At 60.6% G+C, this 57671-nt stretch carries 48 protein-coding genes (1 of these 48 running past the window's edge); 26 read left to right on the top strand and 22 right to left on the bottom strand.

The genetic code is table 11. The features are described from left to right. The 4 genes in view from SCM96_14715 to SCM96_14700 are tightly spaced (at most 37 nt apart) and all read left to right on the top strand, a layout consistent with a single transcriptional unit that may run on beyond the window. Positions 1-1411 carry the 3' portion of an ABC transporter substrate-binding protein gene (locus SCM96_14715; GenBank protein ID MDW7761876.1) on the top strand. It extends 179 nt beyond the left edge of the window, so only the last 1411 of its 1590 coding nucleotides appear in the window; its start codon lies beyond the left edge, outside the window; the stop codon is at positions 1409-1411. A gap of 10 nt (positions 1412-1421) precedes the next feature. Further along, positions 1422-2879, top strand: a complete 1458-nt coding sequence (locus tag SCM96_14710; GenBank protein MDW7761875.1) for an ATP-binding protein — start codon at positions 1422-1424, stop codon at positions 2877-2879. Next, complete coding sequence (locus SCM96_14705) at positions 2876-4228, top strand: sigma-54 dependent transcriptional regulator (protein ID MDW7761874.1); 1353 nt, start codon at positions 2876-2878, stop codon at positions 4226-4228. The genes SCM96_14710 and SCM96_14705 overlap by 4 nt, the downstream gene beginning before the upstream one ends. A gap of 37 nt (positions 4229-4265) precedes the next feature. Further along, a complete protein-coding gene (locus SCM96_14700) occupies positions 4266-5597 on the top strand; it encodes an aminotransferase class V-fold PLP-dependent enzyme (protein MDW7761873.1) in 1332 nt (443 codons plus the stop codon). A 261-nt stretch (positions 5598-5858) separates the two neighbouring features. Here the strand turns inward: SCM96_14700 and SCM96_14695 are convergent, their stop codons facing one another. Continuing rightward, positions 5859-6497 carry a class I SAM-dependent methyltransferase gene (locus SCM96_14695; protein ID MDW7761872.1) on the bottom strand — a complete coding sequence of 213 codons (639 nt, stop codon included), beginning with the start codon at positions 6495-6497 and terminating at the stop codon, positions 5859-5861. An 80-nt stretch (positions 6498-6577) separates the two neighbouring features. Next, a complete protein-coding gene (locus SCM96_14690; GenBank protein MDW7761871.1) occupies positions 6578-8836 on the bottom strand; it encodes a hypothetical protein in 2259 nt (752 codons plus the stop codon). Between the two features lie 192 nt (positions 8837-9028). Between SCM96_14690 and pgsB the strand changes: the two genes are divergently transcribed. The 3 genes from pgsB to pgsW are packed head-to-tail and all read left to right on the top strand — an operon-like array spanning position 9029 to position 11738. Beyond that, a complete protein-coding gene (gene pgsB / locus SCM96_14685; GenBank protein ID MDW7761870.1) occupies positions 9029-10228 on the top strand; it encodes a poly-gamma-glutamate synthase PgsB in 1200 nt (399 codons plus the stop codon). Then, positions 10225-10671, top strand: coding sequence for a poly-gamma-glutamate biosynthesis protein PgsC (gene pgsC / locus SCM96_14680; GenBank protein MDW7761869.1), 447 nt, complete (start codon positions 10225-10227; stop codon positions 10669-10671). The genes pgsB and pgsC overlap by 4 nt, the downstream gene beginning before the upstream one ends. Beyond that, complete coding sequence (gene pgsW, locus SCM96_14675) at positions 10668-11738, top strand: poly-gamma-glutamate system protein (protein MDW7761868.1); 1071 nt, start codon at positions 10668-10670, stop codon at positions 11736-11738. Before pgsC ends, pgsW begins: the two co-directional genes overlap by 4 nt. On the opposite strand, the gene SCM96_14670 is transcribed toward pgsW, so the two are convergent. Genes SCM96_14670 through SCM96_14650 form a run of 5 tightly spaced genes read right to left on the bottom strand, consistent with a single transcriptional unit; the run spans position 11729 to position 15563 of the window. Further along, positions 11729-12892, bottom strand: coding sequence for a succinylglutamate desuccinylase (locus SCM96_14670; protein ID MDW7761867.1), 1164 nt, complete (start codon positions 12890-12892; stop codon positions 11729-11731). The two genes, pgsW and SCM96_14670, sit on opposite strands and share 10 nt — an antisense overlap. Before the next feature lie 10 nt (positions 12893-12902). Further along, the gene (locus tag SCM96_14665; protein MDW7761866.1) at positions 12903-13052 is read right to left on the bottom strand and encodes a hypothetical protein; all 150 of its coding nucleotides are present in this window, start codon (positions 13050-13052) and stop codon (positions 12903-12905) included. 12 nt (positions 13053-13064) lie between these two features. After that, positions 13065-14357, bottom strand: a complete 1293-nt coding sequence (locus SCM96_14660; protein MDW7761865.1) for a C4-dicarboxylate ABC transporter — start codon at positions 14355-14357, stop codon at positions 13065-13067. 14 nt (positions 14358-14371) lie between these two features. Next, a complete protein-coding gene (locus SCM96_14655) occupies positions 14372-14950 on the bottom strand; it encodes a hypothetical protein (protein ID MDW7761864.1) in 579 nt (192 codons plus the stop codon). 1 nt (position 14951) lies between these two features. Next, positions 14952-15563, bottom strand: coding sequence for a DUF6305 family protein (locus SCM96_14650; protein ID MDW7761863.1), 612 nt, complete (start codon positions 15561-15563; stop codon positions 14952-14954). A 220-nt stretch (positions 15564-15783) separates the two neighbouring features. Between SCM96_14650 and SCM96_14645 the strand changes: the two genes are divergently transcribed. The 4 genes from SCM96_14645 (at position 15784) to SCM96_14630 (ending at position 21045) form a co-directional block, all read left to right on the top strand. After that, entirely contained in the window at positions 15784-17970 is a 2187-nt protein-coding gene (locus SCM96_14645) for a sodium-translocating pyrophosphatase (protein ID MDW7761862.1), read from the top strand. Positions 17971-18020: 50 nt separating this feature from the next. Continuing rightward, positions 18021-19646: a M28 family peptidase gene (locus SCM96_14640; protein MDW7761861.1), complete on the top strand. Its 1626-nt coding sequence runs from the start codon at positions 18021-18023 to the stop codon at positions 19644-19646. Positions 19647-19798: 152 nt separating this feature from the next. After that, positions 19799-20617: a PTS sugar transporter subunit IIA gene (locus SCM96_14635; protein MDW7761860.1), complete on the top strand. Its 819-nt coding sequence runs from the start codon at positions 19799-19801 to the stop codon at positions 20615-20617. An 11-nt stretch (positions 20618-20628) separates the two neighbouring features. Further along, positions 20629-21045 (top strand): peptide chain release factor-like protein, encoded by a 417-nt coding sequence (locus SCM96_14630; GenBank protein ID MDW7761859.1) that lies wholly within the window; start codon positions 20629-20631, stop codon positions 21043-21045. A gap of 33 nt (positions 21046-21078) precedes the next feature. Here the strand turns inward: SCM96_14630 and SCM96_14625 are convergent, their stop codons facing one another. Genes SCM96_14625 through ftsH form a run of 6 tightly spaced genes read right to left on the bottom strand, consistent with a single transcriptional unit; the run spans position 21079 to position 27274 of the window. Next, a complete protein-coding gene (locus SCM96_14625; GenBank protein ID MDW7761858.1) occupies positions 21079-22311 on the bottom strand; it encodes a Zn-dependent hydrolase in 1233 nt (410 codons plus the stop codon). Between the two features lie 19 nt (positions 22312-22330). Continuing rightward, positions 22331-23047 carry a pyridoxine 5'-phosphate synthase gene (locus SCM96_14620; protein ID MDW7761857.1) on the bottom strand — a complete coding sequence of 239 codons (717 nt, stop codon included), beginning with the start codon at positions 23045-23047 and terminating at the stop codon, positions 22331-22333. Positions 23048-23061: 14 nt separating this feature from the next. After that, on the bottom strand, positions 23062-23757 hold the full coding sequence (locus SCM96_14615; GenBank protein ID MDW7761856.1) for a CdaR family protein: 696 nt from the start codon (positions 23755-23757) through the stop codon (positions 23062-23064). Next, positions 23754-24530, bottom strand: coding sequence for a diadenylate cyclase CdaA (gene cdaA / locus SCM96_14610; GenBank protein ID MDW7761855.1), 777 nt, complete (start codon positions 24528-24530; stop codon positions 23754-23756). The genes SCM96_14615 and cdaA overlap by 4 nt, the downstream gene beginning before the upstream one ends. Next, positions 24520-25383, bottom strand: a complete 864-nt coding sequence (folP, locus tag SCM96_14605) for a dihydropteroate synthase (protein ID MDW7761854.1) — start codon at positions 25381-25383, stop codon at positions 24520-24522. Before folP ends, cdaA begins: the two co-directional genes overlap by 11 nt. A gap of 4 nt (positions 25384-25387) precedes the next feature. Then, entirely contained in the window at positions 25388-27274 is a 1887-nt protein-coding gene (gene ftsH / locus SCM96_14600; GenBank protein ID MDW7761853.1) for an ATP-dependent zinc metalloprotease FtsH, read from the bottom strand. A 146-nt stretch (positions 27275-27420) separates the two neighbouring features. Between ftsH and SCM96_14595 the strand changes: the two genes are divergently transcribed. The 11 genes from SCM96_14595 (at position 27421) to SCM96_14545 (ending at position 43833) form a co-directional block, all read left to right on the top strand. After that, the gene (locus SCM96_14595) at positions 27421-29199 is read left to right on the top strand and encodes a hypothetical protein (protein MDW7761852.1); all 1779 of its coding nucleotides are present in this window, start codon (positions 27421-27423) and stop codon (positions 29197-29199) included. 70 nt (positions 29200-29269) lie between these two features. Then, on the top strand, positions 29270-31732 hold the full coding sequence (locus SCM96_14590; GenBank protein ID MDW7761851.1) for a hypothetical protein: 2463 nt from the start codon (positions 29270-29272) through the stop codon (positions 31730-31732). A 192-nt stretch (positions 31733-31924) separates the two neighbouring features. Beyond that, the gene (locus tag SCM96_14585; GenBank protein MDW7761850.1) at positions 31925-32416 is read left to right on the top strand and encodes a prepilin-type N-terminal cleavage/methylation domain-containing protein; all 492 of its coding nucleotides are present in this window, start codon (positions 31925-31927) and stop codon (positions 32414-32416) included. Between the two features lie 2 nt (positions 32417-32418). Beyond that, positions 32419-32898, top strand: a complete 480-nt coding sequence (locus SCM96_14580) for a prepilin-type N-terminal cleavage/methylation domain-containing protein (protein MDW7761849.1) — start codon at positions 32419-32421, stop codon at positions 32896-32898. Position 32899: 1 nt separating this feature from the next. Continuing rightward, positions 32900-33988: a prepilin-type N-terminal cleavage/methylation domain-containing protein gene (locus SCM96_14575; protein MDW7761848.1), complete on the top strand. Its 1089-nt coding sequence runs from the start codon at positions 32900-32902 to the stop codon at positions 33986-33988. After that, the gene (locus SCM96_14570; GenBank protein MDW7761847.1) at positions 33985-34527 is read left to right on the top strand and encodes a hypothetical protein; all 543 of its coding nucleotides are present in this window, start codon (positions 33985-33987) and stop codon (positions 34525-34527) included. Before SCM96_14575 ends, SCM96_14570 begins: the two co-directional genes overlap by 4 nt. A gap of 86 nt (positions 34528-34613) precedes the next feature. Continuing rightward, positions 34614-38339 (top strand): PilC/PilY family type IV pilus protein, encoded by a 3726-nt coding sequence (locus SCM96_14565; GenBank protein ID MDW7761846.1) that lies wholly within the window; start codon positions 34614-34616, stop codon positions 38337-38339. Between the two features lie 10 nt (positions 38340-38349). Continuing rightward, on the top strand, positions 38350-38913 hold the full coding sequence (locus SCM96_14560) for a hypothetical protein (protein ID MDW7761845.1): 564 nt from the start codon (positions 38350-38352) through the stop codon (positions 38911-38913). Positions 38914-39033: 120 nt separating this feature from the next. Continuing rightward, the gene (gene rlmD / locus SCM96_14555; GenBank protein MDW7761844.1) at positions 39034-40956 is read left to right on the top strand and encodes a 23S rRNA (uracil(1939)-C(5))-methyltransferase RlmD; all 1923 of its coding nucleotides are present in this window, start codon (positions 39034-39036) and stop codon (positions 40954-40956) included. A 32-nt stretch (positions 40957-40988) separates the two neighbouring features. Then, positions 40989-42005, top strand: coding sequence for a uroporphyrinogen decarboxylase family protein (locus SCM96_14550; protein ID MDW7761843.1), 1017 nt, complete (start codon positions 40989-40991; stop codon positions 42003-42005). 244 nt (positions 42006-42249) lie between these two features. Then, a complete protein-coding gene (locus SCM96_14545) occupies positions 42250-43833 on the top strand; it encodes an L-serine ammonia-lyase, iron-sulfur-dependent, subunit alpha (protein MDW7761842.1) in 1584 nt (527 codons plus the stop codon). A gap of 218 nt (positions 43834-44051) precedes the next feature. Here the strand turns inward: SCM96_14545 and SCM96_14540 are convergent, their stop codons facing one another. From SCM96_14540 to SCM96_14530, 3 genes are read right to left on the bottom strand one after another with little or no spacing between them, the layout of a single operon-like run. Next, the gene (locus tag SCM96_14540) at positions 44052-45518 is read right to left on the bottom strand and encodes a sodium-dependent transporter (GenBank protein ID MDW7761841.1); all 1467 of its coding nucleotides are present in this window, start codon (positions 45516-45518) and stop codon (positions 44052-44054) included. Positions 45519-45562: 44 nt separating this feature from the next. Further along, a complete protein-coding gene (locus tag SCM96_14535) occupies positions 45563-46105 on the bottom strand; it encodes a D-lyxose/D-mannose family sugar isomerase (GenBank protein MDW7761840.1) in 543 nt (180 codons plus the stop codon). A 50-nt stretch (positions 46106-46155) separates the two neighbouring features. After that, entirely contained in the window at positions 46156-48747 is a 2592-nt protein-coding gene (locus tag SCM96_14530; protein ID MDW7761839.1) for a family 78 glycoside hydrolase catalytic domain, read from the bottom strand. Between the two features lie 103 nt (positions 48748-48850). Between SCM96_14530 and SCM96_14525 the strand changes: the two genes are divergently transcribed. Both SCM96_14525 and SCM96_14520 read left to right on the top strand, forming a co-directional pair. Further along, a complete protein-coding gene (locus tag SCM96_14525; protein MDW7761838.1) occupies positions 48851-49825 on the top strand; it encodes an ornithine cyclodeaminase family protein in 975 nt (324 codons plus the stop codon). A 6-nt stretch (positions 49826-49831) separates the two neighbouring features. Next, positions 49832-51001, top strand: a complete 1170-nt coding sequence (locus SCM96_14520; protein MDW7761837.1) for an FAD-binding oxidoreductase — start codon at positions 49832-49834, stop codon at positions 50999-51001. Positions 51002-51014: 13 nt separating this feature from the next. Here the strand turns inward: SCM96_14520 and SCM96_14515 are convergent, their stop codons facing one another. From SCM96_14515 to SCM96_14490, 6 genes are read right to left on the bottom strand one after another with little or no spacing between them, the layout of a single operon-like run. Beyond that, positions 51015-51272, bottom strand: a complete 258-nt coding sequence (locus SCM96_14515) for a type II toxin-antitoxin system RelE/ParE family toxin (GenBank protein ID MDW7761836.1) — start codon at positions 51270-51272, stop codon at positions 51015-51017. Continuing rightward, entirely contained in the window at positions 51265-51498 is a 234-nt protein-coding gene (locus SCM96_14510) for a hypothetical protein (GenBank protein MDW7761835.1), read from the bottom strand. Before SCM96_14510 ends, SCM96_14515 begins: the two co-directional genes overlap by 8 nt. 55 nt (positions 51499-51553) lie before the next feature. Continuing rightward, a complete protein-coding gene (locus SCM96_14505) occupies positions 51554-52921 on the bottom strand; it encodes an aspartate kinase (GenBank protein ID MDW7761834.1) in 1368 nt (455 codons plus the stop codon). Continuing rightward, positions 52918-53988: an aspartate-semialdehyde dehydrogenase gene (gene asd, locus SCM96_14500; protein MDW7761833.1), complete on the bottom strand. Its 1071-nt coding sequence runs from the start codon at positions 53986-53988 to the stop codon at positions 52918-52920. Before asd ends, SCM96_14505 begins: the two co-directional genes overlap by 4 nt. After that, positions 53985-54824 carry a UPF0280 family protein gene (locus SCM96_14495; GenBank protein ID MDW7761832.1) on the bottom strand — a complete coding sequence of 280 codons (840 nt, stop codon included), beginning with the start codon at positions 54822-54824 and terminating at the stop codon, positions 53985-53987. Before SCM96_14495 ends, asd begins: the two co-directional genes overlap by 4 nt. Then, positions 54821-56290 (bottom strand): homocysteine biosynthesis protein, encoded by a 1470-nt coding sequence (locus tag SCM96_14490; GenBank protein ID MDW7761831.1) that lies wholly within the window; start codon positions 56288-56290, stop codon positions 54821-54823. Before SCM96_14490 ends, SCM96_14495 begins: the two co-directional genes overlap by 4 nt. A 329-nt stretch (positions 56291-56619) precedes the next feature. Here SCM96_14490 and SCM96_14485 point away from each other — a divergent pair, with 329 nt between their 5' ends. Together SCM96_14485 and SCM96_14480 are read left to right on the top strand one after the other, a co-directional pair. Then, positions 56620-57159, top strand: a complete 540-nt coding sequence (locus SCM96_14485) for a type II toxin-antitoxin system prevent-host-death family antitoxin (protein MDW7761830.1) — start codon at positions 56620-56622, stop codon at positions 57157-57159. After that, the coding region (locus SCM96_14480) for a nucleotidyl transferase AbiEii/AbiGii toxin family protein (protein MDW7761829.1) at positions 57146-57671 on the top strand (526 nt) is incomplete at its 3' end. The genes SCM96_14485 and SCM96_14480, both read left to right, overlap by 14 nt.

Genomic DNA, 57671 nt, shown 5'->3' with positions numbered 1-57671 from the left:
TCTGGAACAGATTTACGAGGGGTTGGTCCGGTTCGATCATGAGATGAACGTCATTCCCGCCCTCGCCGAATACTGGATTGTCTCCGACGGCGGGACAAAGATCACGTTTTACCTGCGCCGGGACGTCCGCTTCCATCACGGCGCCGAATTCACCTCGGAGGATGTCCGTTTTTCACTGGAAAGACTCATTCGCCGAGCCTCGTCCGACAGGACGCACGCATATTTCCTGGACAAGGTCGAGGGCGCCGCGGAATATTATGAAGGGCGCGCCGGACGGGTGACCGGATTTTTGACACCGGACCGCCACACCTTCGAAATCATCTGGAAGCGGCCGTATGTTTCGGGGCTTTATCTTTTGGCCATGTACACCTGCAAGATTCTGCCCCGCGATCTTGTCCTGGAGCAGGGCCGGTCTTTTTTTCAGAAACCGTCCGGGACCGGCGCGTTTCGCTTCTCGCACTGGATGAGAAGTCCCCGGCTGGATATCGTGGGTGTCTGTCTGGAAAGAAATCCCGATTACCACGGAAAAACCCCCTATCTCAACGAGCTCGAATACAGCCCCCATTTCACCCTGGACCAATTCGAGAGCGGAGACGTCCATCTGACGCCGCTCATTCATGAAAGGCTGCTTCGGGACCGCTATGCCGTTCTGGAAAATGTTTCCGTCCGTTCGGCCTTTCTTGGGATCAGCGGAGATATCCCTCCGATGGACGATCCCCGGGTCAGACAGGCCCTGGCCGTCGGCCTCGACAAAGGCGGAATCGCCCAGGCGGCTTATGACACGGCGAATGTTCCCCAGGTCGCGCAAGGCTTTCTTCCCCCGGGACTGCCCGGATTTTTCCCTTTGGGGGATGATCCGCCGCCTGATCTTTACAAGGCCAGGGCGCTTCTGCGCCAGGCCGGGATTCCATCCGGTCCGAATCCTTTCAAAATGGCTTATGGGGTCGTGATGCCCGTCACCGATTTCCAAATCAGAATCCATAGGGAATTGAGGAGACAGTTGGCGGAACTCGGCATCGATCTGGAGATGGTTTCCCTAAAAACCGCGGAGGACTTCCGGACATTGCCGGTTCCTTTTTTGAGCCTTGTCCAGTGGCAGATGGACATTCCCGATCCCGAAGATCTGATTGCGCCGCTATTTCAATCGCGATCGGAAATGAACGCCCGGCATTTCCGCTACGCCAACCCCCGTCTGGACAGGCTCCTGGAATTGTCGGAGGGCGAGACAAGCTGGCGGCAAAGGACCCGGATCTTCCGGGAGATGGAGTTGCTTCTCCTCGAGGAGATGCCGGCCGTTCCCCTATATACCATGAAGCTGCGCGTGGCCCTCCAGCCCTTTGTCCGCGGGGTGCGGGCTCCGGCCCTGGGGTTTTATTTCATGGATCTGAAAAATGTCTGGCTGGACAGATGACGGGGGGGGCATGAGAGCCACACTGTCTCTGCGCGCGAGATACACGATCTGGATCGTTCTGATCCTGACCGGCCTCGTCACCAGCATCCTGTTTGTCGTCCAGAGGCGGGAAGTGCGGATGATCACCGAGGAGACGAAAAACCGGGGGGTTCTGACCGCCCGGTTCATCGCCAATCTCAATCTCCGGGCGATGCTTCTGTGGGACATCGAAACCCTTCAGAGCAATGTCGAGGAACGGATCGACGATAATCTGGTCTATATCGTTTTCTACGACCGCTTCGGACGTCCCCTGGCGGGAAGCCGCGACATCCAAGGAGACCGCGACATCTTTGAAAACAGCCGGTTGAGTCCGGATGCCGGTCCGGACGCCATGCATGTCGAAGGCGGCTGGTTTCATGTCCCGGACCGATCTTTGCGCGTCCTTGAGATCGAGATTCCGATCTTCGCCCCGGAGTCCGCGACGCGCTGGGGCTCCGTTAAAACCGGCCATCTGCTCGAAGACATGCACCGCGAAGTGCGCAGCGTGAGCCGGATCCTTGTCGGGCTCGGCCTGGCCGGCCTGGCCGTGGGGCTTTTGGCCTCCTTTCTCCTGGGACGCCGCATCACCCGGCCGATCCGGAACCTTGTGGATGGAACACAGAAGATCGCCCGGGGGGATTTTTCCACCACCATCGAATCGGACTCGCGGGACGAGATCGGTGAACTGGCCCGGAGCTTCAATGACATGACCCGGGATCTTGTGGATATGCGCGAACGGATGGCCGAGGCCAACCGGAAGCTCGTCCAGGCCGAAAAACTGGCCTCCATCGGACGTTTGGCGGCCACGATCGCCCACGAGATCCGGAATCCGCTGACGTCGGTCAATCTCAACATTCAGAAAGTGAGCGGGAGCGAGAACCTCGACGAGGTCGAAAAAGAGCATATCGCCCTGTGTCGAGACGGCATCGACCAGATCGAAAAGTTCATCCGCGAAATGCTCGACTTCACCCGATCCGCCGACTTGAATTGCGATCAGTTCGCCGTGCCCCAGATCCTGGAATCCTCCCGGAAGATTCTGGAGGGGGTTTTTCAAAAGAAAAAAGTCCGTCTGGACGTCAAGGCGGCTTCGGATCTGCCTCCCGTCTTTGTGGATGCCGACAAGATCCGCCAAGTCCTGCTCAACGTCCTCAGAAACGCCTGCGAGGCCGTTGAGCCGGGAGGGAAGGTCGCCGTGGCCATGGACACCGCCGCCTCGTCCGGCCGTCCGATGGTCCGCATCCGCATATCGGACAACGGGAGCGGCATTCCCGAGAAAGACTGGGAGAACATCTTTGAGCCGTTCTTCACGACCAAAGCCTCGGGCGTCGGGCTCGGCCTGGCCCATGCGCGGAAGATTGTTGCCCAGCACGGCGGCACGATCCGGGTTCTGAAGAAACAGGGGAAAGGCAGCCTGTTTGAAATCCGCCTGCCCTGTGAGGAGGGGAGATGAAGTCCATTTTGATCATCGAGGACGATGTTCTCGTCCGCAAGACGCTGGTCGCCCATCTGGCCCGGGGGGGCTACGAGGTGCGCCCGGCCGAGGACGGCCGGGAGGGAACGGCCGCCTTTGACCGCGACGCGCCCGACCTCGTCCTTCTTGACGTGAGGCTTCCGGATATGAACGGCCTGGAAGTTTTAAAGAACCTCCGGTCTCGCAATGACAAGATTCCCGTCATCGTCATGACCGCCTTCGACGACATGAAAACCACGGTCGAGGCCGTCAAGGCCGGAGCTTTCGAATACCTGGTGAAACCCCTGGATATCGTCGAACTCGACCTGGCCGTTGCCAAAGCCTTTCAGGTTCGGGCGCTGGAAGACAAGGTCGCGTATCTGGTCGAGGAACGGCAGAGAGAGTACGCCATCGACAATATCATCGGTCGTTCGCCCCGGATGCGCGATGTCTTCAAGCTCATCGGGTCCGTGGCGGATACGCGCACGAACATTCTCATCCAGGGGGATAGCGGCACGGGCAAGGAGCTTGTGGCCAAGGCCATCCACTACAACAGCCCCTGGAAGGACGAGCCGTTCATCGTCATCAACTGCTCGGCCATCACCGACACTCTCCTCGAAAGCGAGTTGTTCGGACACGTCAAGGGCGCCTTCACGGACGCTTTTTGCGAAACCCGCGGCAAATTCGAAATCGCCGGCCGGGGGACGCTGTTTCTGGATGAAGTCGGGGACGTCTCGCCCGGCCTCCAATCCAAACTCCTTCGCGTCATCGAAACACGGGATTTCATGAAGGTCGGCGGGGAAAAGGTGCTCAAGACCGAAGCCCGCATCATCGCCGCGACCAACCAGGACCTGACCGACCTCATCGCGCGGGGGCGATTCCGGGAGGATCTCTATTACCGGCTCAAGGTCGTCGAAATCAACCTGCCTTCGCTCCGCGATCGCCGCGAAGACATCCCCGACCTTGTGGCCTACCTCCTGATCAAGATCAACAGGGAACTCAAAAAGAACGTGCGGAAGGTCCCGCCCGAAGTCATGAAACGACTCGAGGCGCTGCCCTGGAAGGGGAATGTCCGCGAACTCGAAAATGCCCTGACACGGGCCGTGATTCTGGCCAAGGGCGATGTCATCCTCAAGGAAAACCTTCCTCTGACTCCGCCGGCCGAAACCGCCCCGCCCGAAGGGCTGGAGCCGTTGAAGGATGTCGAAAAAGAACATATCCGGCGGGTGCTTCAGGAAACGCGGGGCAACAAGATGCGGGCCAGCCGGATTCTTCGGATCAGCCGGCCGACCCTGGACAAAAAAATCCGGGAATACGGGCTTGAAGATAAAGGGGTTTTGGAATTATGATCGGAACGAAGTCCTGAAATCAAGGAAGGAGCGCAACATGGCGACATCATCCCGTTTCGGCGCTGAAGACCTGAGTTTTTCATCCGGCCTCGGGCGAAGGGGATTTATGAAAACCGTGCTGACCGGAACGGCCGTTTCCGCGGCCGCCCTGAGCCGTTTGAATGCCTCGATCTATGAAAGCCTGGGGGTTCTCAACGAGCGGCATCTCGGAGAGCCGGCTCCCGACGGCGCCTATTGGGAGGCTCTGAAACGGCATTTCATGTTCCAGGACGATCTGATCATGATGAACAACGGGACCGTCGGCCCCATGCCGCGGCCGGTCTTCAATACCTTGATGAAATATTTCCGCATGCAGGTCGCCAATCCGTACGATGTTTACAATTATCTGCCGACTTTGAAGGAGGCCGTGAGGGTGAAGCTGGCCGCTTTCATCGGAGCGTCCCCGGACGAAACCGTTCTGACGAGCAACACGACGGAAGGCATCAACCTGGTGGCCCAGGGGCTCGATCTGGCCGAAGGCGATGAAGTTCTGATGACCAACCTCGAGCATCCGGGCGGCATCAACCCCTGGAAAATCCGCGAAAAACGGCACGGCATCGTGGTCCGGGAGATTCCCGTCGGCGTGCCTCCGAAAAGCGTCGGGGAGTTTGTGGAGGCCTTTGCCCGGGCCCTGACCCCCAAAACCCGGGTTATTTTCCTCAGCCACACCGTCTATATGACGGGATTGATCGCGCCTCTCAAGGAAATCAGCCGGATGGCGCACGAGAAGGGGATCCTTGTCGCCGCCGACAGCGCTCACGGCCTGGGCATGCTCGATCTCAACATGAAGGACCTGGGTGTCGACTTTTTCGCCTCCAGCCCCTACAAGTGGATGGGAGCGCCGACGGGAATCGGTCTTCTCTATATCCGCAAGGAGGTCCAGGACCGCCTCTGGCCGACGATTGTCTCTTCGGGATGGGATGCCGTTCAAACCGGCGCCCGCCGGTTCGATCCCCAGGGGCAGCGGGCCGATGCCATGGTCATGGCCCTCGGAGAAGCCCTGGAATTTCAAAACGTGATCGGCAAAGCCCGCATCGCCCGCCGCATTCGAGGTTTGGCCGCCCACCTCAAGTCCGGGTTGAAGACAATTCCCGGCGTGACGCTCCACACTCCCGAAGATCCCTATTTGAGCGCGGGACTGACGGTTTTCTCCCTGAAAGGCGTGAACAGTCAGGCGATCGTCGATTATGTCCGGGAGAAACACAACCTGGTCATCCGCACCGTGGGCATCAGCGCCGAGGACATCACGGCCGTTCGCGTTTCCACCCCCATCTATATTTCCACGAAAGAGGTGGACATGGTTTTGGCCGGCGTCCGGCATTTTTCGTAAACTCTTTTTACAGAATGAAAAGAAAATTACAACAGGAATATCAGATTTCAGGCATCACATCAGGGGAACAAAACAATTTTTAGTTTGGCACGAAACATGCATTAAAGAAGGACAAAGGAGTTCGTGGAAGACAAACCACGATACCCCGAATCTCAAACCCTCCTTCTTTTTTCCTGGAGGGGCGCTGCAGGCGGCGCCCCTCCTTTTTTTGTGAGTCCAAGCGCTGAGATGGCGGATCGTGTTGTGAATGGTCCCGAAGGTTCAGGCGTTGTGGGCGGTAGGCTTGAAGGCGCGGAATATGCCGAAGATGGATTCATGGAGAACATATCGGCATTTCTCGAAACCGATCTTTTCCAGCCAGAGAATCCAGAATTCGGGAGGGACGGCGTACGGGACGTGCCAAGCGTCCCGCAGTCCGGAAATCCACCGTTGCGAATTGGGTTGGACGACGGAAAAGGCAAAAAGCCCGCCCGGTTTCAAGGCGTCAAAAACATTCCGGCATACGGCGATTTTGTCTTCGTTGCTCATTTCATGAAGGAACAGGTGGGAAAGAACGGCGTGAAAGTGTTCGGGCTGGATGTATTTTTCGGGCCGGCCGTACGATGCCTTGAACCGAACTCCGAATTGCTTCATGCCGGCTCCGAGAAGCCGAAGGGCGTCCGCGGAATCATCCATGACGGTCAAGCGGGACAACACGCGGTCTTCAAGAATGCGGACAGCCAGGTCTCCGGAGTCGATGCCGATTTGAAGAAGATGGGTTTCCGCCCGTTCTTCGAGAGGCAGACAGGACAGAAGACGATCAAGGAGATCCATGAAGCGGGGAGCGACAAGCGGGGGAACCGGCACATGCGGCGATCCGTTCCTCAGATCGCCTCGTTTCCCATTGTTTTCCGTTATCATGATCGTTTCTCTCCGCCGACGACTTGTCTTTGGGGCATAGATTAAGTCGATGGGAAGTCTTGAAAGTGGAAAAAAAGAGCTTAGTTCTGGTTTAACGTGAGCTCGATCGCGGCCGGGTAGGATATCTGAGGATCGAGGGTTTCCCTGGCCGAGGACATCAGGAAGGCGACGGAAGGCTGGAAACTCCCGTTGAACATCGGGCGTCCGTTGACTCGAACATCGACATCCCGGTTGATATCGATCAAATCCTCTTCCAGGAAGACCGTGAGACCCAGAACGTTTTGAGTCCGGATTTCGATGGTGTTGGTTCCCGGTAGAATCTCCGCGGTCACCCGGGCCGGCCATTTCGAGACATCGTTGACGCGTATCCAGAAGCTTTGGCTGTATTCCCGTTCGTTGACGACGAGTTCGATCCGTGAAGGAGACGGCAATCTCCGGCTGTTCTTGAAAAGATCGACGATGCGGCTGCGGATCTCATCCAGTCCGATATCATGATCCCTCCCCGCCCATTCGTCATAGGCGACGGCATAATTGAATCGCTTCAGTGTGCTGAAGGCCCGCCGTTGCCCTTCCGGGAAAATCATGGTGTCGTCGTCGCCGTGAGCCATGTAGACGGGCGTATGGAGGAGATTCCGAAGAACATCGCGGTCCTGGTTGGTTTCCGGAGGGGTCTGCTTGACGACGGGATACCCCATATTGGAGGCGATGGCGGCGAACCGGTCGGCGTAATGGGTTCCGTAGAAGAACGTGGCCATGCCGCCGTTGGATGTTCCCGAGGCATATAGCCGGTTGGTGTCGATGCTGTATTGTTTCAAGAGATAAAGAAACATGGCCCTCAAGCCCTCTTCCGAGGACGGCTCCCACCACATGCCTTCGGCTTGAGGCACGAACAAAATATGTCCGGCCAGCTCGCTGTTTTTCATGAGATTCTGGTAAGCGACGGACAGAGCCTGATCGCCCTTCCCGTCCCCGCCGCCGAAGTAGACGACCATCGGATGGATTTCCATGGGATCATAGTCCGAAGGCAGATGAAGATAGAACGGCTGGAGACGTCCCGTCAAAGGGTTGATGACCGCTTGTTTATAGAAGCCTCCCGTCCAGATGTTGAACGGCTTCATCATGTTCAGGACCTGTTTGACGGAGTCCAGATCGTTCGTGATGGAGGCCGGATCGCCCTTGTCGAGGTAGATGTAATCTTCCAGGGCTTTGTAAAGACCCAGAAGCTCGCGGGGCACCACGTAGGAACTCCGCGTGAGGAAAGATTCCGCTCTGTCCCGAACAGATCCCGGGGGGCCCTCGGCGAGTTGTTTCATGGCCTCGGGGGATTTCCGGTACAGGAACAGGGCTTTGGCGGCATTGTATTTGATGACGGGATTGGGGGAATCGAGATAAATTTTCGGGTTCAATCCGGCCGGAATTCCCCTCAAGCCGAGATAGGCGGCGGCCAGATTCTGGTTTTCGGGAAACGGAGACGCGAGAAAGTCCTCGACGATCTTCCGTCCCAGAAAAGGCCGGTTTCGGCGGAGCGAACTGAGAAGAACCGTCTTACTCAGCCCTTCATCCGTCTGCATCTCCGCCCAGGTCATTTTTTTCTTTTCGACAAAAAGAAACTGAAAATGCTCCTTGACGATGCAGTCATCCACAACATAAGCACCCTGGAAAATCAACCGGTCGGGAATTCCCGCGCTCCCGTTATGTGCGATCTGGGCTTCTCCGCCGGGAACCCGGCTTGTGAACACGAATGTCTCGCCCGTCCAGGTCTTCTGCACGCCTTCGAAAACAACCGTGAGCGGTTCTTCGGCCTCAATCAGATAAGAATCGCCCGGGGCGACGGGATCTTCCGGAAGCTGAAAAACGCGGCTCAGAAGGGGATGGAGGCTGGAGGCCATTTCATTGTAATAAAAATTTCCATTGATGTTTTTTCCGCTGTCCGTCACAAGGAGATATCGAACGGCTTGAGGATCGTAATCGGAAAGCCTTCGGAAGAGATCGAAGTATTCTTCAGCACCGAGGCGGTCCCTCAACTCGGCCCTGTTCACGACTTCAAATTTCTCCCTGTTGTATTGAAAGGCGAGCTGGTAGACGTTGTTATGAACACCCACGACGGCCATTTTGACCGTCCACTGGATGTTGAGGATATAGGTTTCCGGTCGTCCGGCCCGGATCTGGCGTTCGACGTCGAAGATCTGACGGAAGGTTAGCACATCGCCCGGTTTATATTGATACCGAATGAGATATCGGCCTTGATGATCCGCGCCGGTCCGCCCCCGTTTCCAAAAACCGGCCAGGGGGTCGGCGCCGATTACCAGAATGATAATAAGAATCCAAGCCTTACGCATCAGTTACTCCTAATATATTATACACTACATATCCATATGTTAGATTCATTTCCGGCGAGTTTCTTCCATTCCGGGTCCGGGCCTCCTTGCGCTCCGCTGAAACCGGTTTGCGGGAGACATGAAGAAGCGACGACATAGACGCTGCGTCGGTTTCCGTTGTAAGATGAGGCGGATTGACGGGAGATCAGTTTGATGGAATGGATCTTTGCCGCGACGGGACTGGCCGTTCTTCTGGCCTATTGGACCGTCGAGCGGGTTTTATTGAAGCGAAACCGGGATCAAATCCCCGTCCGCATCGCCGTGACCGGCACCCGGGGAAAATCGAGCGTGACCCGGCTGATCGCGGCCGCTCTCGCATCTTCCGGTTATCGTGTCCTGGCCAAAACCACGGGATCAAAGGCGGCCCTCATTTTTCCCGGCGGTCTGGAAAAGGACATCCCCCGCCGCGGTCTTCCCTCCATCCTTGAATTGCGGGACATTCTCCGCACGGCCGCCCATTTGAAGGTCGATGCTTTTGTCGTCGAGATGATGAGTATTCGGGAAGAGTGCCTCCGTGTCGAATCCGGCCGGATTCTTCGTCCCCAAATCCTCGTTCTGACCAATGTCCGGCCCGACCATCTCGAAGCCGTGGGACGGTCCCGCCCGGATGCGGCCCGGGTTCCGGCCGCGGCCTTTCTCCGGGGCGGCACGGTCATCCTTCCCGCCGAAGAGGTCTGCCCGATATTCGAAGAAACCGCCCGCAAACGGGGTGCGGACCTGGTACGGGCGGAGCCCCTGTCTCCGATTGAGCTGTCCGCCGTGCCGCATCTTCCCTATGAGGAATTTGAGGTCAATTTGCGTCTTGCGGTTGCCGCCGCCGGCCGACTTGGGGTGAGTGTCCCCGATGCCTTGAAGGGACTGGCCGGAGTCATTCCCGATCCCGGAAGTCTCAGGATTTGGGACCTGCCCTTCGGCCCATCGGGAGAACGCATCCCCTGTGTCAGCGCTTTCGCCGCCAACGAGCCCGAATCGACGGCCCGCATCCTGGATAAACTCGACAAAAAAGACGGGTGGTCCGGCCGTCCGAAAATCGGGCTTCTCAACCTCCGGTCCGACCGTCCCGAAAGATCCCTTCAATGGGCGGAAGCCCTGGACGGCGGTCCTTTCAACGGTTTCCGCCGCCTTTTCCTGTGCGGAGAGCCGGCCCGGGCCATGCTGAGAATTCTGAAGAGAAAGAGCCGCCGTCCGGGTCCACAGATCTTTCGCGTCCGGAGCGGCCATCCCGCCGCCATCACCGGAGAGCTTCTGGCGACCGCTTCGGCCGAGAAGGGGATTGTTGTCGGCATGGGAAATATGGCCGGCCTGGGCCGGGACATCGCCGCTTTCTGGGAAACCGAAGGGAGCCGTCCATGACTCTGGAGACTTTCCTGGCCGGGGTATTGCTGGCGCTGCTTTTCACCGAATGGACCGGCCTTTCGCCCGGCGGAATCGTCGTTCCCGGCTATATCGCCCTTCATCTGAATCAGCCCGGCCGTATTCTGGCCACCCTGGCCGTTGCGCTCGTCTGTCTCGGGCTCTACCGGCTGGCCGCCGGATTCTTCATTCTTTTCGGCCGCCGCCGGTTCGTTTTTTTTCTTCTGGCCGGCATGGTTCTTGCTCAGGTCTGGTCTCTTGTCGCCCCGGGCGGTTTTCCCGGTCAGGGCGCCGAACTTCGGGTCATCGGCTGGGTCGTCCCGGGACTTCTGGCCAACAGCCTGGAAAGGCAAAAGATCGCCCCGACCCTGTCCGGGCTCGCGGTCGTGGCCGTCATGGCCCATCTTCTGATCAAGGTTGTGGAAATCCTGGCGGGGCGATGAAGCTCATCGGGATTCATGGACTTGCCGCGGCCGGGCTCGCCGTTCTTCTGCTGTCCGGACTTCTTCTCGGACCGGAAACCGTTCTCCATCGGCAGGCCGAAGATGCGGCCTCCCGTATGGCCCGCGGGTTGGCCGCAATCCGGGCCTGCGCCGCCGCCGCCGGACACGCCGCCGACCCCGCCGACGATCCCAACGGCACGGGCCTCATCGGGCTCGAATATTCCGAATTGACAACGACCAAGGGCGATCCCGCGGCCAAGCGGACGTCCGCCGTTCCGGACTTCGCCGCTCTTTTTGTTCATCTCTACAGTCAGGCCGGCGCCCGGCCCGGAGAGGCCGTGGCCGTCGGCGCCTCAAGCTCGTTTCCGGCCTTCATCCTGGCCGCCCTGTCCGCCGCCGAAACTCTGGAACTCCGGCCCCTTCTCATCGTCTCTCTGGCCGCCTCGCAGTGGGGCGCAAACAATCCCCGTTTCACGTGGCTAGACATGCAGGATTGTCTGAACCGGGCTGGTGTTTTAACCATCCGCCCCCTGGCGGTTTCGCTCGGCGGGGAGGATGACGCCGGGAGAGGGCTGTCTGAAAGCATGAGAACCTTTTTGGCCTCGGAAGCCGGAAAACGCGGCTTTCCGCTTATCGAAGAAACGGATCTCGAGCGCAACGTCTCCCGGAGAATGGATCTTTTCCGGACTTCGGCCGGCGATACGCGCATCGCCGCTTTTGTCAATATCGGCGGCGGGGCGGCCAATATGGGCGCGGATGCGGGCATCCTGTCGCTTCGTCCCGGCCTGACTTCCCCTCCGCCGCCTGCGGAGGCGGCATCCCGCGGCGCCGTCCATGCCATGGCCGATGCGGGCGTTCCCATCATTCATATTCTGAATATCCGGGGGCTGGCCGAGCGCTACGGGTTTCCCTGGGATCCGGTCCCGCTTCCCGATCCCGGAACCGTGACCATCCGCGGCATTCCGGTCCGGTCGCCGTTTGCTTTTCTGGTCCTGGCCGCAGCGTACTTCATCCTCGCCGGGGTGATTCTTTTCCGGATGAGGAGAAAAATCGAAGTTCACTCGTAGACGATGCGGTCGGCCGGCGCCGTGTCCGGATCCCGCAGGAATGCGCCGGTTCCCTTCTCGATGACTTCGGCGTAACGCGGCACCCCGCTCAACACCACGGCCCGTTCGGGCTCGTCCTCGGACCAGATTTCCAGAAGGCTGAGAATGGTCGAACAATGGCGGCCGACCCGGATGTCGATCGGCCAGCCGCTCTCGTCGATTTTTTCGAAGAGAAGTCCGCGCTGCCCGGCCCGAACGACGAATTCGTCCCGTCCGGTCAAAAGAAGGTCGCGCGTCGTCCGGCCCCGTGTCGCGTCGAGGAAGGGCTGGGGGGCCTCGAGAAGAAGCGAAATCGCGTCGCTGTTGTCTCCGATTTCCCGGTGGGAAAGGCCGCGAAGCGCCTCCGGCGAGTATTCGACGCCGATCGAAAACCCTTCGGTTCCGCTGATGATCATCGCGGCCAGGGCGGCCAGATCCTGGCCTTTCGGATGGGTGACGATGGCGCTGATCACGGGATACTGGAGCTCGGCCTCATGGAGATCGATGACGATGTCGATGTTTTCCCGGCGGATGAGTTCCATGATGGCGAAGGACGTTTTTTCGGTCAGGGTCCCGTCGGGACGTCCGGGGAAGGTCCGGTTGAGATTGCGGATGTCGACATAGGCCAGTTGCTGGCGCGTCGGATAATGGCTGTAGACCTCGGGGTCCGGCCATTGGTCGAGAGGGTTGGACCAGCGGTCGCCCATGCGGAAGGTCTTTTCACCCCAGGGCGTCGCGATTGTGTAATCCGGAGGATAGGCGCCGCCCAGCCGCGTGACGGTGGACGCGCTGCGATTGGCCGTGATGACGATGAACAGCCGCCCTTTTTCGACGAGGCCGTTTTCCGCCAGGATCCATCCGGCCAGCCGTCCGGCCGGCTCCTCGGGATGTGTTCCGCCGAGCACGAGAACGGCTCCGCCGGGCTCCCGTCCCTCGAGAACATAGACATGGGCGTCGTTGGTGCCGCCGCGCAGGCCGGGCAAATAGTCTCCGAGTGACCCGATCCGGGTGACGCCCGGCCCGGCAACGACGGCCTCGCGGAGATTCCGGCTCCGGTGAAAATCGGCCCCGGCCAGAATGCAGAGAATGCCGCCGAGTCCGGCCGCGGCCGCCTTGCGGAAAACAGTCGGATTCACGATTGCCCTCTCATTTCAACCGTAGAAGCCTGAGAAGAAAAGGAACGAGGACGATGACATAGAGGATTTCATCCTCGAGTTTCCGGCTTTTCAGAAAATTCCAGATAAGGAGGACGGCGATGAAGGCGGCCATCACGTAATACAGAATCGTCACAATCATGGAATTTCTCCTTTAAAAAACCGTGAGGAAGCCCAGCTTTTTGCTGTATACAACCATGAGTGTTCCGGCGAGGATGATAAGGATTGCGGGGATCAGGCAGGCCTTGAGGAATCGTCCGTAGGGCTCGGTCATCTCCGTCGTCGAAACCGTCAGCCGGCCGATGATCGCCGTCGGCGGCAGGGCGTCTCCAAGAGGCCAGATCATGCTCATTCCGGCCAGGGCCACCACGGGATTGAGGCCGATGGTGTTGAAAAGCAGGGCCAGGGGCACGCCGAGGACGGGCGCAGCGCCCCACATCAGCACGGCCTCCGAGACGGGAAGCGTCACGAAAAGAGTCAAAATGACGATGGTCACCGGAAGAGTGACGACTGTGATGGCGATAAGGCCGCGGACTCCGGTCAGGGTCATGATCTGGACGAGGATGCCGACGCAGGTCAGCGTTCCGATGAGCGGCAGGAGCTGGGCGACGGTGTCCCGGCAGATCCGGAAAACGGGAAGGCGGATCGGGGAGAGGACCACGGCCGTTCCGGCCGCGGCGGCGAATATCAGCGGCAGCCCGAGGATGGGAAAGGAGAAGGGAAAGACCCGCCCGGCCGCGACAAGAAGAAAAAATAGAAAAAACGGCATAAAGACGCGGATGCCGTTCATTCCGGCGGGACAGTCCGGAAGAGCGGACAGGGTTTTTTCGAGATCGATGGGTTTGGCCCCCGCTCCCAGGATGAAGATCGTCAACAGGGACAAAACGACACAGGGAATAAGCAGGGGCAGAAAGAACCCCACATAGGGCATATTGACTCCGGCCGCCGTCAGCATGGCCCACAGACTGACGGGCGGCGCGGCCGCGCTCAATCCGGCAATCAGAAAGATGGCGGCGGCGACGCGAGGACGGGCGAGCCCCATGGCGCTGAGGACCGTGGCGGCCATACCGCCGGCGATGAGAACGGTCACGCTGCCCGCGCCGGTCAGGGCGCCCGGAACGAGAAGCACCAGGACAAGAAGCGAAAACAGCACGGTTTTCCGCCGGTGGAACTTCCGCAGGATGCCGCGGACAAGAAAAGCCACACCTCCCGATTCCTTGAGAAGATTCATGAAGATCGTGGCCGTGACGAAAATGAGAATGATATCGAAATACGTGAAGGCCCCTTCGGCGATATGGCGGACCGGCAGTCCTTCGCCCCCGGCCAGGGCGCCGGCCAGGGCGGCGGAAAACATGGAGAGTTCCGTGGACAGTTTCAGGATTTTGGCCAGAATGTAGACGCCGGCCATGACGGCCAGGATCAGGGCGGCCGATTCGGTTGCGGTCATGAGCGGATCCCCCGTCAGTGCCTTTGCTGATGCACGGTGATCGCTTGGATGCAGTGAAACGTGTCGGCGGAGTCGCGGTTGCGGCAGAGGCCGCGCTCGACGATCAGAACCCCGAGCGCATAGTCGTCCCAGCGGTAAATGCCGTTGTCCGTGTTCCGGCCGGTCAGGGAAGACAGTTCCTCGATGCCCGCGCTGACGGGGGGAAGATCCAGATAGGCCAGGATGCGGTTCAATGGCCGGACGTCATGAATATGGAAAAATTTCCGTGTGTCGTCGATCCGGATTTTAAGCCGCGGTCCCGGTTCGGGAAAGGAGTATTTTGTGACGGGAACCCGGCCCGAGGTGCCCTTGCTGACGGTGAAGGGGTAATCGGGAGCCTTGGGGGGGAAGAGGCTTTCCTTGATGTCCTCGAAAACAATCGTGTCGTCCGGAATTGTCTGAACGAAGAAAAATGCTATGCCCAGGACCACGGCGATGATCAGGGGACGTCCGATGTGTTCGATCCGCCGCGTGAAGAGAAGCTGGAAGATCCAGAGAAGAACGATGACGAAAAGTACGGCGAGAATGGTCTCGAGCGTGGCCGTCCGGATCATGTCATTTTCCGAAGAGGGTCTTCAACTCCGTCATGAGATCCATGTTTTTTTCGACTTCGATCATCGGAATGTTTCCGGCCGCGGCGATCGAAGAAAAGCGTCCGTCGGCATTCCCCTCCACGTTGATGAGAAGGATGTCCGAGTTCGGGGCCACGGCGTCGATGCTCTGTTCGTCGGTGGTGTCGCCGGCGGCGGCGCCCTGGGAGCGCCGTTTCATGCCCTCAATATGGGCGCCGATGACCCGGATGCCCCGGCTCCGCGCTTCGGCGATCAGCGCCGCCGTGCGTTTGAGCTCGTCATCCATGGATATCCCGGCCGCCCCCATGCCTTTCAGGCTGGCCCCCATGACGATGATGAGCGTCTTGTAAGACGTCTGCCCCTGATGTCCGGCCGCAAGTTCGGCCGTGGAGGCCGTGATCTCCATTTCGAAATCCACGCCGATTCTCTGCAGCACGACCTTGAGCATGACGGGTCCGGGGCTCTGCCCGCACGAAGTGAGAAGAACGGGCTCTTCGGCCCGAAGAGTCTCGGCTCCAGCGGCCGGGAGGAGGCCGCTCATGGCCCACAGAATGAGAACGATTCCGACGGGGATTTTAAGCCATAAATGTGTCATGCTCGACTCCTTCGGCTATTGGACTGTCTGTCTCCATATGATAGGCAAAACCCCCGCCGAAATCAATCACAACTCGCGAATTGATCCGGTCCCCCTGATCGTTTCACGAGTCGAGGCGGCTGCAGATTCAAGGCGCGGAAAAGTTTTGACCGGTGTTGCGGCCTGTGATATAGTAACCGGCCTCATAGGGAATAAAACCCAAATTTCAGGAGTTGAGACAATGACAACCGCGCTCTTCTGGCTGGCCCCCATCGGATCCGCTGCGGCACTTTTTTTCGCCTGGTATTTCTTCAAGGATATGAAGAGGCAAAGCGAAGGCACCGAGAGGATGGCGGAAATCGCCTCCTACGTCCGAACGGGCGCCATGGCCTATCTCCGGCAGCAATACAAAGTCGTGATCGCCGTCTTCGCCGTTCTGGCCGTTCTGCTGGCCTTTATGGCCTTCGTCCTCAAGGTCCAGAACCCCTGGGTTCCCGCGGCCTTCCTGACCGGCGGCTTTTTCTCGGGTCTGGCCGGGTTCTTCGGGATGAAGACGGCGACCTATGCCTCCTCGCGAACGGCCAACGCCGCCCGGACGTCCCTGGATGCGGGGCTTCGCGTCGCCTTCCGAAGCGGCGCGGTCATGGGTCTGGCGGTTGTCGGACTGGTTCTTCTCGATATCGCCCTCTGGTTTCTCATTCTGAAGCATTTCTATCCCGTGACCGACGACGGCCATAACCTCATCGTCATCACGACGACCATGCTGACGTTCGGCATGGGCGCTTCGACCCAGGCGCTGTTCGCCCGTGTCGGCGGCGGCATCTTCACGAAAGCGGCCGACGTCGGGGCCGACCTTGTCGGCAAGGTCGAAGCCGGCATCCCCGAGGACGACCCGCGGAACCCGGCGACCATCGCCGATAACGTCGGCGACAACGTCGGCGACGTGGCCGGCATGGGCGCGGACCTCTATGAGTCTTTCGCCGGATCCATCCTGGCCACGGCCGCCCTCGGCGCGGCCGCGTTTCTCGGTCAGGGCGAAATGCAGCTTCGGGCCGTCATCGCGCCCATGGCCATCGCCGCCGTGGGCACGCTTCTTTCCATCCTCGGCATTTATGTCGTCCGCACACGGGAAGGCGCGACCCAGAAGGAACTCCTCAATTCCCTGGGCCGGGGCATTAACTTCAGCTCCTTTTTCATTGTCATTCTGTCGTTTGTGGTTATCCGACTCCTGGAACTCCCCCTGGGGATCTGGATGTCCATTATCGTCGGTCTTAGTGCCGGGATCGTCATCGGCAAGTCGACGGAGTATTTCACCTCCCACTCTTACCGGCCGACGCGGCGCATCGCCGAAAACGCCAAGACCGGTCCGGCCACCGTTCTGATTGCCGGCCTGGGCGTGGGCATGATGTCGACCGGGGTTCCCGTGCTGGCCATCGTCCTGGGGACGATTTTCGCCTACCTGTTCGCCGCCGGTTTCGATCTGGCCAACGCCGGCATGGGTCTCTACGGAATCGGCATCGCCGCCGTGGGCATGCTCTCGACTCTGGGCATCACCCTGGCCACGGACGCCTACGGCCCCATCGCCGACAACGCGGGCGGCAACGCCGAAATGAGCGGACTGGATCCGGAAGTCCGGAAGCGGACGGACGCCCTGGATGCACTGGGCAATACGACCGCGGCCACGGGCAAGGGTTTCGCCATCGGATCGGCCGCCCTGACCGCTCTGGCGCTCCTGGCCTCCTACGTCGAGGAGATCAAGATCGGACTGATCCGGATCGGCCGGACGACTCTGGCCATGGCCGACGGCGATGTCATCGAGACGGCCACGGCCACGATCACCGATTTCATGAACTATTACAATGTCAGCCTGATGAATCCGACCGTGCTCATCGGCATCCTCACGGGCGCCATGATGGCCTTTCTCTTCTGCGGCCTGACCATGACCGCCGTCGGACGTGCCGCCTCGAAAATGGTCGACGAGGTTCGCCGCCAGTTCCGGGAGATCGCCGGGATCATGGAAGGGACAACCGTTCCGGATTATGCAAGCTGTGTGTCCATCTCGACCCGCGGCGCCCAGCGTGAAATGATGCTGCCGTCGCTTCTTGCGATTTCCGTCCCCATTGTGATCGGCCTTCTGCTCGGCGTCCCCGGGGTCATGGGCCTGCTGATCGGCGGAACATCGACCGGCTTCGTTCTGGCCATTTTCATGGCCAACGCCGGAGGCGCCTGGGACAACGCGAAGAAGTACATTGAAGAAGGCCACCTCGGCGGCAAAGGCTCCGAGGCCCACAAGGCCGCCGTCATCGGCGACACGGTCGGCGATCCGTTCAAGGACACGTCGGGTCCGAGCCTGAACATCCTGATCAAGCTCATGAGCATGGTGGCCATCGTCATGGCCGGGCTCACGGTCGCTTTTTCCGTTCTCTGATCCGCGGACGACGCGGAGTTGCGATGGAATCCCGATCCGGGAGGATGCGCATGACGAAATCGAAAAGGCTCTTGGCTTCGTCCGCCGCGGCCGTTCTGGCCGTCTTCCTGGCGGCCTGCGGCGAGGCGGCTTTCGAACCTCTGCCCGTCACCGAAGATGAGGTTCTGTCCCATATCCGCTTCCTGTCCCACGACCTTCTCGAAGGCCGGGGTCTCGGCAGCCGGGGAATCGAGCTGGCCGCTCTTTATCACGAGGAGTTTTTCCGCCTGTTCGGTCTTGAACCGTTTTTCGGTTCGAGCTACAGGCAGACCTTCGAACTCCGGGGTTCGCTTCCGGACCGGAAGGCCTTGTTCCAGGCCGTCTCCGGCGTCAACCGGATCGTTCCCGTTCTCCATGACGATTTTGTCGTCCAATCCGTGAGAGAGGATGTCCCCGAGGACATTTCCGGAGAACTTGTCTATGCCGGATTTCTCATCCAGGCGCCCGAGAGAAACTGGGACGATATCAAAGGGGCCGACCTTTCGGGCAAGATTCTGCTCTGTGAAATCAATGAGCCGGGAAACCGTCCGGGCGGGATCTTCGACGGCGAGGACATGACATACTACGGACGCTGGCCCTACAAATTCGAAAAGGCGGCCGAACTCGGCGCGGCCGGGGTGATGATCATTCACAACACCCGCGGCGCGGCCTACGGCTGGGATGTCGTCCGAAATTCCTTTGTTCGGGAAAAGTTCTTCATTCCGAACGCCGTTCAGGCGCCCGGATTCCAGGGCTGGATCCACGGCAACCTGGCGGCCCGGATCGTCTCCGAGGCCGGGCTGGACCTTGCGGCTCTTCGGGAAAAGGCCGAGACGGAGGCCTTCGCTCCCGTTCCGTTGGGATTCACGGGGACCGTGCGGCAGAAGCCCGCGTTCCGCTCCATCGAGGCGACCAACGTCGCCGGTCTGATTCGGGCCGGCCACCGGAAGGCGTCCGACCGAACCGTTGTCCTGACCGCCCATTACGATCACCTGGGCAAAGACGAAAATTTGCCGGGAGATCAGATCTACAATGGAGCCGTCGATAACTGTTCGGCCTCGGCCTCCCTGCTGGCCCTGGCCTCCTATTTCGCGCAGCGCCCCGAGGATCTGAAAATCAACCTGGTTTTCGCCGCCGTGACGGCCGAGGAAGAGCTCATGCTCGGCTCGGAATATTTTGTCCGCAACCTGGACATCCCCAATGAAAAAATCGCCGCCAACATCAATTTCGAAATGACCAATGTCTGGGGAGAGACGGAAGACGTCTTCGCCATCGGCGCCGCCCACTCGGACCTGGATGACGTCTGCCGCCGGGCGGCCGAACGGCTGGACCTCCGTTATATTCCGGAACGGAATGCGCATCTGGGCTTTTTCTTCCGGTCCGACCAGATCAGTTTCGCCCGGGGAGGCATTCCCGGCGTCTGGCTTCACCAGGGCATCGTCTCCCGGGGAGAGGACAAGGGCTATGCCCTGAGAAAATTCGAGGAATACCAGAAGACGAAATACCATCAGGTCACGGATGAAATCGAGGACGACTGGGATTTGCGGGGGACGCTGCAGATCATCGCCTGGGCGAGAGAGATCGTGCGCATCCTCGGCGAGGACGACCGGATCCCCGATTTCAAGCCGCACAGCGCCTTCCGTCGTCCGGGCCGTTGACCGGCCGTCCCGGCGGATCGATTCCGCCGTCGCGCACGCCGGCCGTTTCTTCGCCCGGATCCTGCGTCTTTCCGGGAGATTTTCCATTCCGGCCGCGGCTCGAAAAATTCGGCTTGAATTTCCATCGGCTTGTGTTAGAATAGCGTTCAGTCATGGAGAAGACGATCTCACACAAGAGCAGCCGGTTCGCCGACTATCTCAAACCCACCCAGGTCGTCGAGCTCAAAAGCCGGGAAAAAGTCGCCGCGGTCGAAGAGCTTCTCGGCGTTCTGACCAAACAGAAACTCATCGCCAACAAGAAAGTTCTCTTGACCCGGGTCATCGACCGGGAAAACCTGGAATCCACGGCCATCGGTCACGGCGTCGCCCTGCCCCATGCCCGCGTCGACACGGGCGGCGAGATCGGCATCGCCGTCGGACGATCGGGCAAGGGCATCGATTTCGACGCCATCGACGGCGAAAAAGTTCATCTCGTCATCCTGGTCATCTGGAATCCCTCCATTCCCGGGCTTTTCAACCACCTGTTCGCGGGATTGGCCCGCTATCTCATCCGCCCCGAATTCCGCCAGAGGATCTTCGAGGCCCCCGACAAGACGGCGCTCTATACCGTCCTTTCCGAAATCGACCTTGTCCTGCCCCACGAGGAAAAGATCGTCCACAGGGCGGGTTTGCTGAAAAAGCTCCAGGAAATCGAGATGAAAAAGCGGAAGGCCGCCAAGGACCAGATTAAAGCTCTTCAGAAAAACGCCGACATCCTCCGCGAAGAACTCGACGAATCCCTGCTGACGCGCTTCGACCGGCTGATCGAACGCTACGGTTTCGCCGTCGCCGACGCCGTCGACGGCGTCTGCCAGGGCTGCAATATCAATATTTCCACCCAGATGTATTCCGCCATCGAGGGCAGCAACGACATCTACGTCTGCGAAAACTGCGGCAAATTCCTCGTCTCGGTTCGCAAGAAAAAGAAATAGCCCCCTCTTTAATGTCCGCTTTCAGCGTGAGTTCCGATAAAGAGGAAGCTCTCCGGAAAAAAATGGACGATCTGGGCATCCGCGAGGCCGACATCGTCGAAAAGTTCATCCGTTCGGGCGGCCGGGGCGGCCAGAACGTCAACAAGGTCGCGACCTGCGTCTATCTCAAGCACCTTCCGACCGGGATCGAAGTCAAGTGCCAGCGGGAAAGGTCCCAGGCGATCAACCGCTTTTTGGCCCGAAGAATTCTGACCGGCAAAATCGAAAGCCGAGTCCTCGGCGCGCAGAGCGAGGAAGCGCAGAGGATCGCCAAGATCCGCCGTCAGAAAAGAAAACGGTCTCAGCGGGCGAAGGACAAAATGCTCGACGAGAAAAAGAAGCAGGGCGCCAAAAAACGCGACCGGGCCTTCAAACCCGAATCGGATTGATTCCGCGTTCGTGCGTGTCGGGCCACCAGGATTTCAGGAGGCGCCGGCCAGGCGGACGAGCGCGGCCAGCATGAGGTTGGCCCCCTTCTCGATGTCGTCCCAGGAGGCGCTCTCTCCGGGGGCGTGGCTGAGGCCGTCGGCGCAGGGGATGAAGATCAGACCGGAATCGCAGAGCCCGGCCAGGATCTGGGCATCGTGTCCGGCGCCGCTCGAAAGGCGCATCGAGGGATAGCCGAGCGTCCGGCATTCCTCCTCGAGCAATCCGGTGATCCGCGGCGAAACCGCAACCGGATCGGTCCGGTCGACGATCCGGGAGACGAACTCCAGTCCGCGCGCCTTCCCCACGTCCAGAGCCAGGGCGAGCAGTTCCTTTTCCATGTTTTCAAGGGCTTCGGCCGACAAGCTCCTGAAATCGAGCGAAAAGTCGGTCTGGCCCGGAACGACGCTGAAGGATCCGGGATGGAGGACGGCCTTGCCGATCGTCACGAGGCTGCCGTAATGGTTTGCGGCGACGTGGCGCGTTCCCCGAAGGGCGAAGTCGGCCAGGCCGAGAAAAGCGTCCCGCCGCAATTCGAGCGGCGTCGTTCCGCCGTGGGCGGCGACCCCGGCGAAGGAACACCAGCGGTATTGCTTGCCGGAAAATGCCTCGACCACGCCGATCGGGATTTCCTCGGTTTCGAGAACGGTTCCCTGTTCGATGTGAAGTTCGAGGAAGGCCTCGATCTCCGGACGCTCCTTGTGGGCTTGGAGGACTCCGTCGACGGTGAATCCCGCGCTTTCGAGAATATCCTTGAGCGGCGGACCCAGAAGCGTCTTTCCGGCCAGAACCGCTTCGCGATCCAGTCGGCCGGTGAAGGCCCGGCTGCCGAGGAAATCACCGACGAGGTTGCCTTCCTCGTCGGTGAAAGCGGCGACCTGTAGAGGCCGGCAGACCGGGAGATTCTCCTCGCGGATCCGGCGCAGGCATTCCAGCGCAATGCAGACGCCCGCGGCGCCGTCGAACATCCCACCCTGGAGAACCGTGTCGATGTGCGATCCGGCCATGACGGCCTTGCCCGCGCCTTCGAGGCAGCCGAAGATGTTTCCGGCGCCGTCGACACGGTAGAGGAGTCCGGCCTCGAGAATCCGGTCCTTCAGCCAGGTCCGGGCTTCGAGGTCGGCCCGGCTGAAGGAGGGACGGCTGACGCCTCCCTCGGGCGTCCTTCCGATCCGGCCCAGGGCTTCGATGTCGTTTCTGAGGCGTCCGATATCGACTTGCGGCGGCATATTCTCCCCCTTTATGGTTCTAGGGACGACGGCAGAGGAGCGCGATCATTTCGCGCACGGCGCGTTCGATGCCGACGACGGCGGATCGGGCGACGATGGAAAACCCGATGCTGAGCTCGGCGATTTCGGGAACGGCGACAATGGGCGCGACGTTCCGGTAATCCAGGCCGTGTCCGGCGTGGACCTCGAGCCCCGCCGCCGCGGCCTGTTTGGCCGCCTTTCGGACATCATCCAGGGTTTTGTCGCGACGGTCCGGTTCGGCGTCGGCGTAGGGTCCGGTGTTGATCTCGACAAGATCGACGCCCGTCTCCCGGCATGCCAAGATCTGGTCTTCGCCGGTGTCGACGAAAATGCTGACGCGGATGCCCGCCGCTTTCAACTCGCCGACGAAGGCCTTCAGACGCTCGACCTGGGGGACGACGTTCAGTCCGCCCTCGGTCGTCAGCTCATCCGGCTTTTCCGGGACCAGGGAAACCACGTGAGGCCGGATCTCGAGGGCGACGGCTTTCATTTCGTCCGTCGCGGCCATCTCGACATTGAGTTTCGTTTTGACGGTTTGGCGCAGGAGCCGCAGGTCGCGTTCCTTGATGTGGCGCCGGTCGGCCCGGATGTGGGTGACGATGCCGACGGCGCCCGCCTGTTCGGCCAGGAGGGCGACCAGGACGGGTTCGGGTTCGGCGCCGCGCCGCGCCTCCCGGAGAGTCGCAAAATGATCGATGTTTACGGAAAGATGCATGGCCATCCTCGAAGCTATTTTTTCTTGGCGGGAGCGGGTTCCGGCTCCTCGGTCTTTTCCATCTGGATTTTCACCCGGACTTTGGTTTGCGGCGTGACCAGGCGCATTTCCGGGCGGGGAAGGATCAGGTCGGCGTCGATTTCGGTCGAGTCCGTGAGGGCGGCGAGATTGATCGGCGTGGTCGTGACCTTGTCCGTCTTCAGAATCTTGCTCTCGGGCCCTTTGACTTCGACCTGGGGCGGAACGACCTCGATCTTGAGGAGTTTCAGGCCTTCAGCCGGTTTCCCGATAAGCGTGGGAACAATGTCCAGGCCGATCTGAGCCGTGTTTTCCAACCGGAGATCGACCTTGCTGGGGGTGATCCTGAGGACTTCCGCTCCCGGCGGCAGCGAGATCATGGATTGGTTGAGCGGATACTCCTCCTGGTAGATCGTGGCTTTCTCAAGGTCCAGCTTGGCGACGACGTTGGCCGGCGTGATCTGGTCGATGATGCGCATGCGGGCCCGGACGGTGACGTCCACGGAGACCGCCGGCTTTTCGACGAGTTCCATGTCGGGGGGAATATTCCGCGTCTCGAGCGGGATGGTCAGGGTTTTTTCGGAATAGGTTTTTTCCTCCGGAATGAGAATCAGCCAGAGAGCGAGGGCCAGCAGGACGGCGAAAAGTTTCAGCCCCCAGTTCCGGACGAAAAGATCGCGGATAAGGCTCATCGGGCGTTCCTCAGGTATTTCACGAGCCGCTCCCGCATCCGGCCGCTGTCTTCAAACTTTTCGATCGTTCCCCGGACGGCCAGGGAAATCGTCCCGGTCTCTTCGGAGACGACGATAATCGCGGCGTCGGTCTCCATGGACAGCCCGACGGCGGCCAGGTGGCGCGTCCGGGTCACGATGGGGCCGCTGAGCTTGTGGGTTGCGGGAAGGGGAAGCAGGCAACCCGCGGCGACGATGGTGTCGCCGCGGATAATGACGGCGCCGTCATGGAGAGGGGAGTGGGGAAAAAAGAGACTGACGAGGAGATCCTTGGACAGCAGGGCATTGACGGCCGTCCCGCGCTGGGCGTAACTCGCCAGCGAAATCTCCTTTTCGACGGCGAGCAGGGCGCCGATTCTCCTTTGTGACATGTAATCCAGGGCCCGGAAAAGGTCATCCATCTTTTCCTGAAGGGAGCGAAACGAGAAAGGCCTCCGCAGCGAGCGGGACCCGATGCCCGTCAGAAAACGCCGGATTTCCGCCTGGAAAAGGACGATGATGAGAATGATGAAGTAATTGATGAACGAACGGATGATCCGGTTGGAGACGGAGAGTTTGCCCCACTCCGTAATCAGGAACAGGATGCCGACGAGGCCGAGTCCGATGGCCATCTGATAGGCCTTGGTGTCCTTGATGAGGCGGAGAAACGAATAGAGGATGAAGGCCACGAGGACGATGTCCAGAAAATCTCCGAGCGTGATGTGCCGGAGGGTGCCGAGAATTTCAGCCGGCATGGGAGACGTTCTCCTTGACGGCTTCGGCCACGTGCAGGGCCCGCCGGACGGCGCCGACGTCGTGGACGCGGAGGATATGGGCGCCCCGGTCGGCGCAGAGGACGGCGGCGGCGATCGTCCCTTCGAGTCGGTCGGAAGCGGGAAGGTCCAGGATGCGGCCGATGAAGGCTTTGCGCGAGACGCCGACGCAGACGGGACGGCCGAGATCGAGAAAGGCATCCAGACCGTCGATGAGGGCCAGATTGTCCTCGAGCCTTTTGCCGAAGCCGATTCCCGGGTCGACGGCCAGGCTCTCTTCCGGAAGTCCGGCTTCGACGGCCGCATGGATGCGGTCCTTCAGGAATCCCCGGACTTCCCCGAGGACATCCTCGTAATGGGGGGCGTCCTGCATGGTCTGGGGCGTTCCCTGCATGTGCATGAGGATGACGGCCGCGCCGAACCGGGCGGCCGTCGCGGCCATATCCGGGTCGAAGCGCAGGGCGCTGATGTCGTTGACGATGCCGGCGCCTGCCTCGAAAGCGGCCCGGGCCACGGCGGCTTTGGTCGTGTCGATCGAAAGGGGAAGATCGATCTCCCGCCTCAGGGCCCGGATGACCGGAACGACGCGCTCGATCTCCACCTCGGCGGAAACGGGCAGGGACCCGGGGCGGCTGCTTTCGCCGCCGATGTCGAGGATGTCGGCCCCTTCGGCGGCCATATCCAGTCCGCGGGCGACGGCCTTGTCCTTATCCAGATAGATTCCCCCGTCCGAGAACGAGTCGGGGGTGACATTGAGGATGCCCATAACGAGCGCCCTCCCGCCGAAAGACAAATTGCCGTTGGAGAGTCGCAGTTTCGGGGCCGTCCGTTTCATCGTTTCAAGGTTTTGAGTTTGCCGTGTCCTCATCGTTAACGGGGGCGTCGCCGGATTTTTCCGCTTCTTTGTTCTCCGGCGCGGCCTCCTTCGCTTTGTCGCCGTTGATGACGGCCATGATTTCGTCCGAACTCAGCACCTCCTTTTCCAGGAGGAGAACGGCGATTTTTTCGAGCTTGTCGCTGTTCGCTTCCAGCAGCTCGTTGGCCCGGGCATAACATCTCATGATGATGCCCTTGACCTCTTCGTCGATGCGTTCCGAAGTCTTTTCGGAATAGTTCTTGTTCATGGCCAGGTCGCGGCCCAGGAAGATCAGCTCGTCGTGATCTCCGAATGTCATGGGTCCCAGGTCGGACATGCCCCACTGGCAGACCATCTTGCGGGCGATCTCGGTCGCCTTTTCGAAATCGTTGGCCGATCCCGTGGTCGTTTTTTTGAGAAAAAGCACTTCCGTGACCCGGCCGGCCAGAAGAACGGACAACTGGGCCTCAAGATAATCCTTGGTGTATGTGTAACGATCGTCCAGGGGCAGTTGCTGGGTCAATCCCAGGGCCAGTCCCCGGGGGATGATGGTCACCTTGTGAATGGGGTCGGCTTCGGGAATGAGCGCGGCGATCAGGGCGTGCCCGGCCTCGTGGTAGGCGGTATTGCGCTTTTCCTCGTCGCTGATGATCATGCTCTTGCGCTCGACGCCCATGAGGACTTTGTCCTTGGCATATTCCAGGTCCTTCATGGTGACCGATTCCTGGTCGAGACGGGCGCCCTGGAGAGCGGCCTCGTTGATGAGGTTGGCCAGGTCGGCCCCGGAGAAACCGGGTGTCGAACGGGCGATGACCTTGAGGCTGACGTCCTCGTGAACCGGGATATTCTTGATGTGGACGTTGAGAATCTCTTCGCGGCCCTTGACGTCGGGCATGGGCACCACGATCCGGCGGTCGAACCGTCCCGGCCGGAGCAGAGCACCGTCCAAAATGTCGGGCCGGTTGGTGGCGGCGATGACGATCGTGCCTTCATTGGCGGTGAAGCCGTCCATTTCGACGAGGAGCTGGTTTAATGTCTGCTCCCGTTCGTCGTGGCCGCCGCCCAGGCCGGCGCCCCGCTGGCGCCCGACGGCGTCGATCTCGTCGATGAAGACCAGACACGGCCCCTGTTTTTTGGCCTGTTCGAAGAGGTCGCGAACCCGGGAAGCGCCGACGCCGACGAACATCTCGACGAAGTCGGATCCCGAAATGGAGTAAAAGGGCACATTGGCCTCGCCCGCGACGGCCCGGGCCAGCAGGGTTTTGCCCGTCCCCGGAGCGCCGACCAGAAGCACCCCCTTGGGGATCCGGCCGCCGAGTTTCTGGAATCTCTGGGGGTCCCTAAGAAAGCCGATGATTTCCTGGAGTTCCTCCTCGGCCTCTTCAACTCCGGCCACGTCCTTGAAGGTCACTTTTTTGAGCTGGCCGGAGAACAGCTTGGCCTTGCTCTTTCCGAAGGACATGGCTTTGTTGCCGCCGGACTGCATCTGGCGCATGAAAAAGACCCAGAACAGGATCAGGATAACGATGGGGAACCAGCCGAAGAGGTAGGAAAACCAGGGGCTTCGCGAGGTGTCCTTGACGTTGATTTCAACGCCGGCGGCCCTGAGGATGGGAACCAGATCGTCGTACTGGGCGGGGATGACCGTTTTGAATTCCGTGCCGTCCCGGAACTTGCCGTGGACCTGGTTGTCGGAAATGGTCACTTCGGAGACGCGTTTCTGCTCAGCGTGGTCGATGAAACGGCTGAAATTGATCTCCTCGCTTCTGGGAGTCGGGGATTGGACGAGACTCCAGACAAGAGCGATGAGAATCCCGGCGGCGATCCAGAAAAACAGGTTCTTTGGAGGTTTATTTTTCGGCCCGGCCATAATGTAATCCTTTACACTGGTATTCTAGCATGTTTCCCTCGATAAGTTAACCCGATCGATGCACCTTGCATCTGCAGCCGCCTCGACTCGTGAATAGATTCGGCACCGTCTTGACAACCGCGGCCCGATACGATAAACGATGGGCCGTGAGTCTCCATCCCGTCGATCTCGCCGTCATCGCCGTTTATCTCGTCGCCGTCGCCCTCGTGGGGATCGTCATCCGCAAGCGGGCCACCAAGCGCCTCGACTCCTACTACCTCGCCGACCGCAACGTGCCCTGGTGGATGCTCGGCCTGTCCGGCTGTTCGAGCTACATCGACATCGGCGGCACGATGTCCATGATCGGCGCGCTGTTTTACCTCGGCATGAAAGCGGCCTGGGCCACCCATATTTACTGGGGCTGGTTCATCATCTGCTTCTATATGGCCTTCCAGGCCAAGTGGATCCGCCGATCGGGCGTCATGACCTTCGCCGAGTGGAATGTCACGCGTTTCGGAAAGACGCGCGACGCCGAGGCGGCCCGGGTCTCGGCCGCGCTGTTTCTGCTCGTCCTCATGATCTGCAATCTCATGTTCATCTCGGTCGGCATCGGCAAGTTCGCCGAAGAATTTCTGCCCTTCGGCCGGATCGAATCCACACTCATCGTCCTGGCCGTCGTCGGCGTCTACGTCACGCTGGGCGGGTTCTTCGGCGTCATCCTCACCGATATCCTGCAGACCTTCCTTATCGCCTGCGGGGCCGTCATCCTGGCCATCATGGTCTTCAGCCGGGGCGACTTGAGCGGCCTCACCGCGGCCAAGGACCCGGCCTGGTTTTCTCTGACGCCGTCGTGGACGCTCTGGCCGGGTTTTCTGGAGACGACGCCGCCCGCCTACCAGCATTTTCATTTTCTGGGTCCGATCATGCTGGCGGGGTTCCTCTGGCTGATCTTCCGGGTTCTGGCCGGGCCCAACGTCTGGGATTTCCAGTTTTTCCTGACCACCCGGTCGCCGCGTGACGCCCAGCTTGCCGGGGGCATGTGGACCGTGGGCTACACCCTCCGCTGGGTCATCGGCTCGGCTTTTCTCGTCCTCGGCATTCTGTCGCTCGGACCCCGGGCCGGGTTCGATGCCGAGAAAATCATGCCGCTTGTTCTCAAGAGCCTGCCCGTCGGGCTCCGCGGCGTGTTCATGGCCGTGCTTCTCGCCGCCCTGATGTCCACGATCAGCGCCATGATCAATGTCACAAGCTCGGTCGTCATCAACGACTTCGTCAAACGCTATTTCGCCCGCGGCCTGTCACAGAAAGCCCTTGTCCGTCTGGGCCAGCTCGCCTCCGTCGGCGCCCTCGGCCTGGGCTTCTATTTCAGCCTTTCGTTCACCGATGTCGTCACGGCCTGGGAAACCATGATCTTCATCGTCGTCACGGTCATCCTCGTCCCGGCCACGCTGCGCTGGCACTACTGGCGGTTCAGCGCAGGGGCCTTCGTCTGGAGCATGGGGGTTTCGGCCGCGCTCATCCTGATCCGGAAAATCGTGCTGGGCGGTTTGAGCGCCCACAACTCCCTGGGTCTGGACATGGGGATGTGTCTTACGGCGACGCTCGTCATCACCCACCTTCACAAACCGACCGATATGGACGTCCTCGTCCGGTTTTACTCCCGGATCCGGCCGTTCGGTTTCTGGGGCCCCGTCCGGCGCGAAGCCGTCCGCCGGGGGCTTGTCCCGGAGAAGGACAAGATGCCCGCCGTCGACGCCCTCAACGGATTCATCACGGCGGGATTCCAGTTCTCGCTGGCCCTCATGCCCTTCACGCTCTTTCTCAGGCGATGGGCCGAGTTCGCGTTTTGGACCGCGGCCGCCGTCGTTCTGGCCGTCGTCCTGTACTTCACCTGGTACAAAAACCTGCCGCCCCGCGACGAGCTTGTCGAGATCGAGTCGCCGTGACCGGGACCGGAAGAAGACACCGCGCCCTTACAGCCATGATGGAGGCCGGGATCAAGGCGATGAGGCGGAAATGAAAGACATGACGAACATGAATAAAGAGAAACGGCCGTCGCTTCATCTGATCTGCAACGCCCATCTCGACCCCGTCTGGCAGTGGCGCTGGACGGAAGGCGCCTCGGAAGCCCTGGCGACGTTCCGTGCGGCCTGCGAAATCCTGCAGGAACACACCACGCTCATTTTCAATCACAATGAGGCCGTTCTCTACCGCTGGGTCGAAAGGTATGACCCCGCCCTTTTTGCCGAGATCCGGCGGCTGGTCTCGGCCGGGCGCTGGGCCGTCGCCGGGGGCTGGCACCTCCAGCCCGACGTCAATCTTCCCGGCGCCGAGTCCCTCATCCGGCAGATCGCCGAGGGGCGGCTCTATTTCCGGGAAAAATTCGGCGCCCGGCCCGCCGTCGCCACCAACTTCGACTCCTTCGGCCACGGCGCCGGTCTGCCTCAGATTCTGCACAGGGCCGGATATGAGCTTTATGTCTTCATGCGTCCCCAGGCGGACGATCTCGGTCTTCCGGCCGATCTTTTTCGCTGGCGCGGCGTCGACGGGTCCGAGATCCCGGCTTATCGAATTTCCGCCGGACTCTATCACACCGAACGCGACAACATCGAACGGAGATTGGAGGAAGGCACCGCCCTGGCCCTCCGGCTGGGCCGCGACGTTCCCGTTTTCTGGGGACTCGGCAACCACGGCGGCGGGGCGACGCGGGAGGATCTCCGGCGGATCGACGCCTTCGCGGCCCGGGAAAAACGGGTCCGGATTCTCCACGGGACGACGGACGGTTTTTGGGCTGCGATCCGGGAGGCCGCCCGCACGGCACCCGTCTTCGAGGGCGAGCTTCAGAGAGTCTTCCCCGGCTGTTACACGTCTTTGAGCCGACTCAAGCGGGCCGCCGTGCGGAGTCTCGGGAGACTCGTGCAGACCGAGGCGCTCTGTGCTGCCGCCTGGTCGGCCCGGGGCGCGGACTACCCGGAGTCCGAGCTTCGAGAGGCCTGGCGGGCTCATCTCTTCAACGATTTTCATGACGTGATCACCGGAACCTGCGTCGAAACCGCCGAACAGGACGCCCTCGATCTCTACGGCAAGGTTGCGGAATCGGCCCGGAAACTCCGTCTGGGCGCGGCGGCGGCCTTTGCCCGCGGCAGCGGTAAAAGTCCGGCGCTGCCGGTGACCGTTCTCAATGCCAACCCGGGTTTGACGCGCGTTCCCGTGGAGTTCGAGGTCATGGCCGACTACCGTCCTCCGGCCCCGGGGCCTTGGCACATGAGACTGTTCGGTGAGAACGGGAAGGACATCCCGTGTCAGGAGGAACAGGCCGAGGCGCTCCTGCCCTTCAATGCCTGGCGCCGGAAAATCGTTTTCCTCGGGGATCTTCCCGGAGTGGGGGCGGCCCGTTATACCCTGGGCGCATTCCCGGGAAAAAAGGCGTCAGTGGCGGTCCGAACCCCATCGCCCCTTGTTCATGCCGTCGACAAGAAGAGCGGCCTTGTCGAGTCGCTCAAACGGCGCGGCGGACCGGAATGTCTGGCCGGAGGGCTGTTCGAACCGCTGGCCGTCGTCGACGAGGACGATTCCTGGGGCACAGGCTCCGGCGGCCGGCGAAAAACCGCCGGGCGGTTCCGGCTCGAACGCCCGCCGCGGGTTCTCGTCCGAGGTCCCGTCCGGACGATCGTTCAGTCCGTCTTCGGCTGGAAAAAGAGCCGGGTGGTCATGGAGACGATCGGTTATCCCGAACTGCCTTTCCTCGAATTCCGATTGCGCGTCCATTGGAACGAGGAGAGGCGCAGGCTCAAGCTCCGCATTCCCGGGGCCTTCGATCCGGCCCGTCTTTTCTGCGAAATTCCGGCGGGCGCCGTGGAGCTTCCGCCCGACGATCTGGAGCACGTCCACGGCCGGTGGTTTCTTCTTTCGGGCCGGGCAAGGGGGAGAGACGCAGCCCTCGGTGTTGCAAGTTCCGGACAGCACGGCCTGGATTTCCGGGCGGGGGAGGCCCGCCTTTCCGTCCTTCGGAGTTCGGCCTACTGCCATGAGCGGGGCTTCCGGATCGGCTCCGAAGGCCCGGTCCGGAAATTCGCCGATCTCGGTGTCCACGAGATCCGGTTGATGGCGATGGCCGGAGAGCCGGACGAGATCAAAAGATTCCTTCCGGCTCTGGCCGACGGTCTGGCCGCGCCGCCTGCGGCCTTCCCGCATCTTCCCAGCCTCTTTTCGAAGGGGTCCGGCGGGAAGGCGGGCGGCCGTATGGAAGTCATGGATTCTCTGCCTCCTTCGATCCGGCTTCTGGCTCTGAAAAGATCCTGGGACGGCCGGGCGCTGATCGTCCGTCTTCAGGAATCGACGGGAAAAAAGGCCTCAATCCGTTTGAAATGCGCCGGATCGGCGCCCCGGCGATTGATGTTTTCTCCCTTTGAAATCAAGACATTGCGGATCGAAAAAGGCCGGCCGCTCCGGGAGGTTGCCCTCCTCGAAGAAACCTGAGCCGGCGCGGCTAATCGCCGGAGATGAGATCGGAGGGTGATTTATCCTCTCTCAGTTCCCCGCGGAAGGGTATTTGCGCAATTCGCCCTCCCAAATAGAATTGTGAAGCGGGCTTCCGCAGACAAGAGCCCGGGATCTTTACAAAGTCGGGCTCCTGCTTTATATTAATGTGAAATGGGGAGCACAACCACGATGCGCGGCTTCACGCTGATCGAAATTCTTGTCACCGTGGCCATCATCAGCATCTTGTCTCTGGCGTCGTATCCGTACATCATGAACACCCTGGAAACCCGGAGCCTGGAAAACGGCGCCCGGGAGATCCTGACCGTTCTTCAGACGTCGCGCTACCGGGCCATCGACACGAAGGACAACCACCGTGTTCGTTTTTATCAGGATGGGACGAATTGGCGCATGATCATCGAACGGGAGACCTCGGCCGGAAACTGGGAGCCGTCGCGAGGTTTTGCCCCGAGAACGATTTCTCCTAAATTCAATGTCACCGTCAGGCTCCCCGCGGGGGAATCCGTGGTGTTTTCTTCCTTGGGCGTTGTCGAAAATTTCGTTAGCACGGCAAACTCTCTGGAGCTTCAAAGTGACAGGCTCAAGGGACAGAATCAGCCCGACCTGAGGATCGTCAGATTCTACAGCGGCGGATCGGTCCACTACATCAAGACGACGAGTTGACGATGAAGACGACTAAAAGTGTGAATATGATGAAAAGATTGATGAGCAGCCGGCGGCGCCGGAGCGAAGGCTTTTCTCTCATCGAAGTCCTCGTGGGCATTTCCGTTCTGGCCGTGGCCGTCATCGGTCTTGCCCAGCTCTTTCTCCTGTCCGTGATGAACAACGTCCGCTCCGGAGACATCACGAGCGCCGTCTTCCTGGCCCAGCAGCAGGTCGACTATCTCCGGACCCTGACGCGGGACGAGCTCCTGGCTTTTCCCAACACCGCGGCCGGAGAATCGTCGGACGAGCAGCTCGACATCAACGCCGACGGCACGGTGAATTACCGGCGGTTGACGCTGGTCTTTTTCCAGGATCCGCAGTTCAATATCCGTGTTCTGGTTTTTCCGGGTTCGAGAGCGGACACGAGCGAGACCGATCTTCTGGCCGATCCCCGGCGGGAGAGAGTCCAGGCCGACATCCATACCATGATCAGCAGGTGATATGATGGTCCAACGAAAAGGTTTCACTCTGATCGAGCTTCTGATCGGAAGCGCCATCATGCTGGTTGTCGTCATCGGGGCGCTGACGGTCTATTCCCGCAGCAATAAGATCTCGGTCGATCAGAACCAGTACGCCGAACTCCAGCATGACGTCCGTTCGGCCATGTATCTCATGATGCGCGACATCCGCATGGTCGGCGCGGGTCTTCCCGTAGAATTCAATATGTACGGCCTCGAGGGTTGGGACAACGAATCCCAGGGTGCGACGGTCCAGCCCGACCGTTTGCGTATCATGGGGAATATGGAAGATCCGCTACACATCGTCATCCAGAGCTATTCCGGAGGAGTAGGTGGAGGGGCGGCCAATGCGGAACTTATCGATTTCAGTCTTGAACAGTATCCCTACCCCGACGAATACTATGTGTTCAAAACCGCCCTCATTCTGCCCAATCCTGCCTCGGGATGTCGTGAGGGAGCGATCCGGACAATCACCCACGTTACGCATTCAGCGACTGGAGGGAATGAGAAGATGAACTTTTCCCCCGGGCTGGCACCGGGAATCAATCCGCCGGGCGGACTGGTTTCCGACGGAGGCTGTGCCGCTGCGGATTGGACCGGGGGCGTCATTGTCTTTGTCAACGTCCTGGAATATTGGCTCGATGTCACGGGATCCATGGCCGGATTGACGGCCGGCGTGAACGGCTATCTCGGCATTCCCGACGTCCTTTATGTCACCAAGAATGCCGTCCACTTCCCCCTGGCGCAAAATGTCGAGAATTTTCAGCTTCAGTATAACGGCGACCTTGACGAAGACGGACAGCTTGACGGATTTCGGGATTGGGATGCCAACTGGACCCTTGACGATGTCGGCCGGATCCGCCAGATCAGGGCCTGGATTCTGGGCCGGACGCCGAATCCCTTCATCGGCCTTGGAGGGCAGCCTCCAAACGATATCCACCATTACCGCAGACCCCTGATTGCCAATTCCCCGGCCGCGATCGACGACGATAATCACCGCAGATTTCTCCTCGAATCCACAGCCAATATCCGCAACATGTCCCTCAACCTCTACAACCGGGGGGAACGATGAGACATGAGCGGGGCTCAACGTTCATCGTCGTCATTCTCGTCAGCGCCTTTCTGCTGACCGTCGGTGTCGCTTTGTTAACCGTGACGGGCGCAGGCCCGAAAGCTGCCGGGAACATCCGCAACCAGAACGAGGCTTTCAGCGCTGCCGAGGCGGGATTCGAGGCCGGCCGGATGGCCATCGAGCAGAATTTTCTGGCCGGGCAGTGGAGCAGCTTTTCCGGGGTCTATCTCCTGGATCCGTCGGGCATCGACTACCCCCTCGCCAGCGGCTATTTCCGAAAGCTGACGGATGAGGAGATTCTCGCGGCGATCAATCCGGCGAGCAACGGCGTGCTATTCTACGACCAGGCGTATGTCCCGACCGGAGAAGGCCAGTTCGATCCGAGGTTTACCTACACGGTCTTTCTGATCGATCCATCGGCTGGAGGCGGGATTTCCAATCCTTCCGAGGCGCTCATGGTCTGCATCGGCGTGGTCCGTTCGGGAACGCGGATTATTGCCACGTCGCGTCTGGAGATCCTGTTCGGCGCAGGGGCCTAGTGTCCGTTCCGCGCATGGGATCCGAAAAAGCTTGCGATGGATGATGGGGAAATTAGGGGTGGGAGTCTGAAGATTAAGGTGAGGCCATGACAAGAACAAAAAAATCAATCTTGATAATGTTTGCCGTTGCGACGGCTCTCGTCACCGCCATCGTGTTCTGGGCTCAGCAGCAGTGCGAGGAAACGAGCGCCACATTCCAGGAAAACTTCAGTTCCACAGACTACAAGGATCATACTGCCAGCGCCATCGGCAACTGGCCGTCCGGGCCGATCCGGCTGTCCCGCCTTGGCGCCAATTTCGCGGTGGCTGAACAAGGAGGAATGGGCGCCCGGATCTATGTCTGTGATGCGGGAGATTTCGATGGCGACGGCTACCCCGATCTCATTGGGTTGGACATCACTCACCAGGCTGATGGTCACGCCACCAACCAATCCCAGCTCAAGCTTATTCGGAATATTTATCCACAAACGCCGGGAGAAGGCCAAATTTTCCAAGTGGATCATTCAAAGGTCTTCGACACCTTTGACAGTCATACAGCACCCGCATCCATCGTTGTGGCCGATTTCAACGGCGACGGGCTTACGGATTTCTTCTTCATGAGAAATTCTCAAGACAGCCTGACGAGCTATGAGAACTTCTCGGCCGTCATGTATATTCAGGTCGATAATGGTGTCCCCGATGATCCCGTTTTCCATCCCCGCAACCAAGCGCCGAATTTGGACTTCACGGCGGCATTTCAGGCCGCCGGAATCTATCACAGTTGGGCGGCTGACCATGTTGCTGCCGTAGATATCGATGGTGACGGTGATATGGATCTTTTGGTCATCAGCAAGGACCAGATCTTCCTTGTCCGGAATCCGGGGCGGCCCGATTTTGCGCTTGAAAACTTTGAAATTGCCGAACTCAACTACGACCAAAGAACGGGATTTTTAAGTACGGGTGCTCAGGGAAGTCGTGGCGGATCGTCTGTTGCTGCGGCGGATTTCCGTAACTCTGGCCACATTGATGTTGTCGGAGGAACTGTCAATGATCAGCCCTTTCTCGTCTATTACCAAAACGATGGCCACGGCTATTTCACTCGAGAAGAAATCGCCATCCCTGACCCCACCTGCACCCGTGTCGTCGCCACAATGGCCGCGGATTTTACAAACAATGGTTGGCCGGATATTTTTGCCGCAACCGATGGGATTGAAGCGGGCACGAACAACGCGAAAATGTGGTTTTTAAGAAATCACGGTTTAAAAGAAATCGAAGTTGAAAGTGTTGTCATCGATCCTGAAACCGGCGAAACAATCACGATCACGGAAACGGTCAGCGAAATTGATTGGGAGTTCATCTGCCTCAACAATTGTGCTCCCATCATTCCCCCGGAATACGACGTGGTCATGAGCGCCGTTCTCGACTACGATCAGGACGGCGACATGGATGTCATCCTGGCCGACGCCAACCATTCCAGTGACTACTATCTCGTTATCAATGAATTGGCTGATGCTTATGCCCTGACGGGAATAGCTCAGTCCACGGTCGTTTCCGAGCCGGTCCTCAATCCGGCTGAGCACTCCATCACAAAAGCCCGGCTGACCCAGCTCCATATGGGTGCAAGAGGCGGCTTGTCAGAAGGACTCAAAGTTGAGATCTGGCTCTCAAACAACGGCGGCCGGAAGTGGGAACTCTATTGGGAGTTTTCCGGCGCTGAGTTGCAGAATTACGCCCATCTTCCCTGGCATGAATTCCATCACTTCGGCGCCCGGCTGAAGTGGAAAGCTCGTCTCTTTGCTGATGAGGACGAGATATTCGATGACTTTGGAGCCGCCATCACGGGAGCATCGAACAATACCCCCACGGTCGGCCTGATTCAGATCGAATATGTCTACGTGGACAGACGTGAATACTCCCGTGCCTCGGCAGCGGCGACAATCACGACTTCAGGAGGGGAGAGCAAGAGACTCATCATTGCCTCGTCCTTCATTTTTCCCGGCTTTAACGGCCAGCTTCGGGCTTACGATGTCACCCAAATTCCGTTGAGCGGAGGGTCCGGTTCCAGCCTCCGCACGGTCACTTCGTCCGATCTCGGATCGGAGACGGGCCGAACCCTGGAGGAGGGTGTTGAGATCTTCTGGGATGCCGGCCTGCTTCTGAGGGACCGGAGCCCTGCCGGTCGGACTGTCTACACAGCCGTCCGTCAGGGCGGCCATTTGGCGAACCCGCTTGTTCGAACCGATTTCACAGCCGCCAATGCCGGGACTCTGGAGGCATTCCTGAAGGATTTCAACAACGATAATGCCGGACTCATTGATTTTATTCGCGGAGAAGGCCGTGATTGGAAACTGGGGGACATCAACCATTCGACGCCTGTCGTTGTCGGGGCTCCCTCTGAAGATCCACTTTACATGGGAGACGGCTATGAGGCATTTGTGAAAGCCCAAAGAGACAGAACCAAAGTCATCTATGTCGGCGCCAATGACGGCATGTTGCACTGTTTCAATGTCCAGACAGGCGAGGAACTCTGGGGGTTCGTCCCTTACAATCTCCTCTCCAGCCTTCGGAATATGTGGGTAGTGGATTCGGCGACGGGGGAGAGATATCTTGGCCACGATGTCTTTGTCGACGGCACACCATCCATCGCAGATGTCCGGATTAACGGAGAATGGAAGACGGTTCTCGTTTGCGGGCAAGGCCCCGGCAGCGGCGGGGCCTATGCGGGTCCCAGTGGAAAGGTTGAGCCAAAGAACTATTATTTCGCGCTCGACATCACGGAACCTGAAAATCCAATTCCTCTTTGGGAATTTACGCACATGTTCAGTAGTCAACAACAATATTATCCATCCGTCGGAGAAACCTGGTCTATTCCGGCCATCGGAAAAATCAAATACAGTGGAGTTGACCGTTGGGCGGCTTTCATGGGGTCAGGCTATAACAACACCGACAGCACGGCCGGGAACAGATTTTATGTAGTCGCGGTCGATACCGGCGAATTGCTCTGGCAAGCCAGCGTCGGGACCGGAGTCGACACAAATGATAAAAAACACCCGGCACCTTACAGTGACATCCTCCCGGTCATCCCAGGATCGCCGGCGGCCTTTGACGCCAATAATAACGGCTATGTCGATTATGTCTATTTCGGAGACCTCGACGGCCGCCTCTGGAAGCTCGAAGTCAATCTGAACAACTGGAAAATGACAACCATTTACTCCGACCGGTTAAACTACCCGATTGTCAGCAAGCCGGCCGTTTGGGTCAATCGATTGTCGGGTGACGGCTTTCCTCGAACATTCTTTGGAACGGGAGGTGACGACAGGGCGCCGAACGACAGAATATATTCCTTCATCGCTCTTCTGGATGGTTCAAAAACCGAGGTTGAATGGTACATGGGCAATCCAACCGCTCTCGGCCTTCCGGAAGCCAAGTCGGTCGGCACATTCGAAGCGGGCGAGAAGGTCTGGGCCGATCCTGTCGTCTCCGATTTCATCGTCTATTTCAGCACCCTCCGGGGAAGCATCGAGAGCGTCAATCCCTGTGTCGACATCGGCGGAGGGGGAAGGCTCTATGCCCGCTACATTCAGAGTACGGCCGGGGTGCCTATCGGAGGGACGGCCTTCAAGCTGTCCGACGGGAGCACGCCCGAAAGCCTCCAGCTTGTGAGCAAGGCCCGGAGGGCCGTGACCGTCGGCGAAGTCCGCCGCGACCAGGGACTCAGCAAACGCGAGATCTACATCCAGGAGTACGATTCCACGATCGAAATGCTGGAGCACTCCATCGGAAACGTCATCCAGATCAAATCCTGGCGTGAGGTCTATAAGATCATCAAATGACGGTGCGTTTATGAATAAGATCGCAGCCCTTTCGGCCGTTTTCCTGTTCGGGCTTTCCCAGGGACTTTGGAGCCAGAGTCTGGTCGAACTGGCCCGCAAGGAAAAAGAGCGCCGGGAAAGCCTCAAGGGACAAGCCGGCGCCGTCGTCACAAACGAAGACTTGGCCAAAGTCACAAAGACTCCGGCCATCGAGACGACGGGCATCCCGGTTATTCCCGAAACCATCCGGGAAGAAGGGGCCGCCGCCGAAGATACGGCGGCGTCGCCCGGATCCGTCCGAAGGATCATCCCGCGCGTCGTCCCTCCTGGTCCCGTGATCACCGGGGAGGGCGAATCCTCGGACCAGGCCTCGGCGGCCGGGGATTTGAAGGAGAGGCTCCGCGAGGCCGAAGAGATGGGTGAACTCCTGACCCTGAAGATGAACGCCCTTTGGCAGAAGTTCTATAACATGGACGACATGACCACGCAGGATCTCGTCCAGCAGGAAATCGCCGACACCTACGAAAAGCTCGTCAAGTCCCAGGAGGATGCCGGCCGGCTCCGGGAGCGGCTCGGCCTCCGGGACGATCGCTGAAGCCGATTCCCGCAACATCCCGTCTTGAAATTCTTTGGCAGTGATTCTTAATAACAAATGGTCAAGGGCGATCGTATTCCCGTATAATGGCCTGCCGAGCCGAAGCGCCTGAAAATCGATATGAAAATCGTTTTAGCCTCAAAATCCCCTCGAAGACGGGAACTTTTCCGCAAGATCACAACCGACTTCACCGTCGTGCCCGGCGATTTCGACGAATCGACGATCCGGGAAAAGGATCCCGTGCTTTTCGCCGTCCGGGCCGCCGAAATGAAGGCCCGCGAGGTCGCCGGCATGCATCCCGAGGCCCTGGTCATCGGTGCCGACACCGTGGTCGACTGCGGCGAAGAGATCCTGGGCAAACCCGCGGACAGGGAGGACGCCCGGCGCATCCTCGAACGTCTGTCCGGACGGAGGCATCGGGTCATCACCGGCGTCGCCCTCTACCGAAAGGACGAGGACCGTCTGATGACCGGCTACGAGATTACGGGTGTCGTTTTCAAAACTCTGAGCCCTGAGGAAATTGAAGAGTATCTCGACCGCAATGACTATATGGACAAAGCCGGCGCCTACGCCGTCCAGGAAATCGGCGACCGCTATGTCGCCGAACTCCATGGGGACTATGACAATGTCGTCGGATTTCCGGTGAGCCGGTTTCGGAAACTTCTGGCCGCGTTCGAAGCGCCGGTCGTCGAGACCGAGATCGAAGACATCGCCTTTCCCAACGCCTGGGGAGTCGGCCGTGTCGACGGCCGGGCGGTCTTCATTCCCGGCGGCCTGCCGGGCGACAGGATCCGGGCTCAGATCCTCAAGACGAAGAGAAGATCCGCCTTCGCCCGGACGATCTCCGTCGAGGCGCCCTCTCCGGACCGCGTGGAGGCGGCCTGCCCGCATTTCGGGACCTGCGGCGGATGCGCCTTCCAGAATCTGGCCTATGCGCGCCAGATCGAACGCAAGCAAAATTATATTCTTCAGACGCTCCGCAAAATCGGCGGGGTCGATCTCCGGGACGTCGAGATCGATCCCATCATTCCCTCCCGGGAGGTCTTCGGCTATCGGAACAAGATGGAATTCGCCTTCGGCGGAGACGCTGCGGGCCCCTTTCTGGGGCTTCGCGAAAGACAGTCGCCTTTTGCGGCTTTCGCCCGGAAAACCGTGCGTTTGGCAACCTGCCCCATCTTCAGTCCCGCCGTCGAAAGGATTTTCCCCGCCGTTCTCGCTTTTGTCGAAGCGACCGGCCTCGAGCCCTATGACCCGCGGACGGGGCAGGGCGTTTTCCGCCACCTCGTTCTGCGGGAAGCGAAGGCGACGGGTGACGTTCTCGGCGTCCTCGTCACGCGGAGCGGCGCCGTTCCGGGTCTCGATGAGGCCGCGACGGGACTCATTGAAAGCCTGCCCTTTCTCAAGAGCCTTTGGCATGTCGAAAACGACCGTGTCTCCGATGTTGTGGATTACGCGGACAAGCGCCTGCTTGCCGGCCGGCCCGCGATCGAAGAGGATCTGGGCGGTTTCCGGCTGGCCATCCATCCCGAGACGTTTATCCAGCCGAATCCCCGGACGGCCGTTCTTCTTTACGAAAAGATCGCGGCCGAAGCGGCGGCCGTGGGCGCCCGGAAAGCCCTGGGCCTTTATTGCGGCGCTGGGGCGATCGAGCTTTTTCTGGCCCGGACCGTCGAGGAGGTGGACGGCGTCGACTCCGTGCCCGGAAACGTTCGGGATGCGGAGAGAAACGCTTCCCAAAACGGTGTTTCCGGCCTTCGCTTCCATGAGGGGACGGTGGAGAAAGTCCTCCGCGAAAAGATGTTTCCGGACCGCGACCTCCTGGTCATCGATCCGCCGCGTTCGGGTCTCAGCCCCAAGGCGCTTCGCAGAATCCTGGAGCTCGACATCCCCCATGTCCTCTACATGTCGTGCAATCCGGCCGCCTTCGCCCGCGACGCCGGGGAGTTCGAAAAGAACGGTTGGCGCCTTGTCCGCCTGACCCCCGCCGACTTTTTTCCCCACACGCCCCACGTCGAAGTCCTCGGGGTTCTCCGCCGCAGTTGACGCGGAGCGAGGGACTGGTCCAGAATAGGCGGGTGACGAGCCGCGAAATCGTAAAATCCATTATCGGCCGAAATCTCGCGCCTCGCTGCGGGTTCTGGCTCGGCAATCCCCATCCCGACACCTTGCCCCGGCTGCACCGGTATTTCGGGACGGAGACCGAAGAGGAACTGCGCCGGAAACTCGGCGATGACTTCCGCTGGATCTCCCCGAGTTTTATCGAGGGGACGTTTCCGAATCTTGGCCGTGTCGGATTGTTCGACCTTCGGCGGGCCGGAGCCAAAGCCAGCCACGGCCAGGCGGGCCCGCTTGCGGATTGCGACCGTCCGGAAGACATCGAAGCTTTCGATTGGCCCGATCCTGTGGATCTTGATTTCGGGCCGGTCGTCGAGGCTCTGGACGAGGCCGGGCCGTATTACCGGGCTTCGGGCTTCTGGTCGCCCTTCTACCACGACCTCATGGATCTTTTCGGTATGGAGCACTATTTCGTCAAGATGATCGCCCAGCCCGATGTCGTCCGGGCGGCGACCGACCGCGTCTGCGGATTTTATTTCGAGGCCAACGCGCGGTTTTACGATGCGGCCGGCGACCGAGTCGACGGCTTTTTCTTCGGCAACGACTTCGGCACCCAGCTCGACCTCATGATCAGCCCGCGGCTTTTCGACGCCTTCGTTCTGCCCTGGATGCGCCGTTTCACGGAGCAGGCCCACGGCCGGGGATACCAGGTCATCCTCCATTCCTGCGGCTCCATCGCCCGCGTCATCGACCGCCTGGTCGAAGCCGGCGTCGACTGTCTTCATCCGCTTCAGGCCATGGCCGTTGGGATGGAGGCCGAAAAGCTGGGGAGGGAGTTCGGCGGCCGGGTGGCCTTCCTCGGCGGGATCGACACCCAGCGCGTGCTGAACACAGGAACCCCCGCCCAAGTCCGCGAAGAAGTCCGGCGCGTCATGGATCTTCTGGGGCCGCACCTCATCGTCAGCCCCAGCCATGAAGCGCTGCTTCCCGATGTGCCACCCCCCAACATCGCCGCCATGGCCGAGGTTGTGCGCTGAAATGCCGGTATTCAAATTTTCCTTTTTTCCCGGCATTTCAGCCCTACGGGCGTGCCGATCTCACCGCATCGATTTCGTTGCGGCCTGCTCGACGTAGCTCAACTACGCCTGCGCAGTCCGCTCCTCATCGCTGCGGCAACCTCGACCCGCGCACAGCCCCGGCGCCGAGGCTGTGCGCTGAGATGCCGAAGTTTTGAATATTGCGGGACGGGCGGCGATAGGATAAAATCCCGGCGAGGCGCATATGACCTTCATCAGCATATTCAACGATGTTCTCGGCCCGGTCATGCGGGGGCCGTCAAGCTCGCATACGGCCGGTTCCTACCGGATCGCCAGGTTGGCGCGCTCGCTTTTTAGCGAGGCACCCGCCCGGGCGAAGCTGACCTTCGATCCCCGGGGATCCTATGCCCAAACCTTCCGCCAGCAGGGCGCCGACCTGGCCTTTGTGGTGGGATTCCTGGATCGGCCGCTCACGGATGACCGGTTCCGCGAAATGCTGGACATCGCCGATGCAGAAGGGTTGGACTTGTCTTTCGCCGTCGAGTCACTTCCGGGTGCGGAACACCCCAACACGGTCAGGATCGAACTTGAAGGCGGGGGAGGGTCGCGCTGTGTTCTCACGGCGGAGTCCACCGGCGGAGGCGGTGTCCGGATCCGGGAGATCGAGGGCTTCCCCGTGGAGATATCCGGAAAAACCGGCGACGTTTTTGTTTGGACGAAAAAAGAATCTGCCCAGGCCGTCGTTAAAATTCTCTCGAACTCCGGCCCGGATATTAACGCTTCCGAAATAGCGGGAAAGGGAGATGAGGTTCTCGTAGCCGCATATGGCGCGAACGTCCCGCCGGAAGGATCATGCGGCGGCCGGCCGTTCGACGATTTAAAGGCGCGCCTGGCATCGCTCCCCGGCGTCCGCTCCGTCCGGGTCGCCTATCCCGTTTTTTTTGTCCGGCGCGGCGATCCACCTTTTTCGAGCGGCGCGGATATGATCGCCTTTGCCGAAGCGCAGGGCAAGTCTCTCGGCGAGGCCGCAATCGCCTATGAATCCGCCGTCCTCGGTTTGTCGGAAGCCGAGATTCTGGCGGAGATGGCCGCCCGCTTCGAAGTCATGCGGATGTCCGTGAAGGAGGGACTTGCCGGCCGCGGCGACTGGATGCAGCAGCTTCGCCCGACGGCGGCGAAAATCCTGGAAGCCGAGAAGAAAGGGACGCTTCCCGCAGGCGGCCTTCACACACGCGCCGCCGCACGGGCCATGGCCGTCATGCATATGACGAATTCCGCGGGAATCGTCTGCGCCGCCCCGACCGGCGGTTCGGCGGGAACCCTTCCCGGAGTCGCCGTCACCCTGGCCGAGGATATGGGATTTCCGGAGGATCGGGTTCTTCGGGCTCTATTCGCCGCATCCGCGGCCGGTCTCATCATCGCTCAGCGCGCGACCTTCGCCGCCGAAGTCGCCGGCTGTCAGGTCGAAATCGGCGCCGCGGGAGCCATGGCCGCAGCCGCCGTGGTCGAGGCCGCGGGCGGAACGGCCCGTCAGGCGGCCGATGCCGCCGCGATCGCGCTTCAGAACACCATGGGCTCGGTTTGCGACCTCGTCCAGGGCGCCTGCGAGATTCCCTGCCACACGCGAAACGCCGCGGCGGCCGCTTCGGCCTTTGTCTGCGCCGATCTCATTCTCGGCGGCTATGACAATCCGATTCCGCTCGATGAAACCGTCGATGCCTCGCTGGCTTCCGGCCGGATGCTGCCTTCCGAGCTCCGCTGCACGTCCCGCGGCGGAATCGCCGTCGCCCCCTCCGCCCTCGCCCTCCCCAGCCTCCGCGCTGAATAATCCTGCTTTCGTGTTTTTTCACGGCTTGGACTTCCGGATATTACAGAAAATAATGCATATAGCACAAACTCTGAAGTCGTATTGAGCCGCGACCAGAAAGCCGATTACCGGAGAAATTGCACCGGGTTCAGTCTTTCTTTTTGTCCTTCGAGGTCACAACGCAGTAGATAAACCCGCCCAGGCACAGGCTGAAGATCGCAATCATGAAGATCAGGGCATCAGGATTCATATTTCTTGAACCTCGCATTCAGAGTTTTATTCAGGAAGAGGAAAACGGCGATGGCTATGGCCCATTGGAAGAAGACCGTTCCCAGAGACTCCACGGAGAAGATCTTGAGCCAGTTTTCGGGATCTCCCGAGTAGGCCGAATAGAACCACCAGCCGAGCATCACGGCCACCTGGACGGGCAGCAGCACGCCGACCAGAAAGTCGAATCCCCGCCCCAGCCGGACCGGACATTCCGGCGTCGAGATGATCTCTTCCCGGAATTTCCTCGGCCCGACCCGGAGAACGAGAAACGTCAGAAACAGGCCGTTGACCATGAGGCCCAGGCCCCAGACCCAGTCCTGGTTATTGAAGAAGGCCAGGCTCATGGCCGACGGCAGTCCCATGACAGTGCAGAGGACACCGACGGTTATGACGGCCTTTTTCCTCGTGAAGCCGGCATCGATGAAGACGCTGGCGATCAGTTCGAGCTGGGAGATCAGCGACGTAATGGCGGCGAAACAGAGGGCGAGGAAAAAGAGGGAAAGGAAAAACGCTCCGCCCGGGATCTTGGCAAAGAGCTGGGGAATCCAGATGAAGGTCAAACCCAGGTTGTCGGTTTTAAGGACTTCCATGACTTTGTCCTGGGAAAAGGCCGGGCCGGCGAAGTAGGAAAAAACTGTGGGTACGATGAGCGTCGCGGCGAGAAGCGACGCCGTGTTATCCCCTAAACCCAATGTGGCCGCGGTGCGCACCGGATTCTGGTTTCTGTGGGAATAGATGGCGTAGGTCAGGATCAGTCCCCAACCGGCGCCCGTCGACCAGGCCGATTGACTGAGGGCGTTCAGCCAGACCCGATAGTCCCCGAGCAGCGACAGGTTCGGCGAGAACAGGAAATTGAGGCCGGCCCCGGCCCCCGGAAGGGTCAGGACGCGCACGATGCTGATGAGGAGGATGCCGAAAAGCGCCGGGATGAGGATTTTATTCGTCCGCTCGATGCCTTTGACGATGCCCGAGTAAATGATGAAACAGCCCAGGGCGATGGCCGCAACATGGTAGACGAGAGGTTCCCAGGATGCGGAAAACAGGCGCCAGTAGGCAATGGTGTCCTTATGAATGAGGCCGTGGAACGTCGAGGCGAAAAAGTACTTCAGGCACCAGCCGGCCACGACCGCATAATAGAAAGTGATCGCCGTGGGGACAAAGGCGACGAACATGCCCATCCAGGTGTATTTCTCGCCGCCCAGTTCCCGGAAGGAACCGACGACGCTCCGGCGCGTCTTCCGCCCGATCGAAAGTTCGATGATCAGGAGGGGGATCGACCACATGAACAGGAAAATCATCCAGGGGATGATGAACGCTCCTCCGCCGTACTGGGCGACGATGCGGGGAAATCGCCACAGATTCCCGGTCCCGACGGCCATCCCCAGGCCCGCGAAGATGATGCCCCAGCGCGAGGCGAACAGGTCCGAACTTTTCATAAGACCTATTATGCCCCGCCCACCGAAATTTTCAACTTATTTTTTCAATCGATTTCGGGGAGGCGGCGCATCCGGGCGTCCGTCCAGATGTCGTTTTCGTCGGTGCTGGTCGACGAAAATTCGGACAGCACCGCCCCTTCGTCACCGGCCTGAAACCAGTGGAGCGTGTTCGGCGCGAGCGTGTGTTGGTCCCCGGGCTTCAGGACGATTTCCCGCCACACCGTAAAATCTTTGCGGTAGCCTTCCGGAATGACCGCATTCGGCTTCGCCGCCGGCTCCCCTGGAATATACAGATAAACCTCGCCCCGCCGGCATCGGAAGGTCTCCTGCTTGCCGCGGTTCCGCTCGTCGACCGGCGGGTGGCGGTGCTCGGGACAGATCTGGCGCGGAAAGAGGATGATGTCCTTGGCGCAGTATCCCCCGGTGTTGACGTAAACGACCACCTGCAGCCCGACGTTCAGGATGTCGCCGAGCCCAAAATCCGAAACTTCGATTTCGGCCGCCTCCTCCGGCCGGAGAACGATCCCGGCCTCCTCCATGACGGCCGCCGCCCTTTTTCGGATTTTCTCGACGTCCTCTTTGTTCATGTCCGACCTCTCATATCCGATTTTGCAATCTCCCGCCTTCCTCGATCGCTCTATTCTCCCGTCATTTCAAAAACGTACCGTCCGGACCCGATCAGAAGAACGATTTCTTTGCCGTCCCGTCTTCCCCCGGCAACGCCGTCCACACCCGGCGCGAACGCTCCGTCCGACCAGACCGGCCGCCCGCTTTCCACGATTTCAATGCGCCGATAATTGAATGTCGGAATCCGGACCTCGCCCTCTCCGCCGACGGGAACGACGATCTCGACGCGCGTCCGGCCGTCGCCCCTCGACCAGGAGCAGGCCGCCCCGCCCCTCACGGTCCGGGTCGCCGCCGCCGCATGCCCGAGGTCGCGCACCATGCGCGGCCGGAAAAGAATCCGGCCGAAGCCGGGCGCCCCGTCGTCCGGTTCGATCCCGCCCAGGGCCTTGAAGAACCAGGCGCCGATGCTGCCCAGCATCGGGTGATTGTGGGAATTCATGGACGGGCCTTCCCGCTTCTGCCACAACTCCCAGACCGTGGTCGCGCCTTCGGCGATCATGTGACCCCAGCTCGGATAGGTCTCCTGCCCGGCGATGTCGTAGGCCAGGTCGGCGTTTCCGCGCCGCGCCAGATATTCCAGAATATACTTCGTGCCGATGATGCCTGTCGTCAGGTGAGAGTCGTGTCCGTAGACGATGTTGTCGAACAGGCTGTCCCAGACCTTGACCCGGACATCCTCAGGAGGGATGTCGAGATAAAGCGCCAACACGTTGGCCGTCTGGGACGGGCCGTAGCTTCCCGTCTTCGGATCGAAGTAATTCCTGTGGAAGGCCTCCCGGATCTCTTCGGCCAGCTCCCCGTATACCCGCGCATCATCCTCCCGCCCCAACGCTCCGGCCGCCGCGGCCAGGATCCGCACGCCCGACAGATAATAAAATGACGAGACGAGGCTCCCCGGACATTTTTCGAGGGCCACCCAGTCGCCGTACCAACTGTAACGCACCAATCCGTCTTCAGCCTTGCTCCGCAGGAACTCGACATAAGCTTTGAGGCCCTCATAGTTCTCCTCGAGCACGCGCCGGTCTCCGTAATACCGGAACATCGCCCGGCAGAGCAGGGGATAGGCCGCACCCCAGGCCGGGTCGGCCGGCCGCTTGCCCCAGACGTGCGGGACGGTGTCCGTGATGCTCCCGTCTTCGCCCTGGACGTCGCGGATGTTGCGGATGAAATTCGTGTAAAAGGCGGCCATGTCGAAGTTCAAAATCGCCGTCTCCGCCGTGGCCTGGGCGTCACCCATCCAGCCCATGCGCTCGTCGCGTTGGCAGCAATCCGTCGGGACGGAGTGAAGATTGCTTTTCAGGCCCCACAGGAGGATGTCCTGAATGCGGTTGAGAACGGGCTTCGAGGCCGCGAAATTTCCGGCGGGCTCGACTCCGGTATGTACGACCCGTCCCCTGACACTGTCGATCTGCGGCACGCCCGGCCAACCCGAAAGCTCGACATAGCGAAAACCGTGATAAGTGAAACGCGGCTCCCAGGTTTCGACGCCTTCGCCCTTGAGGATAAAGCGGTCCTCGGCCCGGGCGCTGCGGAGATTTTCGCGGTTGAGGGTTCCGTCGGGATAGAGAAGCTCGGCGAACCGAAGCCGGATTTCGGCGCCCGCGGGTCCGCTCACCCGGATCGCCGCCCATCCGCTGAAGTTCCGGCCCATGTCGAAGACAAAGACGCCGGGGCGCGGATTCGACATGGCCCGCGGCACCAGGGTATCGACGACCCGGATCGGCGGCATCATCTGCGAGGACGGCACTCCGGCCGGACCCTCGATGCGCTCGGCCGGCGTCCAGCTCTTCGCCTTGAACCCCGGGGCGTCCCATCCCGGCTCGTCCCGGCGCGCGTCATAGGTTTCGCCGTCGAACAGGCTGTCCTCGACGATCGGTCCGGCGGCCGCCGTCCACGAATCGTCGCTCGCGAGGTCAACCGTCCGTCCGCCGGCGCAGACGACGGTCAGGCGGAAGCGCAAAGCCCGCCCCTTGAACCAGCCCGCGCCGAGCATGACTCCGACTGCGTTCGCACCTTTCTTGAGAAAAGGCGTGACATCGTGGACGGCGTAGAGGACACGCTTTTCGTAGATCGTCCATCCCGGATCCAGGACCGCCTCACCGGCTTTGCGGCCGTTGATCCGCAGTTCGTTGTATCCCAGGCCGCAGATGTAGGCCCGGGCCCGGATCGGTTCGGCGGGAAGCGTGAATTCCCGGCGCAGAAGTCCGCCGCCCCCGATCCATTCCCCCGTCCAATCCGAAGGCTCGAATAGACCCGTGCCGAAAGACGCCGTCCGGCTCCAGGGGCTTTCCCGGCCGTCGCGGTCCCACCACTTGACCTTCCAGAAATAGGTCCGGTCGCTTTCGAGAGGTTTTCCGGAATAGACGACGTAAGGCGTGTCCGGCCCTTCCATCCGGCCGCTGTCCCACATGTCGGCGGTTGCGGCGCCGAAAGCCGTCGACACGATGACCCGGCAGACCGTCGGTTTTTGGGCCCGACCATAATGGTCGCAAATCCAGAAGAAGCGCGGCGCCCGGACGTCGACGCCGAGGGGATTTTCGAGATATTCACATCGGAGACCGTGCGGAGGCTGCGGGCCTTTCTTCCGTGTTTGAATCGTCATGGGCGACACCTCCTCCGGCTATTATGCGAAGAAACATCGCGTGAGGCAACCGGGGCCGTTGCGGCGTTCCGCCCGTTCGGCCTACAATAGCCGCGGAGGCATCATGAAAGATACAAGCCTGCTTTATTTATCCCGTACGGACGTTGAGGCGGCCGGCCTTGACATGCCGACCGTCATCGCCCTGATGGAGACGGCCTTCCTGGAAAAAGGGGAGGGCCGGGTGGAGATGCCCCCCAAGCCCGGCATTCACCCGGGTCCCGACGCCTTCATCCACGCCATGCCCGCGCTCATTCCGAAGATGCGGGCGGCCGGGATCAAATGGGTCGGCGGCTTTCCGGAAAACCCGCGCCGCGGCCTTCCCTATATCTCGGGGCTGATCATCCTCAACGATGTCGAAACCGGGCTGCCCACGGCGATCATGGACTGCACCTGGATCACGGGTTACCGCACGGCCGGGGCGACCGCGGTCGCAGCCCGGCGCCTGGCCCGTCCCGACAGCGAAACAGCCGCGATCCTGGGCTGCGGCCTCCAGGGCAGGACGCATCTTCTGGCGCTGGCCTCGATTTTTCCGCTGAAGCGCGTCTTGGCCTACGACATCTCCGCCCCGGCCCTCAAAGCCTTCATCGAAGAGATGTCCCCGAAGTTGGGGCTGGAGATCGATCCCGTCTCCGAACCCCGCCGGGCCGTCGAGGCAAGCGACCTCGTCGTGACCGCCGGCCCTCTGCTCAAAAATCCCGATCCCGTGATCGAAAAGGATTGGCTGCAACCCGGGGCCTTCGCCGGCGCCGTGGATTTCGATTCCTACTGGAAGCCCGAAGCCCTCCTTCAAATGGACAAGCTGGCGACGGACGACATCCCCCAGTTTCAGTACTACCGGACGGTCGGCTATTTCCGGCAAACGCCCGACCCATACGCCGACCTCGGCGAGATCCTGGCCGGACGAAAGCCCGGCCGCGAGAACGCCTCCGAACGAACAATGGCCATGAATCTCGGCTTGGCCATCGGGGATATGGCCGTCGCTCCCGAAGTCCTCCGGAGGGCGGTCGAGCGCGGTCTCGGCGTCCGGCTTCCTCTCTGAGGCGCGATGGCCGGCGATTCCCCTTTTCCGAAAACCGCCGATGCCGTCGTCATCGGAGGCGGCGTCATGGGGGCATCCACGGCCTATCACCTGGCCCGTATGAACTGCCGCCGGGTCGTCCTCCTAGAACGCCGGGAGCATTTTGGAATGGAAGCCACGGGCAAGTGCGCCGGCGGCATCCGTCATCAGTTCGACTCCGAAATCAACATCCGCATGTCCCTCCTCAGCCTCCCGATGCTCGACCGCTTCGAGGAGGAGACGGGTCAGCCGGCCGGCGTCAAAAAATGCGGCTATCTCTTCGTTCTGACCGACGAGCGGGATATCGGGGAATTCCGGAGGCAGGCGGCCCTGCAAAACAGTCTGGGTGTGCGGACGGAGTGGCTGGACGGAGATGAGCTCCGGCGCCGCCTTCCGCTTTTTGCGTTTCCGGATGCCCTGGCCGCAACCTGGGGACCGGATGACGGCCTGGCCGACCCGGCCTCCGTCGTCCAGGGCTATATCGCAACCGCCCACCGCCGGGGCGCCGTGTGCCTGACGGATGTGGAAGCGATGGGCGTTCGTGTCGAAGCCGGTCGCGTCCGCGGCGTCTCGACGACCCAAGGGTTCATCTCATCGCCGGTTGTCGTCAATGCCGCGGGTTCTTGGGCCGGTCAAGTCGGCAGGATGGCCGGGATCGACATCCCCGTCTCGCCCGTCAAACGCCAGATCGCCGTCACAACGCCGATTCCGGGCCTTCCCGGAGACCTGCCGTTTGTGATCGACTTCAGCCGGAGCCTTTACTTTCACCGCGAAGGCCCGGCCGTCCTGACCGGCATGTCCAACGCCGCCGAACCGGCCGGTTTTGATCAGAGCGTTGACGACGACTGGGAAGCGGTTCACCTGGAGGCGGCCTGCCGGCGTCTGCCGCTTCTCGAAAATGCCGGAATCGCTTCGCGCTGGGCCGGTCTCTATGAGAACACGCCCGATGCCCATCCCATCCTCGGCCGTGCCGAAGAGATCGAAGGTTTCCACGTCATCACCGGATTTTCCGGCCACGGCTTCATGCACGGCCCCGCTTGCGGCCTTCTTCTGGCCGAGGAAATTCTGGAGGGCCGAGCCCGGACTCTCGACATCGCCGAACTCCGCCTGAGCCGCTTCAGAAAAGGCACTCCCTCCCGCGAATACAACGTTGTGTAATCTTTTCTCTCTTCTAGATATCTCTATAGACGCTCTTACGGTGTTTGATGCGATAAATATAAATCCGTCTCATGGGATCGTCGATCCGGTATAGAACGCGATAATCTCCGACTCGGATCCGATAGCCCTCTTCATCCGTGAGCTTCAGGCAGCCCGGCGGACGGGCTTCACGGGCTAACCCGCGAATCTTTTCAATGATCCTTTTGAATGTCTGCGGTTCGAGTTTGTCGAGGTCCCTTTGCGCCGGCGGGAGAATGTAGATATCATACACGGCGCTTCTTCAGGTAGTCATCGAGCACGACAGCCTGAGTTTCGAGGGTTCTCAGGTCTTTCATGTCCACAAGATCTTCCTTGAGTTCCTCGCGGTTGAGTTGCTCGAGCAGGGCTTTTTCGACGAAAAACCCGTATTTCACGCCCCTCTCCCGGCAGAAGCTTTTGACACGTTCAGCCACGGCATAATCGACCTTGACGGCCAGAGTGGTTTTTTGATCTTTCATGGCGCTTTCATAATAGGGCTTAAAGTTAGCAAAGTCAAGAAAAAGTATAAAATAGTTAACTATTGATAAATTCCCTGTGAAGAGTGCGAACGGCCCGTGTCTCCTCTTCGCGGGCGATGACGACGCAGGCCGAAACATCCGAGGCGCCCAGCAGGGCCGTCTCGACACCGATTTTTTCCCGGGCCAGGGCGGCCAAGACGCGGCCTGCCGCCCCGGGCTGTTCCAACACGCCTTCGCCGACCGCGGCGACAATCGCGATATCCCGCCGGATTTCGGCATAAGGCGGCGCCCCGCCGTTCAGGTTTTTTATGGCGGCCCAGCCTTGTTCGGCATCGGCCGCGGCCATCAGCAGAAGATGGCCCGACCGGGTCGTGATCATCGAGGTGACAGTCGCTCCGGCCTCCGCCAAACAGGACAGGGTTCGGGCGAGAAGCGACGCCCCCTGCCCGGCCGACGGCACCGGAATTCGCAGGGCGGCGATCTGCGGGTTGGAGGTCACGCACTTGAAATTCGCCCGGCGCCCGGTCCGCTTGTGAATGACGGCCGTCCCGGGATTCCGCGGAAGGTCGAGGTTGCGAATTCGAAGAGCGATCTCCGCTCCCTCAAGAGGCTCGAACGTTCGGGGGTGGAGGATGCGCGCCCCGAGCGAGGCGAGCTCGGACGCCTCGCGAAAGGTCAAGCGGCGGACGGTTCCGGCCTCGGGCACAATTTCGGGGTCCGCCGTCATGAAGCCGGCCGCGTCCTTCCAGAATTCAAGGCGGGAGGCGTCGAGCGCCCGCGCGGCGACGGCGGCGCTGTAATCCGAGCCGTTCCGCCCGAAGGTCGAAACGCGTCCGGACGGCGCGGCGCCGAAAAACCCGGTGAGGACCGGGATGGCCCGCCGGCCGGCCGCCCGTGCGGCGTGAGGAGCGACCCGTACGGCGAACAGTCCCGGGTCGGCTGAGGCATTCTCGGGCTTTCCGTCCGTGATCAGACCGACGGCGTCCGCTTCCCAGACTTCGCTCCGGCGGCCGAGCCCGCAGATCGTGTGGGCGAAAACGGCGGCCGCCAGGCGTTCGCCGTAACTCGAAACCACAGCGGCGTCATGTGGATCGCCCCTATCCCGGCCGGCCCGCCGGAAAAGGCGCTCCAGGCGGGCCAGCCGTTTTTCGACGGAGCGGCGGGCCGACGCTTTGAGCCGGGCTGAGGAAATCACGCCTTCGATGACCGCGGTATGGCGTTGTCTCAAGTTTCCGATGATTTCCGGAACGGCACTCATATCTTCCGCCGCGGCGGCCCGGCCCGCCAGAATGGCGTCCGTGACGCCTTGAAGCGCCGAAACCACACAGACGGACGGCGCCATTCGCCCGGATGCGATGCGGGCCGCCCGGAGAACGCTCGATGCGTCCCGGAGGCATCCGCCCCCGAATTTCATGACGATCATGGTAATAATCCCCCCTTTCGAGTGAATTCCGCGGCGAGCAGAACGTTGCCGGCCGCGCCTCGGACGAGATTGTTGACGAGAAGCAGAAAAGAAATCCGCCGTCCGTCCGCCTGGATGCGGCCGACGGTTGCGGCCATGCCCCGAGCCCGCTCCGGCCGGCCGGCGCCGGCGTCGAGAAGAGGCTGCGGCCTGTCCTCTTCGACACGGACGATGATGGGCGTCTCCGGTGCTGTCGGCAGGCCGGTGACTTGAGGGGGAGAGTGGAATCCCTTGAAGAGCTCGCGCACCTCATCCACGTCCGCCCGCCTTGCGGTTTCGACCTCGATGGACAAAAGGTGCCCGACCTGAACGGGAACGCGGCAGCAGGTCGGCCGAATGGATATTTCCCGATCGACGATCCGGCCGCTGTGAACCCGGCCGAGAATCTTCCGTGTTTCGCGGCGCATTTTGTCTTCCTCGCCGCCGATAAAAGGGAGGACATTTCCGGAGATGTCGAGAGCCGCCAGGCCTGTGCGTCCGGCGCCCGACAGGGATTGAAAGGTCGTCACCGTGCAGAATACCGGATCGAGCGGATCCAGAGGTTTCAGCCCCAGGACAAGCCCGGCGGTCGTGCAGTTCGATCCGGCGGCGATGAAGCCTCCGTGACGTTCGATCTGATCGCGGAGTAGCGAGGCGTGGTCCGGATTGATCTCGGGAATGAGGATCGGAACATCCGCGTCCATGCGCCGGGCCGAGGCGTTGGTGAAAATGAAGTATCCGGCCGCGCGGAGTGCGGCTTCGAGCGGCCCGGCGATCCCGGCCGGAAGGGCGCTGAAAAAGACGCGACAGCCGGACTCGGTCACAAGATCTGGTGAGGTTTCGACGACAGTCATGTCGCGAACCGCCGGCGGCATTTCTCCTCCCGCGATCCAACGGCAGGCCTCTTGATAGGATTTTCCGGCGCTTTTCGGCGATGCGGCCAGGAGGCTGATCCGGAACCATGGATGGCCGTCGAGCAGGCGGACGAAATGCTGCCCGACGAGTCCCGTGCAGCCCAGAACGCCGACGGAAGTTTTCTGTTGTCTCATGACGGATTTCTTTCTTTTTGGGTCGTCCGGATCCTGCACGGGACGTAGCCGTTCCAGCTGAAATCCTGTTCTTCGCAGGCCGGGCGTACTTGATTTTTCCCGTTTGATGCGCTCTTCTCTTCGGAATGGCCGTTGAGGGTTGCCTTTCCGATGCGCGTTCGAACGATCTCCGGCAGCCGCCCTTTGGCCGCGACGTGGGCGCCGGCGACGGCCAGCATTCCTTCGATACCGGGAATCCGGATTTTTTCGAGAGCGTTCAGCAAGCCCGCCTCGCTCCGGCGTTGGACAGCGTTGCCAAGGGCTGTTGCCGCGGCATCGGCTAGAGCGGCATCGCGGGCGACGACGGTTGCCGCATCAGCCTGTCCGAAGCTCAACGAATGGCCCACTGTCCCTGACGAAGTGCAGACGGCGATGATTCCCCGGCGGGGAGGGATGCGGAGGGCAATCGTCTGCTCCTCGGACCGGCCGGTGAAAATGCCCACCGTAATCGGCCGATCGAGGATCATGGCGATGTCGCCGCCGTTGGAGATGACGGCATGCTTGGCCCCGGCCTTGATCATGGCGCGGAGCACGGCTTCGGCCGTCGCTCCGGCGACGGCGGCCATCGGCCCGACACCCGCCCGGGCCGCGGCCCGGATCATGCGGCGGGCGATGGGCGGGGCCTTCGGGTCTTCCGGAAAAGGGGAGAGGGCATAGCGAAAAAGCGGCCGGGTCTCCATGTATTCTTCAAGATCGAGCCGCGCCTTTCGGATCTCGGTCTCGGCGACGGAGATCAAAACTTCATCCGCGGTGACCAAGGCGATGGTGTCTTTGTGAACAATGCGATGGGTGTTCACGGCGTGTCTCCGTTCCTTGTCAAGGCGCCGGCCGGACAGACGCCGTCGCAACGACCGCAGTTGTTGCAAAGCGCGTTGTCTGCGGTCACGCGCCAGTCGGCGTCGCGGCGGAAAACATGCGAGGGACAAATGGAAAGGCAGGCGCCGCATTGGAAACAGCGAGATTCGTTCCAAAGCGATGAAGATCCGATATTTTGCCTGCCGTTGCCGCTCCGTCTTCTCGTTTCGGCCGCCGCGGCCGTTTTTCCCTCGATTCCGGCGGCTTTTGATCCTTGGGTCTTCCCGTGCGCTGCCATTTCGTTTCCGTCGGTGTCATGCCGCTGCCGGAATGCGCCGTTTGTCGGCCGCCGGATTTCGAGAGGCCGGACCCGCGCCTTCCGCGGCAGGGGCGCGGCCGGCTGCGTCAGTTCGAATTCCCCGTTGAGGATCCACTGCTTCAATGTTTCGGCGATGCCCCGGGCTTTATGAAAGCTCGAAAGCGGCGCCGCCGGAACGGCCCGGCCGTTGAGATCGATCATCCCGGCTTTGAGCTCGGCATAGCTTACGGTCTTGAGCCCCGGCCTGTTCCGCGAGGGAACACTGTAATCCTTGATCGTCACGGAGATGTCCGCGTCGGAAACTCCGGCCGCCGCCGCGACCTCTTCGTCGAGCACGGGGATGGGCACCCCCAGGCCGATATAGAGGGTCGGGCCGTAGCCGGGCATGACGGCGGCGCGCAGAAAATCCGTCGACATGGCCTTGAGATCCCCCTGAACCATGAGCGTCCCGAATCCGGTCTCGGGATTGTGCTGGGTGCCCGGACCGGTGATCCAGCCTGGGGCGCCGCCGAGAAAAACCCGTGTCCCGACGCCGATGGTCCGGTAGCCGGGGTCGTTGTTGAGGGGAGAGAGTTCGCCCGCCCCCGAATAGGTCACATTCCCGAGCCGGGGAAGGAGTTTGCCCATATAGGTTTGGATGGTCTCCGATCCGGAGTTCGCGGCGGCGTCATAGCGCTGGTAGCCGTTTCGGGGATTGGCGAGAAGCGCGAAATTGAGGTCTTCGAGGCGGACCTCGGTGAGGATCCGTTTCCGCGGATAGCAGTCCGTTCCCGGCGAGACCGCCCGCAGGACGACGGGCCGTCCCCGGAGCAGATCTTCGATGACATGGGCGCCGCCGTAACCGATGCCGACGGCCGTCGAGGCTTGCGTTGCGCCCAGGTAGGCATCGACGGCCGCGACGCCCGCGTAGGCTTCGACGTCGTTCAGCCAGACGCGGGACATCCGCAGCGGGGGGTTGGCGTGGCCGAAATTCAGCCAGACTCCGGAGGAGCACATGGCCCCGAACGTTCCCGTCGTGACGACGTCGACGTCTTCGGCGGCCCGGCGGGCGCCGCGTTCGCGGACGATGCGGGTCATTTCGTCGGCCCGGACGATCCGGGCTTTTCCCGCGGCGATTTTTTTATTGATGGATCCTATCGTTTTCGACATGATGTCGGCCTCCCGGCATGGAAATGCCCCGGTGCAAAGACCTGGGGTTGAAGCGTTGGGCTGGGGCCTCCCGAATACCCGCTTCCCTCTCAGGGATCGGGGTATCCGGGCTTCACATTATCATACAGGAGGCGGAAGAAAGACGGAAAACGGACGTCGAGGACGACGGGAGCCGTCCCGATGGGGTGAACGATTGATGTCCGTTTTTCATCTCGGCGAAGTTTATAGCAGAAAAAGCCGCTCCGTGCAAGAATTTATTTGTCGTCTTGACAAATCTTATTTATGGGGCTACAATAAGATCTCAATCGTAGTCACGAAAAGGCATAAGCATGAGATTCATCAATGTCCGGGAGCTTAAGGCCAAAGCATCGGAGATTCTCAAGGCGGCGGCCGATGAAGAGATTGTTGTGACAAGCCGGGGGAAACCGATCGTCGTCATAAGGGGAGTCGATGACGAGGATTTCGAGCTTGCGGCATGGCGTTTTCGGCCGGCGGCTGTCCGGGAAACGCAAGCCTCCTATGGCGAGGCGCACGAAAAAACGTCGCCAATCGAGCCTCCGGTCGAGAAGACAAGATCCGCGAAACCCGAGACAATCAAAGCCGGGAACCCGCTCAAAGCCGTCTTTTGGGATTATCCGGAATTGACGGATGAAAACGTTTTGGCCGGTAAAATCCGGGCTGCCCGAAAGTCATCCCTTCAAGATGCCCTCCGATGGTTCTTGGCCCGCTTTCTGGAGCGCGGCCGGGCCGTGGACACCTTGCGGTTTTTCACACCCGAAGAAATCCGTCGTCATTTGCCGTCCTTGAAGATATCCCCCCGGGCCGTCGCTCGATGGACGAAGATTTTGGAATCTTATGCAAGACCTTAAAGAGAGTCCCGAGGGATATGCCTCTCCAGCTCAAAAGAACCTGCTGGCTGCTCTCAGCAGAGATCCGATCCTCGGCGAAGCTTTTTTTCTCACAGGGGGAACTGCCCTTTCCGTTTTCTATCTCGGACATCGGGTTTCCGACGATATCGATCTCTTTACCTCGGAACCGATGGATTTGCCCGCGATCACGGATCTTATCCTTCAACCCTGGAACGAGGAGATCACCCTCATTATCAGCGAACCGTCTTTTGTTTCGGTTCTGATTCGGAATGTCAAGGTGGATTTCGTCGTCGATCACCTTGCCGATATTGAAATACGGCCGATGGCTGTCTTCGATTCGGGCGGCCGTCTCGCCGTGGATTCCCTGGAAGCCATCGCCGGCAATAAAATGGCGACATTGATCAGCCGTTTGGAGCCGAAGGATTACATCGATTTTTATATCATTGCCAGAAAACCCCAGGCTTTTAAGCCTGGGGATGAATGGCACCCGGAACGAAGCCAGCGAAGCTGGC

The sequence above is a fragment of the Acidobacteriota bacterium genome (assembly GCA_033549365.1).
Taxonomy (GTDB): Bacteria; Acidobacteriota; Aminicenantia; order Aminicenantales; family Saccharicenantaceae; genus JAWSUF01.
This window is presented reverse-complemented; position numbering and strand designations above follow the sequence as displayed.

Bases quoted from the DNA above. Each gene is read 5' to 3' on its own strand.
- SCM96_14540 (MDW7761841.1), bottom strand. From the start codon at position 45,518: ATGAAAAGTTCGGACCTGTTCGCCTCGCGCTGGGGCATCATCTTCGCG.
- SCM96_14635 (MDW7761860.1), top strand. From the start codon at position 19,799: ATGGAGAAGACGATCTCACACAAGAGCAGCCGGTTCGCCGACTATCTC.
- SCM96_14650 (MDW7761863.1), bottom strand. From the start codon at position 15,563: ATGACACATTTATGGCTTAAAATCCCCGTCGGAATCGTTCTCATTCTG.
- SCM96_14695 (MDW7761872.1), bottom strand. From the start codon at position 6,497: ATGATAACGGAAAACAATGGGAAACGAGGCGATCTGAGGAACGGATCG.
- SCM96_14525 (MDW7761838.1), top strand. From the start codon at position 48,851: ATGAAAGATACAAGCCTGCTTTATTTATCCCGTACGGACGTTGAGGCG.
- SCM96_14690 (MDW7761871.1), bottom strand. From the start codon at position 8,836: ATGCGTAAGGCTTGGATTCTTATTATCATTCTGGTAATCGGCGCCGAC.
- SCM96_14665 (MDW7761866.1), bottom strand. From the start codon at position 13,052: ATGATTGTGACGATTCTGTATTACGTGATGGCCGCCTTCATCGCCGTC.
- folP (MDW7761854.1), bottom strand. From the start codon at position 25,383: ATGAAACGGACGGCCCCGAAACTGCGACTCTCCAACGGCAATTTGTCT.
- SCM96_14645 (MDW7761862.1), top strand. From the start codon at position 15,784: ATGACAACCGCGCTCTTCTGGCTGGCCCCCATCGGATCCGCTGCGGCA.
- SCM96_14490 (MDW7761831.1), bottom strand. From the start codon at position 56,290: ATGTCGAAAACGATAGGATCCATCAATAAAAAAATCGCCGCGGGAAAA.
- SCM96_14510 (MDW7761835.1), bottom strand. From the start codon at position 51,498: ATGAAAGATCAAAAAACCACTCTGGCCGTCAAGGTCGATTATGCCGTG.
- SCM96_14560 (MDW7761845.1), top strand. From the start codon at position 38,350: ATGAATAAGATCGCAGCCCTTTCGGCCGTTTTCCTGTTCGGGCTTTCC.
- SCM96_14530 (MDW7761839.1), bottom strand. From the start codon at position 48,747: ATGACGATTCAAACACGGAAGAAAGGCCCGCAGCCTCCGCACGGTCTC.
- pgsC (MDW7761869.1), top strand. From the start codon at position 10,225: ATGACTCTGGAGACTTTCCTGGCCGGGGTATTGCTGGCGCTGCTTTTC.
- SCM96_14570 (MDW7761847.1), top strand. From the start codon at position 33,985: ATGAGACATGAGCGGGGCTCAACGTTCATCGTCGTCATTCTCGTCAGC.
- cdaA (MDW7761855.1), bottom strand. From the start codon at position 24,530: ATGCCGGCTGAAATTCTCGGCACCCTCCGGCACATCACGCTCGGAGAT.
- SCM96_14580 (MDW7761849.1), top strand. From the start codon at position 32,419: ATGAAGACGACTAAAAGTGTGAATATGATGAAAAGATTGATGAGCAGC.
- SCM96_14565 (MDW7761846.1), top strand. From the start codon at position 34,614: ATGACAAGAACAAAAAAATCAATCTTGATAATGTTTGCCGTTGCGACG.
- ftsH (MDW7761853.1), bottom strand. From the start codon at position 27,274: ATGGCCGGGCCGAAAAATAAACCTCCAAAGAACCTGTTTTTCTGGATC.
- SCM96_14630 (MDW7761859.1), top strand. From the start codon at position 20,629: ATGTCCGCTTTCAGCGTGAGTTCCGATAAAGAGGAAGCTCTCCGGAAA.
- SCM96_14535 (MDW7761840.1), bottom strand. From the start codon at position 46,105: ATGAACAAAGAGGACGTCGAGAAAATCCGAAAAAGGGCGGCGGCCGTC.
- SCM96_14700 (MDW7761873.1), top strand. From the start codon at position 4,266: ATGGCGACATCATCCCGTTTCGGCGCTGAAGACCTGAGTTTTTCATCC.
- SCM96_14705 (MDW7761874.1), top strand. From the start codon at position 2,876: ATGAAGTCCATTTTGATCATCGAGGACGATGTTCTCGTCCGCAAGACG.
- SCM96_14640 (MDW7761861.1), top strand. From the start codon at position 18,021: ATGACGAAATCGAAAAGGCTCTTGGCTTCGTCCGCCGCGGCCGTTCTG.
- pgsB (MDW7761870.1), top strand. From the start codon at position 9,029: ATGGAATGGATCTTTGCCGCGACGGGACTGGCCGTTCTTCTGGCCTAT.
- SCM96_14655 (MDW7761864.1), bottom strand. From the start codon at position 14,950: ATGATCCGGACGGCCACGCTCGAGACCATTCTCGCCGTACTTTTCGTC.
- SCM96_14660 (MDW7761865.1), bottom strand. From the start codon at position 14,357: ATGACCGCAACCGAATCGGCCGCCCTGATCCTGGCCGTCATGGCCGGC.
- asd (MDW7761833.1), bottom strand. From the start codon at position 53,988: ATGAGACAACAGAAAACTTCCGTCGGCGTTCTGGGCTGCACGGGACTC.
- SCM96_14585 (MDW7761850.1), top strand. From the start codon at position 31,925: ATGCGCGGCTTCACGCTGATCGAAATTCTTGTCACCGTGGCCATCATC.
- SCM96_14545 (MDW7761842.1), top strand. From the start codon at position 42,250: ATGACCTTCATCAGCATATTCAACGATGTTCTCGGCCCGGTCATGCGG.
- SCM96_14620 (MDW7761857.1), bottom strand. From the start codon at position 23,047: ATGCATCTTTCCGTAAACATCGATCATTTTGCGACTCTCCGGGAGGCG.
- SCM96_14505 (MDW7761834.1), bottom strand. From the start codon at position 52,921: ATGATCGTCATGAAATTCGGGGGCGGATGCCTCCGGGACGCATCGAGC.
- SCM96_14615 (MDW7761856.1), bottom strand. From the start codon at position 23,757: ATGAGCCTTATCCGCGATCTTTTCGTCCGGAACTGGGGGCTGAAACTT.
- SCM96_14710 (MDW7761875.1), top strand. From the start codon at position 1,422: ATGAGAGCCACACTGTCTCTGCGCGCGAGATACACGATCTGGATCGTT.
- pgsW (MDW7761868.1), top strand. From the start codon at position 10,668: ATGAAGCTCATCGGGATTCATGGACTTGCCGCGGCCGGGCTCGCCGTT.
- rlmD (MDW7761844.1), top strand. From the start codon at position 39,034: ATGAAAATCGTTTTAGCCTCAAAATCCCCTCGAAGACGGGAACTTTTC.
- SCM96_14625 (MDW7761858.1), bottom strand. From the start codon at position 22,311: ATGCCGCCGCAAGTCGATATCGGACGCCTCAGAAACGACATCGAAGCC.
- SCM96_14485 (MDW7761830.1), top strand. From the start codon at position 56,620: ATGAGATTCATCAATGTCCGGGAGCTTAAGGCCAAAGCATCGGAGATT.
- SCM96_14590 (MDW7761851.1), top strand. From the start codon at position 29,270: ATGAAAGACATGACGAACATGAATAAAGAGAAACGGCCGTCGCTTCAT.
- SCM96_14520 (MDW7761837.1), top strand. From the start codon at position 49,832: ATGGCCGGCGATTCCCCTTTTCCGAAAACCGCCGATGCCGTCGTCATC.
- SCM96_14575 (MDW7761848.1), top strand. From the start codon at position 32,900: ATGATGGTCCAACGAAAAGGTTTCACTCTGATCGAGCTTCTGATCGGA.